This window comes from Microcoleus sp. A006_D1 (assembly GCF_036702805.1).
GTDB lineage: Bacteria > Cyanobacteriota > Cyanobacteriia > Cyanobacteriales > Microcoleaceae > Microcoleus.
In genome coordinates this window covers 265,259-306,664 of the sequence record NZ_JAUBVZ010000001.1, presented here as the reverse complement: position 1 = coordinate 306,664, position 41,406 = coordinate 265,259, and the positions used below count along the sequence as shown (strand labels likewise).

General features: G+C 47.2%; 37 protein-coding genes (1 of these 37 running past the window's edge). 20 read left to right on the top strand and 17 right to left on the bottom strand.

Annotation, left to right across the window (positions count from 1 at the left end; all coding sequences use genetic code 11):
* On the top strand, nucleotides 1-1,047 hold a 1,047-nt coding region (locus tag QUB68_RS01210), incomplete at its 5' end, for a tetratricopeptide repeat protein (RefSeq protein WP_332988610.1).
* A gap of 11 nt (nucleotides 1,048-1,058) precedes the next feature.
* Here the strand turns inward: QUB68_RS01210 and QUB68_RS01205 are convergent.
* Entirely contained in the window at nucleotides 1,059-1,646 is a 588-nt protein-coding gene (locus tag QUB68_RS01205; protein WP_332988608.1) for a hypothetical protein, read from the bottom strand.
* Nucleotides 1,647-1,801: 155 nt separating this feature from the next.
* Here QUB68_RS01205 and QUB68_RS01200 point away from each other — a divergent pair, with 155 nt between their 5' ends.
* On the top strand, nucleotides 1,802-3,364 hold the full coding sequence (locus QUB68_RS01200; RefSeq protein ID WP_332988605.1) for a phytoene desaturase family protein: 1,563 nt from the start codon (nucleotides 1,802-1,804) through the stop codon (nucleotides 3,362-3,364).
* A gap of 316 nt (nucleotides 3,365-3,680) precedes the next feature.
* Here QUB68_RS01200 and QUB68_RS01195 read toward each other — a convergent pair whose 3' ends face one another.
* From QUB68_RS01195 to gmd, 5 genes are all read right to left on the bottom strand, one after another.
* The gene (locus tag QUB68_RS01195) at nucleotides 3,681-4,505 is read right to left on the bottom strand and encodes a peptidoglycan-binding protein (RefSeq protein WP_332988603.1); all 825 of its coding nucleotides are present in this window, start codon (nucleotides 4,503-4,505) and stop codon (nucleotides 3,681-3,683) included.
* A 73-nt stretch (nucleotides 4,506-4,578) separates the two neighbouring features.
* Nucleotides 4,579-5,124: a hypothetical protein gene (locus QUB68_RS01190; RefSeq protein ID WP_332988601.1), complete on the bottom strand. Its 546-nt coding sequence runs from the start codon at nucleotides 5,122-5,124 to the stop codon at nucleotides 4,579-4,581.
* Nucleotides 5,121-5,615 (bottom strand): DUF4365 domain-containing protein, encoded by a 495-nt coding sequence (locus QUB68_RS01185; protein WP_332988599.1) that lies wholly within the window; start codon nucleotides 5,613-5,615, stop codon nucleotides 5,121-5,123. The genes QUB68_RS01190 and QUB68_RS01185 overlap by 4 nt, the downstream gene beginning before the upstream one ends.
* Before the next feature lie 209 nt (nucleotides 5,616-5,824).
* Nucleotides 5,825-6,769, bottom strand: coding sequence for a GDP-L-fucose synthase family protein (locus QUB68_RS01180; protein WP_332988597.1), 945 nt, complete (start codon nucleotides 6,767-6,769; stop codon nucleotides 5,825-5,827).
* Nucleotides 6,770-7,161: 392 nt separating this feature from the next.
* A complete protein-coding gene (gene gmd / locus QUB68_RS01175) occupies nucleotides 7,162-8,193 on the bottom strand; it encodes a GDP-mannose 4,6-dehydratase (RefSeq protein WP_332988595.1) in 1,032 nt (343 codons plus the stop codon).
* A 60-nt stretch (nucleotides 8,194-8,253) separates the two neighbouring features.
* Between gmd and QUB68_RS01170 the strand changes: the two genes are divergently transcribed.
* Entirely contained in the window at nucleotides 8,254-8,424 is a 171-nt protein-coding gene (locus QUB68_RS01170; RefSeq protein WP_332988594.1) for a hypothetical protein, read from the top strand.
* Here QUB68_RS01170 and QUB68_RS01165 read toward each other — a convergent pair.
* Nucleotides 8,421-9,152 (bottom strand): sugar transferase, encoded by a 732-nt coding sequence (locus QUB68_RS01165; protein ID WP_332988591.1) that lies wholly within the window; start codon nucleotides 9,150-9,152, stop codon nucleotides 8,421-8,423. The genes QUB68_RS01170 and QUB68_RS01165 overlap by 4 nt on opposite strands.
* 268 nt (nucleotides 9,153-9,420) lie before the next feature.
* On the bottom strand, nucleotides 9,421-10,584 hold the full coding sequence (locus QUB68_RS01160) for a glycosyltransferase (RefSeq protein ID WP_332988590.1): 1,164 nt from the start codon (nucleotides 10,582-10,584) through the stop codon (nucleotides 9,421-9,423).
* 298 nt (nucleotides 10,585-10,882) lie between these two features.
* Between QUB68_RS01160 and QUB68_RS01155 the strand changes: the two genes are divergently transcribed.
* Entirely contained in the window at nucleotides 10,883-12,937 is a 2,055-nt protein-coding gene (locus QUB68_RS01155) for an iron uptake porin (RefSeq protein ID WP_332989203.1), read from the top strand.
* A gap of 480 nt (nucleotides 12,938-13,417) precedes the next feature.
* Here QUB68_RS01155 and QUB68_RS01150 read toward each other — a convergent pair whose 3' ends face one another.
* The gene (locus QUB68_RS01150) at nucleotides 13,418-15,214 is read right to left on the bottom strand and encodes an Rqc2 family fibronectin-binding protein (RefSeq protein WP_332988589.1); all 1,797 of its coding nucleotides are present in this window, start codon (nucleotides 15,212-15,214) and stop codon (nucleotides 13,418-13,420) included.
* A gap of 364 nt (nucleotides 15,215-15,578) precedes the next feature.
* Nucleotides 15,579-18,062 carry a CPBP family glutamic-type intramembrane protease gene (locus QUB68_RS01145; RefSeq protein ID WP_332988587.1) on the bottom strand — a complete coding sequence of 828 codons (2,484 nt, stop codon included), beginning with the start codon at nucleotides 18,060-18,062 and terminating at the stop codon, nucleotides 15,579-15,581.
* 227 nt (nucleotides 18,063-18,289) lie between these two features.
* On the opposite strand from QUB68_RS01145, the gene QUB68_RS01140 reads away from it, so the two are divergent.
* Together QUB68_RS01140 and QUB68_RS01135 are read left to right on the top strand one after the other, a co-directional pair.
* Nucleotides 18,290-18,652, top strand: a complete 363-nt coding sequence (locus tag QUB68_RS01140; RefSeq protein WP_332988585.1) for a DUF6972 family protein — start codon at nucleotides 18,290-18,292, stop codon at nucleotides 18,650-18,652.
* Nucleotides 18,612-18,869: a hypothetical protein gene (locus QUB68_RS01135; protein WP_293213529.1), complete on the top strand. Its 258-nt coding sequence runs from the start codon at nucleotides 18,612-18,614 to the stop codon at nucleotides 18,867-18,869. The genes QUB68_RS01140 and QUB68_RS01135 overlap by 41 nt, the downstream gene beginning before the upstream one ends.
* Nucleotides 18,870-19,009: 140 nt before the next feature.
* Here QUB68_RS01135 and QUB68_RS01130 read toward each other — a convergent pair whose 3' ends face one another.
* Together QUB68_RS01130 and QUB68_RS01125 are read right to left on the bottom strand one after the other, a co-directional pair.
* Nucleotides 19,010-19,588, bottom strand: coding sequence for a GTPase (locus QUB68_RS01130; RefSeq protein WP_332988580.1), 579 nt, complete (start codon nucleotides 19,586-19,588; stop codon nucleotides 19,010-19,012).
* 6 nt (nucleotides 19,589-19,594) lie between these two features.
* Nucleotides 19,595-20,554: a GTPase gene (locus tag QUB68_RS01125; protein ID WP_332988579.1), complete on the bottom strand. Its 960-nt coding sequence runs from the start codon at nucleotides 20,552-20,554 to the stop codon at nucleotides 19,595-19,597.
* 250 nt (nucleotides 20,555-20,804) lie between these two features.
* Here QUB68_RS01125 and QUB68_RS01120 point away from each other — a divergent pair, with 250 nt between their 5' ends.
* The 4 genes from QUB68_RS01120 (at nucleotide 20,805) to QUB68_RS01105 (ending at nucleotide 23,995) form a co-directional block, all read left to right on the top strand.
* Nucleotides 20,805-21,446 (top strand): hypothetical protein, encoded by a 642-nt coding sequence (locus tag QUB68_RS01120; protein ID WP_332988578.1) that lies wholly within the window; start codon nucleotides 20,805-20,807, stop codon nucleotides 21,444-21,446.
* 63 nt (nucleotides 21,447-21,509) lie between these two features.
* On the top strand, nucleotides 21,510-22,199 hold the full coding sequence (locus tag QUB68_RS01115; RefSeq protein ID WP_332988576.1) for a hypothetical protein: 690 nt from the start codon (nucleotides 21,510-21,512) through the stop codon (nucleotides 22,197-22,199).
* Between the two features lie 327 nt (nucleotides 22,200-22,526).
* A complete protein-coding gene (locus QUB68_RS01110; protein ID WP_332988575.1) occupies nucleotides 22,527-23,126 on the top strand; it encodes a 5-formyltetrahydrofolate cyclo-ligase in 600 nt (199 codons plus the stop codon).
* A 92-nt stretch (nucleotides 23,127-23,218) separates the two neighbouring features.
* A complete protein-coding gene (locus QUB68_RS01105; RefSeq protein ID WP_332988573.1) occupies nucleotides 23,219-23,995 on the top strand; it encodes a fumarylacetoacetate hydrolase family protein in 777 nt (258 codons plus the stop codon).
* 182 nt (nucleotides 23,996-24,177) lie between these two features.
* Here the strand turns inward: QUB68_RS01105 and QUB68_RS01100 are convergent, their stop codons facing one another.
* Nucleotides 24,178-24,651: a Tic20 family protein gene (locus QUB68_RS01100; protein WP_332988571.1), complete on the bottom strand. Its 474-nt coding sequence runs from the start codon at nucleotides 24,649-24,651 to the stop codon at nucleotides 24,178-24,180.
* Between the two features lie 242 nt (nucleotides 24,652-24,893).
* Nucleotides 24,894-25,091 carry a hypothetical protein gene (locus QUB68_RS01095; protein ID WP_006631916.1) on the bottom strand — a complete coding sequence of 66 codons (198 nt, stop codon included), beginning with the start codon at nucleotides 25,089-25,091 and terminating at the stop codon, nucleotides 24,894-24,896.
* A gap of 169 nt (nucleotides 25,092-25,260) precedes the next feature.
* Here QUB68_RS01095 and glyA point away from each other — a divergent pair, with 169 nt between their 5' ends.
* From glyA to QUB68_RS01060, 7 genes are all read left to right on the top strand, one after another.
* Nucleotides 25,261-26,544 carry a serine hydroxymethyltransferase gene (gene glyA, locus QUB68_RS01090; RefSeq protein WP_332988569.1) on the top strand — a complete coding sequence of 428 codons (1,284 nt, stop codon included), beginning with the start codon at nucleotides 25,261-25,263 and terminating at the stop codon, nucleotides 26,542-26,544.
* Between the two features lie 457 nt (nucleotides 26,545-27,001).
* Nucleotides 27,002-28,057 (top strand): glycosyltransferase family 4 protein, encoded by a 1,056-nt coding sequence (locus QUB68_RS01085; RefSeq protein WP_332988568.1) that lies wholly within the window; start codon nucleotides 27,002-27,004, stop codon nucleotides 28,055-28,057.
* Between the two features lie 190 nt (nucleotides 28,058-28,247).
* The gene (locus tag QUB68_RS01080; protein ID WP_332988566.1) at nucleotides 28,248-29,504 is read left to right on the top strand and encodes a competence/damage-inducible protein A; all 1,257 of its coding nucleotides are present in this window, start codon (nucleotides 28,248-28,250) and stop codon (nucleotides 29,502-29,504) included.
* Nucleotides 29,505-29,814: 310 nt separating this feature from the next.
* Nucleotides 29,815-29,952 (top strand): hypothetical protein, encoded by a 138-nt coding sequence (locus tag QUB68_RS01075; protein WP_332988564.1) that lies wholly within the window; start codon nucleotides 29,815-29,817, stop codon nucleotides 29,950-29,952.
* A gap of 105 nt (nucleotides 29,953-30,057) precedes the next feature.
* Nucleotides 30,058-30,498: a type II 3-dehydroquinate dehydratase gene (aroQ, locus tag QUB68_RS01070; RefSeq protein WP_332988562.1), complete on the top strand. Its 441-nt coding sequence runs from the start codon at nucleotides 30,058-30,060 to the stop codon at nucleotides 30,496-30,498.
* Between the two features lie 282 nt (nucleotides 30,499-30,780).
* The gene (locus tag QUB68_RS01065; protein ID WP_332988561.1) at nucleotides 30,781-31,929 is read left to right on the top strand and encodes an ADP-ribosylglycohydrolase family protein; all 1,149 of its coding nucleotides are present in this window, start codon (nucleotides 30,781-30,783) and stop codon (nucleotides 31,927-31,929) included.
* Nucleotides 31,930-32,496: 567 nt separating this feature from the next.
* The gene (locus QUB68_RS01060; RefSeq protein WP_442923033.1) at nucleotides 32,497-35,028 is read left to right on the top strand and encodes an HD family phosphohydrolase; all 2,532 of its coding nucleotides are present in this window, start codon (nucleotides 32,497-32,499) and stop codon (nucleotides 35,026-35,028) included.
* Nucleotides 35,029-35,194: 166 nt separating this feature from the next.
* On the opposite strand, the gene QUB68_RS01055 is transcribed toward QUB68_RS01060, so the two are convergent.
* Together QUB68_RS01055 and QUB68_RS01050 are read right to left on the bottom strand one after the other, a co-directional pair.
* On the bottom strand, nucleotides 35,195-35,671 hold the full coding sequence (locus tag QUB68_RS01055) for a nuclear transport factor 2 family protein (protein WP_332988558.1): 477 nt from the start codon (nucleotides 35,669-35,671) through the stop codon (nucleotides 35,195-35,197).
* 294 nt (nucleotides 35,672-35,965) lie between these two features.
* Nucleotides 35,966-36,832 carry a carbohydrate ABC transporter permease gene (locus tag QUB68_RS01050; RefSeq protein WP_332988557.1) on the bottom strand — a complete coding sequence of 289 codons (867 nt, stop codon included), beginning with the start codon at nucleotides 36,830-36,832 and terminating at the stop codon, nucleotides 35,966-35,968.
* 66 nt (nucleotides 36,833-36,898) lie between these two features.
* Between QUB68_RS01050 and rpsF the strand changes: the two genes are divergently transcribed.
* A complete protein-coding gene (gene rpsF / locus QUB68_RS01045; RefSeq protein ID WP_265234432.1) occupies nucleotides 36,899-37,234 on the top strand; it encodes a 30S ribosomal protein S6 in 336 nt (111 codons plus the stop codon).
* A 287-nt stretch (nucleotides 37,235-37,521) separates the two neighbouring features.
* Here the strand turns inward: rpsF and QUB68_RS01040 are convergent, their stop codons facing one another.
* On the bottom strand, nucleotides 37,522-38,268 hold the full coding sequence (locus QUB68_RS01040) for a creatininase family protein (RefSeq protein WP_332988555.1): 747 nt from the start codon (nucleotides 38,266-38,268) through the stop codon (nucleotides 37,522-37,524).
* Between the two features lie 632 nt (nucleotides 38,269-38,900).
* On the opposite strand from QUB68_RS01040, the gene QUB68_RS01035 reads away from it, so the two are divergent.
* Together QUB68_RS01035 and QUB68_RS01030 are read left to right on the top strand one after the other, a co-directional pair.
* On the top strand, nucleotides 38,901-39,641 hold the full coding sequence (locus tag QUB68_RS01035) for a response regulator transcription factor (RefSeq protein ID WP_332988554.1): 741 nt from the start codon (nucleotides 38,901-38,903) through the stop codon (nucleotides 39,639-39,641).
* 615 nt (nucleotides 39,642-40,256) lie between these two features.
* Nucleotides 40,257-41,406 carry the 5' portion of a PhoX family protein gene (locus QUB68_RS01030; protein WP_332988552.1) on the top strand. 1,109 nt of this gene lie beyond the right edge of the window, so the window shows 1,150 of its 2,259 coding nt (coding positions 1-1,150); its start codon is at nucleotides 40,257-40,259; the stop codon falls past the right edge of the window.

Below are 41,406 nucleotides of genomic sequence, written 5' to 3'. Positions count from 1 at the left end.
GCTTTACCGATGATGCGGGAAGTCGGCAATCGCGCAGGCGTTGCTACTACTTTGAATAATATCGGTGAAGTCTACCGCAGCATTTCTCAGCCGCAAGAAGCATTGAAATACTACAACCAAGCTTTACCAATTCTGCGGGAAGTGGGCGATCGCGCAGGCGTTGCTACTACTTTGAATAATATCGGTGCAGTCTACGATAATATTTCTCAACCACAAGAGGCATTGAAATACTATAACCAAGCTTTACCGATGATGCGGGAAGTCGGCAATCGCGCAGGCGTTGCTACTACTTTGAATAATATCGGTGAAGTCTACCGGAAAATTTCTCAACCACAAGAGGCATTGAAATACTTTAACCAAGCTTTACCGATGATGTGGGAAGTGGGCAATCGATGGGGGGAAGGTACTATTTTGAATAATATGGGTTTAGTCTACAACAGTATTTCTCAACCGCAAGAAGCATTGAAATACTATAACCAAGCTTTGCCGATCGCGCGGGAAGTGGGCAATCGCTCTGGGGAAGGTCGTACTTTGTATAATATCGGTTTAGTCTACGATAACCTTTCTCAGCCGCAAGAGGCCTTGAAATACTATAATCAAGCTTTACCAATTAGGCGGGAAGTTGGCGATCGCTCTGGGGAAGCTATTACTTTGAATAATATCGGTGCAGTTTACTACAGCATTTCTCAACCACAAGAGGCTTTGAAATACTATAACCAAGCTTTACCGATAGCGTGGGAAGTCGGCGATCGTGCAGGCGTTGCTACTACTTTGAATAATATCGGTGCAGTTTACCACAGCATTTCTCGGCCGCAAGAAGCATTGAAATACTTGAACCAAGCTTTACTGATCGCGCGGGAAGTGGGCGATCGCTCTGGGGAAGCTGGTACTTTGAATAATATCGGTAGGGTTTACAACAACATTTCTCAGCCGCAAGAAGCTTTGAAATACTATAATGAAGCTTTGGCAATTGCACAACAAATAGGCGATCGCACGCTGGAATCTAAGATTTTGGATAATATCAAAGCAGCCAACAAAACCATTTGATGAGTCACAGCTTATACTCTGCCCCACAAAGCCAATCCGCCGCCCCTTCCCCGAGCCGCAATTATCCCATCTTCTACCAAAAAATATGCAAAAAAAGCCTGCTTCCCCACACTCAAACTCAAAAAATCCGCCTCCCGCGCTTCACCGCCACGAATAAATCCTTGATACACAGTTTTACCCAACAATTTCACAGTAATTCTGGTAAAATCAAATGCTAGAATATTCTGATTTACCAAAAATTTAGTCGGCCCGGAAAGAGTTAGCTCGATCGCACCAACCTGCACCGAATTCTCCACCCTGCCCGTTTCCCTAGGCTTTTCGCCTTCAGCAACAGGTTCTACCGAGTAAGCAATTTGAATTTTAGCCACCCACTCAGGGATATAACGTCCCGCGCCCAACACAATTCCCGCTTTTTGTCGAGTCTTTTTCGTGCCGGTGATAAAGCACAAGCGCCAATTGCCGGTTAACTGCTCGAAATCATAGCGAATTTTATTTTTCTTGGCGTTTTTCTCAGCTTCTAGGAGGGCTGCAACTACGGCGGCGGCAGATGGTTTAGTATTCGATTTTGCGGCTTGTTCTAGAATTGATATGTTTTCCATTTAACTAATAATAACAGGAATTTACTAGGCTCGATCCAAGATGTTTAGGAACAGGCAAGATGCCTGTTCCACAAGAAGAGAGATTGATTGTGGGGCTGGCCGGAAAGCCTGCCACCGAGTAATTGATAATATTAGCTGATGTAGCGGAGAAAAACATGGTTGCGATCGCCCCCACAGACACAGAAATCATCGTTATCGGCAGCGGAATCGGCGGGCTGACTTGCGGTGCAATGCTTGCCAGATATGGGTTTGACGTGATTGTTTGCGAAAGTCACGCGATCGCGGGCGGGGCAGCCCACGGGTTCAAACGCGACGGATTTACCTTCGACTCCGGGCCATCTTTGTACTCAGGATTATCCTACAGCCCCTCTGCTAACCCGCTGCGACAAGTTCTCGATGCGATCGGCGAAAAACTCCCCTGCATCACCTACGATACTTGGGGTTGCTGCTTGCCAGAAGGCGATTTCGACACCTCCGTAGGCGCGAGTCAATTTGGGGAAGTGCTCGCAAAACTGCGCGGTAGCGCAGCAGCAGCGGAATGGCAACAACTCCAGCGCGTCATGGAACCCTACGCCAAAGCTGCGACAGCCTTACCCTCACTGGCTTTGCGCTTCGATTTGGGCGCTGCGATCACCCTCGGCAAATTTGCCCCGGCTTTCCTGCGAAGTGCTGGCGATGCGATCGCACTTGCCGGCCCTTTTAGCAAAATTATGGACGCAAATGTCAAAGATCCGTTTGTGAAAAATTGGCTGAACCTGTTGTGCTTCCTGCTGTCTGGACTTCCCGCCGACGGTACGATCGCAGCCGAGGTAGCTTTCATGTTTGCCGACTGGTACAGGCCCGCCGCCGTTTTGGACTATCCGATCGGTGGCAGCGAAGCCCTGGTAAATGCTCTGGTACGCGGTTTAGAGCGCCACGGAGGGCAGTTGCTGCTAAATTCCCACGTTGAAGAGGTTTTGGTGGAAAACAACCGGGCGGCGGGCGTGCGCCTGCGATCGGGCAAAATTATTCGAGCGCGCAAAGCCGTCGTCTCCAACGCCTCGGTTTGGGATACGCTGAAACTATTGCCGGAAAGCTCTGTCCCCAAAAGGTTTCGGCAACAGCGGCAGGCAACTCCCGAATGCGACAGTTTCATGCACTTGCATCTGGGAATTGATGCTGCGGGAGTGCGATCGGACTTAGCGTGTCACTACATCTCCGTTAAGGACTGGGAAATGGGCGTTTCCGCGCCTCAGAACGTGGTTCTCGTCTCGATTCCTTCCCTCCTTGACCCGGGCCTCGCGCCGGAGGGAAAGCACGTCATTCACGCCTACACGCCCGGTAACGAGCCTTACGATTTGTGGCAAAAGCTTGATCGCACCAGCGCCGAATACCAACAGCAGAAGCAAGCGCGCGCCGAGGTGATGTGGTTGGCTTTAGAGAGAATTATCCCCGATATTCGATCGCGCTGCGAAGTCACTTTAGTCGGGACACCCCTAACTCACGAACGGTTTTTGCGGAGAAATCGGGGCTCCTACGGGCCGGGAATTCGCGCTGGTACCGGCTTGTTTCCCGGGCCGAGAACGCCTTTGGCGGGGCTGTTTTGCTGCGGAGATTCCACGTTTCCGGGGATTGGTTTGCCTGCTGTTGCTGCTAGCGGGGCGATCGCAGCTAATACGATCGCACCTGTGCACAAGCATTTGGAAATGCTGCGGGATATAGCAATTGAAAATTGCTAGGGATTTTTTATGAATGCCTTGCTGGTAAGCCGCTTTGGCGATCGGGCGATCGCTATTTCACCTATGAACTATAGCGGATCGAGCTCTCATATGAGGTATGGCAAATTCTCCTACAAGCACCAGGGATCAGACACATTGCGGGCGATTATTTTTACCTCCAGAAACCTCAAAAATACCTGTAACGCTAGTATTGAGTCGAAATGGTTTTGTTTCTACAAATCTACAAATGGTATTATTAAAAGACACCTAGCCGTATCAAAAGCGGCCTGACTTGAATTAAGGAGCGAGTGCTTTTATAATAACCACTAAAGGATCTTCAAGCACTTTCCTCGATTAAATCCGCTTCAGCATCCCGCCGTCTATTCATCCCTTTTTCAATGCTCGTTCCCAGCCAAATTCGTTTCATTTTGCGAATTTGTTCGGCAATTTTATTCACATTCTTTTTCGTGACCAAATCGCGAACTACACGCATTTCTAGGCGACGGTTTCCCTGCATACTCGTGCCGCGATTGAACACCAAACTTACCAATCCTCCTTGAACATCTGCGGGCAATTGTTCAAAACCGGGAAATGCTTCTTTTGTCAGATTGTAAAATTTCGGCACTGTGACAATATTAAAAACTTCCCAAGCTAATTCCCAGGGAACAATGATGTCTCTAACACTAGCTAAACGTTCTTTTGCTGCATCCTCTGTCAACCCGCAGCAGTTACTCAAACGCTGTTGCTCGACATCTGGTAATTTGTGCCAATCTTGGTTAAAAACTTCTACAGTATTGTAACCTAGATCGTAGCCGATGCCGATCGTAATTCCCGACGCTCCTTCCGGCCAGGTTGGACGCTGCAACAGGCTTTCGTAGTATTCCCGCCCGCCGCCGACCTCGAATTCTAAGATTAGCTCGATCGCCCTGTATGATAAAAGTGACGAGCCCAAAAGTTCCCCAGGGAACAAAGCAGCGAGGGTTTTGGGGCCCGCAATGCCGTCTGCCAAAAATTTTTGATTAGTTTGAAACTGTTTGAGAGATGTTTCAGTTTTCGGGCCAAACTTACCGTCAGCAGGGCCTGGATTCAACCCTAACTCCAGCAAGCGTTTTTGAAGTTTCACAACATCGGAACCCGATGCACCTAATTTTAGAGTTTGCACAACCTGTTTTCCTGTAATGCGATCGACACAATAATTTTTGCTTCAGATTATACCACAACCAGGATTTGCCAAACTATGAGATTAATTCTGCCTCAGTCAGCAGAGCAAAATCGTGCGGATTGTTTAACACAAAACCGTCATTTTCTTTAATTAAATCACCAAAACAGGTAACGGGCGATCGCGCTTCATAAGCCTTGAGAGCCAACTGATAATCTGATTCCGGCAATTCCAGATGAATTTTTCTCAGCTTCCCCACCACAAATCCCATTAATGTAATTTTGCAAGTTGCCGATTCTGCCCCATGTACTTTATTAATCCATCCCGAGATTGGAACATTAGGTAGTGCAGTGATTAAATCGCTGAGAATATCTAGCTGAGAACGATTTTCTATCACTTCTAATGCTTTTAAGTTCCGACACATCACCTCTGCAAAATCATCAAAATCTTGGTGAGGTGAAACCAATACTTCCCCCTCCTGACTAACAGAATTTTTCTTACTCCAAATGAATCCCTCATAGAATTGACGAGCTTTATGCCAGCCATTTATCTGCAAGTATTTCTCTAACACATTTGGCTCAATTGTTTTCAGAATGTGACTATCTCTTACAGTTACTTTCATGGCAAACTTCCCTCGCTAATGCGCTGTATCATTGACTTAAGAGCTTCTACTGTAAACTGATTGCTGCGGGGTAAAGAAACACTCACATTTGCTATATTTTGTGTTTCTGGCTGTCCCCGCAATGACATCCAGTAGGCACAATTCCTCATGCACAGTTCCGCTTCTGACTGCTGCAACCACTCTTCTAGATTTTCCGGTACTAAAACTATAACTAAGATTCGAGGTACTAGGGCATTCCTTCTCAAATCGTTGTAGTTTTTGAGTTTGAGCGGATATCGAATATAGTCGCCGTCCATCACGTCCCTTGAAGTACACTTTAATTGTAGCTTCAACTCTGGAAAATACACGCTTCCGTCACCGCTGCCAGCCGTGATTTGTAGGTCGATACTGTTGAAGTCTAACTCTAACGGATCGATCGAGAAACCTGCCACGGCTGCAACAGCACGTACATAAGCTTTGCTCAAAAGTTCTTTCTGCTGGTTCAGTTCCATTCCAAAATAAACCTATTGTGAAAATAATTTATTTTACAATAAACCTGTTTCAAAAGGAATTTTTGCCAGAGAACCCGCTTCTGATGCCAATCGATTGGTATAATTTCTTATTCTTAGTCTGCGGAGGCAGACATCGTTTGTATAGGATCGGTTTCAACCGCCGAGTATAAAAAAAACCGGCTTCTTGAAGAAGCCGGGTTTTTTCACACTCAAACTGCGTGTTTGCGATACCAATCAATCGTATTTCTCAACCCTTCTTTAAACTCCACTTCAGCCACAAAACCAAACCTTTCCTTAGCTCTTTGCGTATCCAAACAACGGCGCGGCTGCCCGTTCGGTTTGTCTGTTTCCCAAACTATTTCTCCCTCATATCCCATCAATTCGCAAATTGTTTCCACTAATTTGCGAATTTTAACTTCGCTATTTGTTCCCAAATTAACTGGATCAGATTCGTTGTAAGATTGAGCCGCCATCACAATTCCCCGCGCCGCATCTGTGGAATACAAAAACTCGCGGCTGGGGCTACCGTCTCCCCAAACTGGTAATGTTTTGTCTCCCCTTTCTTGCGCTTCGTGGACTTTGCGAATTAATGCGGGAATTACATGGGAACTTTTAGGGTCAAAGTTATCTTCTGGGCCGTACAGATTGACTGGTAGCAAGTAGATACCGTTGAATCCGTATTGCTGACGGTAGGATTGCAGTTGCACTAATAGGGCTTTCTTTGCTATGCCGTAAGGTGCATTGGTTACTTCTGGATAGCCGTTCCAGATGTCGTCTTCTTTGAAGGGAACTGGGGTTAAGTTGGGATAGGCGCAAATTGTACCGACGCAGACGAATTTTTCGACTCCTGCTTCGTAGGCGGCGTGGATTAGTTGCGCGCCCATCATCAAATTGTCGTAAAATAGTTCTGCCGGTTTGATTAGGTTTAAACCGATGCCGCCGACGTGGGCTGCGAGGTGTATGATGATATCTTGTTGGTCGGCGGCGCGCTTGCAGTTTTCCATAACGCGGAGGTCGCAGTCGATCGATCGACTCACTGAAATTTTATCAGCATCGGCTCCTGCTTTGACTAACTGGTCGATTACCTGACGGCCCAGGAAGCCCGCGCCGCCCGTGACTAGAATGCGTTTGCTGCTAAAATCCAGGCTTGTCATAATTTTATCCTCGGGATTTTGAATAAGGGTCGATCGACAATTTCAATTCTCAAATTGTTACTTAAGCCAAAAAAAGCTTTCAGCTACAAAATGCGCTGGCAACAAATTCGTTTTAGCTGCCGCAGATAGGGACAATGCGATCGGCGGACACCCGAAAGTTAGATTTATGGGGTGCGAGTTCTCAACTATCATTTTAATATTTTTGTTAGCCCGCCAATCCGAAAATTTTGCGAGCCATTAAACTGGTTCTTTGAAATGCCCAAGCTAATAGCTGTAACCATCCTCTGAATCAGTTGTGAAGTGCGTGTAGGGGCAATCCCCCGGGTGCGCGAATCGGGGCAGATACGGGGTACTACCCCTACAAATTGTTAGTGACGGCTTAGTTTTGCCGCTTAATCGAATCCGTTCCCGGAACCTCGCAATTGCTGTTCGAGAGCTTTCGTGTCAGCATCTACCATCAAATGTACTAATTCCTGAAAAGTTACAGAAGGTTCCCAATTCAACTGCTTGCGCGCCTTTGTCGAATCACCAATCAACAGTTCGACTTCCGCCGGACGCAAGTAGCGTTCGTCAAACTCCACATATTTTTGCCAATCTAAATTGACGTAAGTGAAGGCTAAATCGAGAAATTCCTTAATAGAATGGGTCTCGTTGGTAGCAATGACAAAATCGTCAGGCTTGTCTTGTTGCAGAATTAGCCACATCGCCCGCACGTAGTCTTTTGCATAACCCCAGTCCCGCTTGGAATCGAGATTGCCCAAATAAAGTTTTTTCTGCTTGCCGGCGACAATTCTGGCAACGGCGCGAGTAATTTTGCGGGTGACAAAAGTTTCGCCCCGGCGCGGAGATTCGTGGTTGAACAAGATGCCGTTGGAGGCAAAAAGTCCGTAGGATTCGCGATAATTTACTGTCTGCCAGTGGCCGTAAACTTTGGCGCAGGCGTAAGGACTTCTGGGATAAAAAGGAGTTGTTTCCTTCTGCGGAACTTCCTGCACCAAACCATACATTTCCGAAGAACCTGCTTGATAAAACCGCACTTCTATGCCTGTGCGGCTCTGGTAGTCCCGAACTGCTTCTAGTAAGCGCAATACTCCCATTCCTACACAGTCAACCGTATATTCCGGCGAGTCAAAACTAACTCGAACGTGAGATTGAGCGCCTAAGTTATAAACTTCTACAGGCTGAACTTGTTCCAATATCCGGCGCAGAGTAGTGCCGTCGGTTAAGTCGCCGTAGTGCAGAAATAACTGTGCGCCTTCGCTGTGAGGATCGACATAGATGTGGTCTATGCGATCGGTATTAAAACTAGAACTGCGACGGATAATGCCGTGAACTTCGTATCCTTTTTCTAACAGTAATTCGCTCAAGTAGGAGCCGTCTTGACCTGTGATACCCGTTATTAGCGCTCGCTTGCGTTGCGTCATCTGATTTTCCTTTGACAGGCTGTGTTAATTCGCGTTTGACTTTCCGGCCAGAGGCTGTTGTTGCCTGCCGATCGTATTCTCAAGCTCTACGTTAACTCACAATTCTGCGATCGGCATCAAGGAACTGTGAATGTTTTGGCAAAGAGTTTGCCGCTTGCTGTCAGTAGTCAGCATCAGTGGTCGGTAACAAACGAAACTAACTACCGATTGCTGACTGCGGACAAAAATTAATATGCGCCGTTATTTTTGGGGAAAATCACAACTCCAATTGTTTTGAAAACAATCCAAAAATCCATCCAAAGGTTTTTGTCATTGGCGTAATAGAGGTCGATTTGGACTCGGCGGGGATAGGGAATGTCGTTGCGACCGGACACTTGCCACAAACCTGTAATTCCAGGTCTGATGGTGAGAATTTTGTTGATGTGACAGCCGTATCTCGGCAGTTCTTCTTCAACTAAAGGTCTCGGCCCGACGACGCTCATATCTCCTTTTAAAACATTCCAAAACTGGGGGAACTCGTCTAAACTTGTCATTCGTAAAAATCTTCCAATCCAGGTAATTCGAGGGTCTTGTTTCAGCTTGAAATTGTCCTCAAACTCTTGACGCAAATGCGGAGATTTTTCCATGATTTCCAGCAATATGTCGTCCGCATTTTCCACCATCGTTCTGAATTTAAGGCAATAAAACATTTTACGGTTTTTGCCTACTCGTTCCTGTACGTAAAAAATAGGCCCGGACGAGCTTAAGGCGATTGAGAGAGCCAAAAGCAGGTAAACCGGAGCAAACAGGATCAGAACCGATAAGGAAAACAGGATGTCAAATAGCCGCTTGAAAAATTCTCCGTCGAGGCTCTGTAGAGAACGACTTATGCGTCTGTCTCCTTGCAGGACAGGCCCAAAACCGCGTCTTGCGATCGCTCGAATTACCTTGCCGGAGATTAGTTGGCTGTCGGCAGTCATCTTACTCCTTCACTTCACACCACACACAGTCATGATCATAAAGCCTCAAGACGCTTTGTTCTGTGAATTATGTTTCAAATACTCAATTTTCTGCATTCAGAAGAAGGAAGAAGCAAGAAGTCCGAGGGAAGTCGGAAGAAGCAGAAATGGACAAGGCACTTATGCAGAGAGGTTTTCAGCGCTTCTGAACCAATTGCAGAATATTTTTCATGTCTCCCAGTCTCCCAGTCTCCCAGTCTGCCAGTGTCCCACTCGGACTCTGCCGCTCTCAAGTCCCAGATTTGGAAAAATCGCCGGATTTAAATTCCTGATAGCACTGTTCTACAAAAGCTAGATAGCGCTGCTCAAAGACTTCGGGGGCAAAGTTTTCGGCGCGCAACCGTGCCATGGACGGCTGAAATTTGGCGTGAAACTGCTCAAATTCCTCGACGGCTTCGACTATTGCTGCTGCGGTTTGGGTGGGAAAAAACAAACCTGTCCCAGTTTCCGGGTGTTGGCGAATGTCGAGCACTGTCTCCAAAGCACCGCCTGCTGCATAGGCAATTACGGGTGTGCCGCAAGCTTGAGCTTCTACTAAAGCGATGCCAAAATCTTCGCAAGCTGCATAGACAAAGGCTTTTGCCTCTGCCATGTACTTTTCGACTGCGGAGGCGGGCTGCCAGCCGAGCAGTTGCACGTTGGGTTTGGCGATTTGCCGAATCATCTCTAATTCTGGGCCGGTGCCGATGACAATCAGAGTGCGCCCGAGCTGATTGAATGCTCGGACGATCGCACTTACGTTTTTGTAACTTACCAAGCGGCAAACTGTCACGTAAAAGTCTTGTTTTTCCAGCATCAAGGAAAATCGATCGATATTTACTGGCGGATAAATCACCTCGGCGCGCCGCCGGTAGCACCGCCAGATTCGGCGCGCGGTGTGTTGGGAGTTAGCGATGAAGTAATCGACGCGGTTGGCGGAAATTACATCCCACTGCCGCAGTTGGTGCAGTAAATATCGTGTCAGCAAGCCCGGGATGCCCCGTCCGGCTTTGCTGCTGCGTAAATAGTCAAAAGTTAAGTCCCAAGCGTAGCGCATGGGTGTATGGCAGTAACAGACGTGGAGTTGCTGGGGACTGCTGAGGATGCCTTTGGCGACGGCGTGGGAGGATGAGAGGATGATGTCGTATTGTCGCAGGTCTAGTTGCTCGATCGCGATCGGCAGAAATGGCAAATATTTTTGCACGCCGCTGCGGGCCTTGGGAAAATGCTGCAAAAATGTGGTGCCAATCTGTCTTTGGAAAAAATAGCTTTCGGGATTTGCCGATTCAAAGTCAATCAGGGCATAGATATCAGCGTCTATGTATTTGAGAATTTCCTGCACTACGAGTTCTGAACCGCCGGTAGCTAGGGGCGTCAACCATTCGTGAACTAGGGCATATTTGAGTTTTTTCACTTTTATGTAGTCGATCGAACGATTTGTGAGCGCCAGTTCTGTCAATATTAGTCTTACTGAGGGCTCACTTACGAAATATGAAACCATCAACCTGCTTTCTACGTAGGTATCTAGCTCCAACCAAGTATTTTGGGAATAAACGGGGTTTTTGTGAAATCAGGGACAGCTAAACCGCAGAGTGCGGCAAAGATTCCGCCGATTGTTGACAAAAAATGCTATTAGGCGGAATACTGTAGGTGATTTGCGATCGCCCAAATTTTCGGAACGGGCGATCGAATTAACGTGGTGTGAGGAAAAAATGTCAAAATTTTTGTGGAAAGGACTTTTAGTCAGTCCTGCTGTATTAGCAGCAAGTTTAGTCGTATCTTCGACAGCCCTAGCAGCAGAGCAACCTATAGAAATTGCCGCAGCTCAAGCCAATCAATTGCAATTAGCAGGTACTGCAACCGAGACCGCACAGCCTGAGACGACAGCAGTGACGGGCCAGCCAGCGTCCGCAGCCCCCAACTTAACTGTTGACACTATTGAGACTATTGAGAAAGAAAGTGCGGCAGCGAAGGTCGCCCCAGTTGCCGAACCAACAAAAGCACTGGAAAACAACTCAGTTGCAGCAGCAGACTTAAGCGAAACCCAACCCGCAGCCGCGCCCGCAAACTTAAGCGAAACCCAGCCCGCAGCCGCGCCCGCAAACTCCAGCGAAATCCAACCCGCAGCACCGACTAATCTCAGCACCGAAAAACCTGCCGCCCAACCCGAGCAGATATCCCAATCAACCGCTCCAACTGCCCAGCCTCCAGCGCCGTCAAATGTTTTAGAACAAATCAACCAATACAGCGCAGAAGGCAGCGAAGATACTGTCGGCCAAGTAACCTCAGTTTCGCAACTTTCCGACGTTCGACCCACCGATTGGGCATTCCAAGCTTTGCAATCCCTAGTAGAGCGCTACGGTTGCATCGCCGGCTATCCCGACGGCACTTTCCGCGGCAACCGGGCGATGACTCGCTACGAGTTTGCAGCCGGTTTAAATGCCTGTTTGGATAAAGTCAACGAGCTGATTAAAGGCGGTACGAGAAATTTAGCAACCAAAGAAGATTTGGCTTCTCTGCAAAGGTTGCAAGAAGAATTTGCCGCAGAATTGGCAACTTTGCGCGGCCGCGTCGATGCCTTGGAAGCGCGCACCTCTGAATTAGAAGCAAATCAGTTTTCGACTACGACAAAACTCAACGGCGAAGTGATATTTGCACTGACAGGTATCGCCCGCGGAGAGGATGCTAACGGCCGCGACGCCGATCGAACTACAGCTTTTGGCAGCAGGGTGCGTCTCAATTTTGACACGAGTTTTTCTGGCCAAGACTTGCTGAGAACTCGGCTGCAAGTTTTAAATTTGGGTGCGTTTTCTACAAATAATACCAAAACTGCTGAAGGAGAATTGCGGTTTAATGCCGGGCCTTTCGGTACTGCTAGCAATACTGTCGGTTTAGATGCGCTGTTTTACCAATTCCCCCTAGGCAAAAACACTACTGTAATTCTCGAAGCCAACGCCGGGGCTGCTGACGATTTCACCAACACTGTCAACCCTTTCTTTGACGGAGACGGCGGCACTGGTGCTCTTTCTAACTTCGGTACTCGCAACCCGATTTACTATTTGACTGCCGGTACTGGTATCGCTCTGCGGCATCAGTTTGGGGACAAACTAGAACTGAGTTTGGGATATTTGGCCGGCAACGCTCAGAGCCCGACACGGGGTAATGGTTTGTTTAACGGTTCTTACGGCGGTTTGGCTCAGTTGACTTTCAAACCGACAAGCACTATGGCTTTAGGTTTAACTTACGTTAATTCCTACAACTTCGTTACCGGTACGGGCAGCAATGCTTCTAATTTCCCGGCGCGTCTCGGTTCCTTCGGAATTGACAGCGACAATAATCTGCCTGTTTCTAGCAATTCCTACGGCGCGCAAGCTTCGTGGAGAGTGCGGCCTGGATTGGCAATTGGCGGTTGGGCGGGTTACACAAACCAGCGCATTTTATCGAACTTGGCTACTCCTACGGGTTCTGTGCAGCGGGGAGACCAAAAAATCTGGAACTGGGCCGTTACTTTGGCTTTTCCCGATTTGTTGAAAGAGGGAAATGTGGCGGGCTTTATTGTAGGTATGGAGCCGCGAGTGACGAGTTCGACTAATCGAAGTTTGCCGGAAGATAAGGATACTTCGTTGCACATTGAAGGGTTCTATCAGTTTAAGTTGAGCGATAATATTTCGATTACTCCTGGTGTGATTTGGCTGACTGCTCCCGACCACAATAAGAGTAATTCTGATTTGGTGATTGGAGTGGTGAGAACGACGTTTAGTTTCTAGGTTGATTTGGGGATTTTTAACCGCAAATAAATGCAGATGAACGCAGATAGATTATCTGCATTCATCTGTTTTTCATCAAGTCAGGACTTATAGATAAGACTTGGCGATTGAAATCGCTACTACACAAACCAAGACTCCGCCGATATCGCGCTTCGCGCTGGCTTCGCCCACGCGGACTAAAAAATAAGAAGACATTTTGTTTAAACAGAAACGACCAGCTTTAGCTAAAGCTGGTCTGCACAAATAGTTAAATCCGTTGTTTTTCCCACAGTGTTTTTCTCACAGTGAGGAAACCCAAGTTGCACGTTTCTTTGCAGCGGGTTCTAAGAGACTTATCATCCCTCTTGAGGGGTACTTTAACAACAAAATTTAACTATTTGTAATATAACGTTACATTGGACACAGATTTTGGAGTTTGTAGTGAGGACTTCAGTCCGCAACAAGAAGGACTGAAGTCCTCACTACAAGCCGGGTTCGATATCATGCGGGGGCTTGCTGCGGTCGGCCCCAGACAATGCGCTCTTGCTTGTACACAACCATACCAGGCTTAGCACCTTTCGGCTTGTATACATATTTCGGTTCTGTATAAACCACCGGAACTTGTTCGCTGTGGCGCGCGCGACTGTAGTATGCAGTCATGTCCGCCGCAAATTGCAAATCGGTTTCTTCAGCAACTGTACCGGGTGTGAGGCGCAGCAAGGCGTGGCTTCCGGGAATCTCTAGGGTGTGGAACCACAAATCGTAGTCGTTGGCGGTGCGAAAGGTGAGTTGGTCGTTTTGGCGGTTGTTGCGCCCGATTAATAATTCAAAGCCGCTGGGGGTTTGGTAGCGGTGAAATTCGATCGCAGCATTTTTGTCGGTACTGCGGTAATCTGATACAACTAGATATTTTTGCTGGATAAGTTCTTCGCGGATTTCGGCGAGGGTTTGCAAATCTTGGGTGTTGCGGTAGGTTTCCAACACCGAAAGCGCGACTTCGACTTGTTCTAAATAGTCGATTTCTTCCTGTACGGCGGCTAATAAAGGTTCTACGGCAATCCGAGCTCTTTTAAGTTTTTGGTGTTTTTTGTAGATTGCTTGAGCGTTTTGAACGGCGTTTTTTTCCGGGTTTAGGGTAATGACAACTGGTTTTTCGGTTTCAAAGTCGGGGAGGGAAATCGATTTCATTCCGGGTTGCCAATGTTGCAAGTTTGCCATCAGCAAGTCGGCTTGGGATTTGTGGGTGTCTGCGCCTGCGGATTGCTGCAATCGTTCTTTAAATGTGTTGGCTTTGAGGCGCAGTTTTGCTAGGATGTTGTTGAGTTTTTGGGTAAGCTGATGTCGCAGTTGGGCGAATACTTGTTGGTTGATTTCACCGGTGTAGTAGCTGTTGAGTAATTCTTGGACGGAACAGTTCGGCAGCGGATTTTGTAGCGGATTTAACGGATGTAACGGATTGGGGGAATTAGATTGGTTTTCGGGATTTGTTTCTTTTTCTTCGGGTGTTGGCCAGTCGATGACGCTGTAGCCTTCGGGGGTAAAACTTGGGTGGAATTTGGAGTTTTCTAGGCATTGCAGCCAGTACAGCCAGCGCTGGAATAGTTGCTGCCATTGGTGGGGATTCAGGCTGTCGGTGGATTGTTCGGGGTCGAGATTTGCCGATCGAATCATGGACACAACTAAGCCTTTACTCAACCCTCGGTAATTCTTCAACAGATTGGTTTTTAATTGCCCGGGAACCAGGCTAATTCGCTCTTTCCAGCGATCGAGAGATTCGCTCAAACTCGGCACTGCATCGGTCAAAGACGGGGGCATTTCGTAGGGTTGTCCGGTTTGGATGGGGCGGACGCTGGACTGTTTGGCGCTGACTTGGTGGGCGCAGGTGACTACCAGATTGTCTTGGGCGGTGAGGATGACGTTGCTGTATTTGCCCATGATTTCGGCGTAGAGATGCCAGAGGGCGGGTTCGCCGGGACGTTTGGCGAATTGCAAGTCGATGACTCTTTCCCAAGGGGAGACGGGGGCGATGGAAACTAGGGCTAAACCGCTGAGTTGGTGGCGGAGTTGTTCGCTGAAGGTGAAGGTGTCGGGAATGCGGGGGGGGGAGTCGCCGACGCAGATGCGGGCGGCTGCTGGATGGGAGGAAATGTCTATCCAGCCGCGTTGATTCATGGTGCGGAGGGCCAGGGACACGGTAAATCGATCGCGCTGGTAGACTTGTTCTAAGCGCGCTGGCAGCCATTTGGCTCGCAGTTCGCTGCAAGTGGCGGTTAAAGTTGTAAAGTCTACGGGTTGCACGGTGGCCTCTTTTGCGATCGAATTATCTATTTCTGTGGTGACAGATTTAGGTCATATTCAACCAATCATATCAGATAACCGTTCCGAAAAACCTATCTAGGGAATTTAAACTGCTGAATCTAACTGAATATTTGCTAGATCTGCGATCGGCATATTTGCTAGTATAAGCTGTTGTGCATTTAATTTTTACAATTCTGTTTCTTTAAAGTCTTGTGGGGTGGGCTTTGAGCATCGCCCCAAATACGCAATTTAAATGTGGAACAGCCTATGATCGGCAAGCGAGTTCGCTACAGCTTGCCCTCAGACCAAATATCTCGTGCTTGATGTTGCTGTCCTCGGATTTTAATCAGGACTAAAGTCCTCACTACAAACCCATCTTATATTTACTAAAAAGCTGTCGCTGACCGCCGAGTCCAAACAGCCAACTCGCCGCGACTATCCAGTGCACAAAAATCGCACACCAAGCAGAACCGGTCAACACATAAACAGCAGTGCACGCTACTCCCAAAAGTCCGGTCAAAAGTAGAAAAATCGGCTGCAAAAATGTCGGATTTCCTTCGGGAAACCAGGTGATTGCCCTTACAGGATGGTAAATTACGTACAAGCACAAACTCAATCCAATCCACAGCAGCCAAGCAGTTGCGGTTACTCCTTCTGTGGGATGGGGAAGCAGCACAACTCGAAACAGCCACTCCTCGAATAATACGGGAAGAATTAGCGCTTTGAGTGCCAAAAATAGCAGGTTTCCGAAATTGCCGTTAGGTGCGCTTACTTGCAAAAAACCCGCAGCAACACCGAGGGGAATGGCGGCGGCGCCGTAGATTAATAATGCCCAAAGTGCGATCGACAATCCCCTCGCATCCGGAAAGGTTGTAAACCCAGCAAAAGAGCGAAATATTAAACTAGACAGCGCCGGAAATTGACCGAACAAAACAGTCGGCGCCACAGGTAAAATATCCGGGTTAAATCCACCGACTTGATTAGTGCGAAGAAACCAAAGTTGAGCGCCGGATTTGAGGAAAACGCGGCTCAATTCATCCTGGGCACCGCGCGGTAACATCGTCCGCCAACTCATCAAAGCTGCGAATAGGTTATCGCCGATCGCAAATTGCGCTTCGCCACCTGTTCCCGATAATACTTTAGCATTTTGCTTCCAGTCCGATCGCACAATTCCGAGGGGGATTAACTGTTGTTTCAGGGCATCTCTCAAAGCTGCAAGTTGCTGAAACCGCAGAGTTTCCGGGTGATTGGGATGCGCTGCAATCCAGTTTTGCACTGCTGGATTGACATTGACTTTTTGGGTAATTGATTCTATCGTTAAATACAGAGCTTGATTGGAATCTTGCACGCAGGAAGTAGCCGGAGTAACTGCTGCACTTCCCGTCCCGTCTCCAGTCCGGTAGCGGGCTGCCATTATTTGCAAATTCCCCAGCAATTCGTCGAGGGGAGAAAGTGTAATTTCGCCCAAATTGTAGTCGCGAGAAATGGCATCTAATTTGACAATGACATCGGATACCGGACGAGTCCCCAGCCAACCTCTCTCCAAGTTTCCCATGTAATTTGCCCAAGTTGTTCTGCCCGCTACAATTGCTTCGGGATTGTTAGCATAAACTTGTTCGTATGCGATGTCAAATTGCAGTTCTTGTGTAAAAGGATCGCGGACAATTTCAGCGATTCCGTAGGCAAAATGTCCTGTGACAGTACCAGCTACAACTGATTCGGCTTGTTTGCCGCCGATGCCGCCGAACAGGTGAATTGCTAAAGCCCGATCGCCCTGTTTCCATTCTGACATCAAATTGGGCGATCGCTCGGATTTCCCATCCACAAGTAGGGTTTGGGCAGTACCTTTGCGGCTGTCAGTATTCTGCCAGTTTTCAACCTTAATATAACTGAGTCCGCGATCCTTTCCCACAATAACTTGTTGCGGCCCGAGTTGAAAGAGCGATCGCGGTTTAATCGCCCCAACAGTAAAAATTCCCGCAGCATCTTTCGCACCGTAAATGTACCACCCGGCTTTACCAACCGCAGAGTTTTCCAGTTGCTGGGGAGTCGATGGAAAAACACCGCTGCTTTTGGGTGGCTGTTGGGGAAATCGCACAGTTTCCTCCACGCCGTCAAATTGTTTTGAAACTGAGTTATAATGACGAACAATCCGGTATTCGTTTTCACAAGGTGCACTTCCCGGACAAACTTTTGGTACAGCTCGATTTTTCCCTGTTGCCGCACCCAGGAAAGCGACTAAACTGTAAAAGCGACCGACAATTTGCATCGGTTCGCTGTCGGTACGAATCACCGGAATTCGATCGCTAGCTGCCGAAAGTGTCACCGAATTTAAACTAACAGTAACATCATCGTTAGGTCGCGCACCGGCGAGAGATTGCAGCGGGCCGACTCGCAAACGGTTGTTGAGGCGATCGGGATGAACGTTACCTTGATTTTTGCTTTTTTCTGTGCTGTTTGTAAACTTGACATTTGCGGTTAAATTTCGCAAATTCGACTTTTGAGTCCACGCCAAACGCACTTTTTTACCGATTAAGTTTTCATTACCTGGCGGAGTGTGGTATACTTCCAGCCAGACCCAATCTTCTCCAGGCAGTTCCTGCATTTGTTCGGGAGTTGGTAAAATGAGCCTCCCCGTCCAATCGCCAGTTGGTAAATACAGCTTGGATGCAGCAGTTTGGGTTAAAGGATAGTAACTAGGTTGGTTGAAAGATGCCTGAGAACTTAGGGAATAGTTGGAAGGTCGATCGACTGGCTGAGGTTTCGGGTAAAATAGAATCAGGGCGATCGCACTTGCCAGCAACAGTCCGATCCAGCGGCGCAAATAAACTTTACGTTGATAATTCATAGAATTTTAGATCAAACTCGGCGGTTGCAACCGCTGCTACATACAAACTTTCGCCCTAGCTGAGAGGGACTGAAGAAGCAAAATAAAACTCGGCGGTTTTAACCACCGAGTCCGATCTATTTTAGACCAAAATCCCGCAGCAGTTGCAAAGGCTTGTCCGCAGGTGCGATCGCTTTTGATATAAGGTTATGGTAGGATGAATTCCAAGTATGCTATATAATTAGTTAATGAGTGGCATTAACCGGGAACTAACACCAGACCCAAGAACCAGTTTATTTGACAAACATCTTCCCGAAACGCCACAGGTACAAAGACTGCTGAAAAAAGAAGAAAAAGCTCATGTGTTTAATGACAGAGCCACAATGAATTTAGTGATACAAGCTATTATAAATAGAGGAGAGCTTACAGGGATTGAGGATGAAACCGATGACTACGATCGCTACGGGCTATACTTTGATTATCCTATAGGTTATCAAATCAGAGCCGACGGTAGTCGCATTCCGTTGTATTACGCAGAAATTAAAATCATCAAAGGAACCGATAATTATCATGTTATCCCCCGCACAAAACCTCGTCGAACAAGTCAATGATTGGGAATTTATCGAGTTGTGGGTTGATCCGATTGTTTTTCCGCCTCGGATTCTGATGTTAGTGGGTGGCAAAAATAGTAAGTGTGGTATTTACGAGCCATCGCCGAATTATAAACTGCTGTTTTTAGGTTCAAGTTACGATGAGGCTCACTCGTGGCTACTGGAAGATGAATATGAGCGAGTTGATGGGAGGCTTTTAGCCTCTGAAATAGTTTGAGTGAAGAATAATTAGGGCGATCGCACCTTATTTAAGGAAAGGCGATCGCTTTTGATGTAAGGTTATGGTAAACTAAATCGCAAGTTTGTTGTCTAATGACTTAATGAGTGTCATTAACCGCGAAAGGAAGCGATTAAAGATCAATCTGTTAACATTGAGAGAATAGGTAATCCATCAGATGTCCAATTTTCTACAATATTGTCCACCAACCATGATTGCTCAAATCCTTTAAATTTTTTGTGAATATCCTGTTCTCTTGTGACAATTTGGAGAAAGTCAAAAATTTGTTGACTCCTTTTTTCTGCAAATATCTCTTGTTGATGCTCAGGTACAGATGCAGCAAACGTTAAAACAAGGATAGAGCGATTCCAAATATCTGCACCAAGTCGATTAGTCAAAAGGCGTAGTGTTCGCTTTTCGTCTGGACTAAAACGAGTTTCGTTAAGCCTAGTCACATAGATGGTTGCATAAATCTGAGCTAAATTAACTTTAGCCCGTACTAAAGATAGGTAGGCTTCATCACAGGCTTCGTCATCCTCAGCTAATCCCGGTGTATCGATAAGAGACACATCGCCTAGAGGAGTTTTGTAAGCATAATGCTCAACAATTTTTGTACAAGCTTCATACTCTGAAGTCTCAGCAATGTAACTACCAAACGCCGCATTGATAAAACTTGATTTACCAACACCTGTTCGTCCCACGAGCAGAAATTTACGCATACTTTACTAACGGAAAAACCCAGCAAAAAATCCTATTACTCCACCCACTGCACCCCCGACAGCAGCACCGAATGGCCCACCTAGAGAGCCAATTGCAGCCCCAGCACTTGCTCCCGCACTTACAAGACCTAACACTTCATTAGTTTTATTTCGGACTACTGCTGCCTGCCTCTGATTAAGCTCAATAGGTGCATATGTTGGAACTGGCTCATAGATTTTTTCTCTGATAACTTCTCTTTCCTTTTCAGGTCGTTTGATTAGCTCTACAGTTGCCATGAGAAATGGTGCTGCACCTTTAGCAGAAATTCTTGCATATATCTGGGTATAAAGTTCACCTAACCATTGTTCTCCATCGGGGGTGATCTTACTTTTGTTATCAACTGCAACCGACGGAACGTTATTTGCTATTCCAATCCCAGTGTATTTAGCGATCTCTTTCCGAATGAGTTCCGTCCTTTTCTCCAATGCAATCGGATAGTCTGAGGCATTCTTTGCACCTGCAAAGGTAAATATAATAACAGCTTGTCCCCAAAATTTGGAACCGAAAGCCTCAGAAATCAGTTTGATTCCTCGTTTTTCGTCATTAGTAACCCTTGTTTCATCCAAACGACTGACAAACCACATAGAGTCAACCTGGCTGACATCGGAACGCATACGTTCTAAATATTTATAATCATTTCCAACTTCCTCAAGATCATCGCATAAGCCAGGAGTATCAATTATAGTGAAATTAATTCCATTGAGTTCATGCTCATACTTTTCAACATCCATTGTACAAGGTTCATAGTCACCGATTACAGCAAGTGTTTTACCCATTAAACTATTTACAGTGCTTGATTTCCCAACTCCTGTACGACCAACCAATAGAAAAGTGAATTTTTGACCCTGGGCTACTTGCAGTTTTTCCTTCAGACTTTCTAACCAGTTTCTTGCTTGCTCTTCATCATTTGTGTTGAATACAGACATAGCTTGATCCTCCTATTTGACAAGGCAAATAAACAACACGGCATTCAATTATTAATCTTAAATTACAGCCTGTAATTCCGTAGCTTGATCATATACATAGTTTCTCATTTTAGTCTATGATAAAAAATAATAAAATGTAATCAATTGTTAAAACTACTTTGTCACCCAAAAGTCAGATTGTGTCATCTTTGTAATAAAATGTCATAAAAAATATGATAAAATAGCCAAGACCTCCATACATACTTAACTAATGGACGTTCAAGAAGTCTTGAAATTGGCTGACAACATGGTTTTCGCAAAAACAGGAGAACACTTGGACGATCTGCAAAAAGCTATCCTGCTGGGTGTATGGGAAGGTCAAAAATACTCTCAAATCGCAGAAGCATCATATTGTAGCGAAGGTCACGTCAGAAATATCGCCTCAAAATTATGGAAGCGTTTATCAAATGTATTAGGTGAAGAAGTAACTCAATCAAATTTACGATCGGCACTTGAAAGACAACAATTATTCATCATTTCATCAAATTCGGGAAACGATTTTTTTATTGGTAACGTCAATGTTTGTAAGGACACTAAATCTCCCGAAGTTCCCAAAGATCGATCGCCCTCAACGCCCACCCCAGACACCTCCAAACCCCAAACCCGACTAGACTTAGCAGACGCACCTCATATATCATTGTTGTGCGATCGCACATCCGAACTCGCCACCCTCGAAAAATGGATCGTCCAAGAAAAGTGCAACCTCACAGCAATATCAGGACTCAGCGGCATCGGCAAAACCGCACTTTCCCTCCACCTCATCCCACAAATTCAACATCACTTTGACTGCGTAATTTGGCGAAGTCTCCGCCACTCCCCACCCTTAGAAACTATCCTAAAAAATCTCCTATAATTTCTCTTAAATAAACCAGAAACCGAATTACCAGTCAGCATTGCCGATCGACTTTCCCTGTTAATGGAATATCTGCGAAAAAACCGCTGTCTCATCATCTTCGACGACGTGCAAACTCTCCTCAGCAACGGACAACTAGCAGGAAATTACCGCCCAGACTGCGAAAATTACAGCATCCTCTTCAGACAAATCGCAGAAACAACCCACAACAGTTGTTTCATCCTCCACACTTGGGAAAACCCCAGAGAAATTACCGCATTAACAGGCGAAAACTCACCAGTTCGTACTTTACAACTCAAAGGCATAGGTACAGATGCAGCAGAACTTTTCCGAAATAAAAATTTACTCAATCCCGAAAAATGGGAAAACCTAATTAACGTCTATCAAGGTAATCCATTGTGGTTAAAAATAGTCGCCGCCACCATTCAAGAAATATTCCGAGGCAGGGTTGCAGATTTTTTGAAATATGATATGCTATTCCTAGGGGAAGAATTGGCAGCAGCATTGCACCCGCAGATAAATCGCTTGTCAGAATTAGAGAAAAAGCTCATCTGCCGCCTCAGCCGCGAAGCAAATTCAGTTTCCATAGAGCAATTGCTAGAAGATGCCGATTTATCGCCCTCGGAGTTATTCAATGGGCTGCAATCTTTGGGGAGGCGATCGTTGGTTGAAATTGAAGAAATGGATAATGAAACGCTATTTAGTGTTTGTCCTGTGGTGAGACAATATGTGATTTCAAATTCGGTTAATTAGCTGTGATATCTGTAGGGAATGAGGCAGTGTCTAAGACGTGTCAAATTCAAGTCGGAAACCCCCTGAAAAATCTCGCTTATAGCCTCGGAGCGATCCCCCCTAACCCCCCTTAAGAAGGGGGGGACAAGAAGCACTCAAAGTCCCCGCAACGATTCGGGGGGAAGCGTCCATTTCTCAAAGTCCCCCTTCTTAAGGGGGATTTAGGGGGATCTAGACTCGGCAACAAACGAGAGATACAAAGGACTTTAGCGTTAAGTTGACACGTCTTAGACAAAGCCTAAGTCCCTAGGATTCTTTGCGTTCATTTAAACTGATTTAATATGAAATATGAACAGTCCTGAACCTTCATTAACTAAAACCGAATTAAGAAAATCGCTCCTCAACACCCGCAAATCCCTATCAGCACAAGAATGGAGAGAAAAGAGCGAGATCATTTGCAATCACCTGCACAACTCGCCCCTATTTACCCAAGCAAAAACCATCTTCGCCTACTTTAGCTTTCGCCAAGAACCAGATTTAAGTCCCCTATTTGTAACTCCCCGCAGGTGGGGATTTCCCCGCTGTGTCGGCAAAGACTTATCCTGGCACATCTGGCAGCCCGGAGATGCTTTACATAGTGGAGCTTACGGCATCCTAGAACCGCTGCCTGATGCTCCGAAAATCGACCACTCAGAAGTAGATTTAATCCTCATACCCGCCGTTGGTTGCGATGTTCGCGGCTATCGCTTGGGCTACGGCGGTGGCTATTACGATCGAATGCTGAGTTTACCTGAGTGGGAATCCAAAATTGCGATCGGCACAATCTTTGAATTTGCCTTGCTAGCCCAGCTACCCGTTGACTCCTGGGACAAACCGCTGCACGGAATTTGCACGGAAAGCGGGTTAGAAATGATACAGCAAAAATCTAGAAGGTCGATCGAGCAATAAATTGTCAGTAATTATCCCTAGATCCGTGTTTATATGTATCCTACTGAAAGTCCTATTTAATCTAAAATCCAAAATCTAAAATCTAAAATATTATGGCCCAGCGATACGTTCGAGTTAAAACAACACAAGGGCACATCCATTACGGTTTGCTGCAACTGAGCCGCAGCGTTCAAGTATTTGATGCACCACCTTGGTTAAAAGGACAACCAACTGACTTGGAACTTGCACCAGACAGTTACCAAATTCTCGCCCCGTGCGCTCCCTCAAAAATCATAGCCGTCGGCAAAAATTATGTCGATCACGCCGCCGAGATGGGAACTCCCGTACCAGAAGAACCGCTGCTGTTTTTCAAGCCCCCCAGCGCTGTCATCGCCGCAGGTGGAGCAATTCGCTATCCGCAGCAGTCGGAAAGGGTAGACTACGAAGGAGAATTGGCCCTGGTAATTGGCGAACACTGTACCCACTGCACTCCCGAACAAGCACACGGCAAAATTTGGGGCTATACCATCGCCAACGACGTAACAGCCAGAGATTTGCAAAAGCGAGACAACCAGTGGGCGAGGGCTAAAGGGTTTGATACATTTTGTCCCTTGGGGCCTTGGATTGTCCGCGAACTGAGTCCTGCTGCACAGTTGCAGACTTTTGTCAATGGGAGCGATCGACCGGTACAGTCATCTCAGATCGATCGCATGGTATTTTCCCCAGACTTTATCGTCTCCTACATCAGTCAAGTAATGACCCTGATTCCCGGCGATGTGATACTGACTGGAACGCCGCAAGGGGTAGGGCCGCTGCAAATAGGCGATCGAGTCCGCATTGAAATAGAAGGCATTGGCAGTCTTGAAAATACCGTAGTTATTGGTTATTAGTTATTGGTTATTAGTTATTGGTTATTGGTTATTGGTTATTGGTTTTGGTTATTGGTTATTAGTTATTGGTTATTAGTTATTGGTTATTAGCTTCGATACGAATAACAAATAACAAATAACAACCAACAAATAACCAATAACAACCAACAAATAACAACCAACAAATAACCAATAACTACTGACTAACGTACCTGCATATAAACAGCATCCGAAAGCGGAGGAATCTCTGCATAGCGTCCCAAAGCCGATTGAACGACTGCATATAGAAATGCAGCCAAAGCGCCCAAAAAGACCATGTTATAAAGAGTTTCTGCAATAAAGGCGACTTGGAAGCCTTTAGAAAAAATAGGCAAAACCAAACCGCAGAGCATCAAAACAATGTCTAAAAGAATCGCCTGCATCGCATTAAAACGAATAAAATGACTGATATTTTCGTTTCTAACCACTCCTAAATACAGGGCAAAGAAAATAACCAAGCTAGCAAAGGGCAAACTATAAATTTGCATCAATGGAGATAGCGGTATCAACAACAATTGCAGGACAGGAAACTGTGTAAACAGAAACCTGCCAAAGGCAAGCCCGTCAATCAGCGGGAGCAAATAAGGCAAACAAGCAAAAATCCGGTCTGGAACAGTCGTAGAGCCGCGCCAAGTCATAATGAACTCTCCTGAGTCGATCGAGAAACTATCAATTCGCATTAAACTCAGGATAACGCAGCAGGCTCAGTTCCGACTCGCCCGGAAATTACCCACACTCAGAGCAGAGTAGATTCAGGGGTACTTAGATCGAGTCGGGTTCAATAGTCACTGTTTGGCCGATGCCCGATGCCCGATGCCCGATGCCCGATGCCCGATGCCCGATGCCCCATGCCCGATGCCCCATGCCCCATGCCCCATGATTATTTAATATTGGCAATGACGAAGCCCATTTGACACTCGTATCGATCGGGCAAATTCTCGGTAGGTTTAGCAACTGGATGCCCGCAGCGCAGCTCTCCACCGCTCCAGCGCGGTTGGCCTGTGCGATCGGCCAGCAAACAACTTTGGCAAACACACTGAGGGGCAAGCATCTGATTTTCCATTAGAATAACTAACATTTGATACCTCCGGCAGGTTTCACACCAGTAATTTCATTGTATGTCAGGAGGTTGGGACAAACGGCTTAACCTGAACACAACGTAATATCTCTGTCAATGGTGCGAAATCCGTAGTAGGCTAAAAGATCCCCAATTCCCAATCCCCAAATTTGTCAAAAGGTTGATTATTGTGACGGACACTAACTTTGAATTCCTTTCCAAAACCGATCCGCTGATTGCCGATTTAATCGCGCAAGAGCTCCAGCGGCAGCGAGATCACCTAGAACTGATCGCCAGCGAAAACTTTACCTCGGCTGCTGTCATGGCAGCTCAAGGCTCAGTGCTGACCAATAAATACGCCGAAGGATTGCCAACAAAACGCTACTACGGTGGCTGCGAATTTGTTGACGGTATCGAGCAAATTGCGATCGATCGCGCCAAACAGCTTTTTGGAGCCGCCCACGCCAACGTCCAGCCCCACTCCGGCGCTCAAGCCAACTTTGCAGTATTTTTGAGCTTGCTAGAGCCAGGAGACGGAATTATGGGCATGGATTTGTCCCACGGCGGACACTTGACCCACGGTTCGCCGGTCAACGTATCCGGTAAATGGTTCAAAGCTTTTCACTACGGCGTCAGCCAAGAAACAGAACAGCTCGACTACGACGAAATTTTGGCATTGGCGAAACAAAACCGACCAAAATTGCTAATTTGCGGCTATTCAGCATATTCGCGAATTATCAACTTTGAGAAGTTTAGAGCGATCGCGGACGAAATTGGAGCCTACCTGCTCGCAGACATCGCCCACATTGCCGGGTTAGTCGCCACAGGCCACCACCCCAGCCCCCTCGACCACTGCCACGCAGTCACCACCACCACTCACAAAACCCTGCGCGGCCCCCGCGGCGGCTTGATTTTGACCAATGACCCCGAACTGGGCAAAAAGTTCGACAAAGCAGTGTTTCCCGGCTCTCAGGGCGGCCCATTAGAACACGTAATTGCGGGCAAAGCAGTAGCTTTCGGCGAAGCATTAAAGCCTGAATTTAAAACTTATTCTGGTCAAGTAATTGAAAATGCGCGCGCTTTAGCTGCACAGTTGCAGCAGCGAGGTTTAAAACTCGTTTCTGGCGGCACGGACAATCACTTAATGCTAGTTGATTTGCGATCGGCAAACATGACAGGCAAGCGAGCCGACCAATTAGTTAGCGGTGTGAATATTACTGCTAATAAAAATACCGTGCCTTTCGATCCGGCATCGCCGTTTGTCACCAGCGGTTTGAGACTCGGTTCGCCAGCGATGACGACTAGAGGAATGGGGACAGCAGAATTTACCGAGATTGGCAATATTATTGCCGATAGACTGCTAAATCCAGATGATGAAAGCGTCGCCGCCGAATGCCTGCGCCGAGTCGCCGCCCTGTGCGATCGCTTCCCGTTATATCCCCACTTGTTCTTGAAAGTGCCGGCATTAGCTTAATTTTCCTGATCGGCAATGGGGAATTGGTAGTTGGAAGTGTACGGGTAAAAGGGTAAAAGAGCCGGAAAAGATTGAGAGTGGCCAGTAGCGATATTGACAAGCGGTTTTACCAAAAATATCGCTCGCCCGGACGGTTTTTACTAAAGATATTTGTCGGGTTTGGCTGGTTTGACTAACGGTATTTGTCGGTTGCGAAAGATACCGCTCAACTCGGCCAGCTCGTCAAATATCGATCGACTCTTTCGATCGTGAAAGATCGCTCTAAAATCCCTTAATTCGAGAGTTAGGAGTTAAAAACCTCACAAGTCTCGCAGCAGGCAACTTCCACTCCTGCAAATCTCCGGCTCCCAAACCCCCAGTCGCTCTCTCCAGATGTTTCCTTGTGATAAGCCATCTGAAATGTAGTAGACTCTGCCTGACAGACTAATTGCCCCGCACTATTTAAAATTGATTTCAGATGCCCCACCAGTATCTGTACCACGTACTAGCTTTTCTGGTTTCTGCGATCGTCGTCCTCTGGAGTACGCCAATAGTTAAAAAAATTGGTCTCAAAAGCGGGCGAGTCGATCGACCAGGCGAGCGAAAAGTCCACCAGCGCCCGATGGTGCGCTTGGGAGGAGTTTCCATCTTTCTCGGCACTCTGAGTGCGCTGTTATTTGTCTGGCTCTCAGGAGGCTTCATCGATGCTAGCGGAGAAGTTCTCAATCGCAAACAGGAATACGAAATTTGGGGAGTCACCCTCGGCGGCATCGGATTCTTCCTCATCGGTTTAGCAGACGATTTATTTTCGCTCTCTGCGATCAAACGCTTGCTCATGCAAATTGGCGTATCCAGCATCGTTTGGATGGCAGGAGTACAAATTGAGTTTCTCACAGTTCCCTCCCTGGGACTGACGGATCTGGGCTGGCTGAGCTTGCCGATTACCGTGATTTGGCTCGTCGGTATGGCCAACGCCATCAACTGGATTGATGGTTTGGACGGTTTAGCTGCCGGAGTTTCAGGGATTGCAGCAGTTGTGATGCTGATTGTCAGTCTGTCGATGCACCAACCGGCAGCAGCCCTAATTGCAGCGGCTTTAGCTGGCGGGGCCTTGGGATTTCTGCGCTACAATTTCAATCCGGCTCAAATCTTTATGGGAGATGGCGGCGCTTATTTTATCGGGTTTACTCTCGCTGGAGTGGGAGTAATTGGGTTAGTTAAAACTACGGCTGTTACTTCTGTGTTGCTGCCATATTTAATTTTAGCTGTACCGATTTTAGATATGTCAGCAGTGATTCTCGATCGACTCCGTAACGGCAAATCACCATTTATTGCTGACAAGCGCCACCTCCACCACCGATTGCTGGATGCAGGATTATCCCATCGATTTGCGGTTTTGTTTATTTACGCCCTGACACTGTGGGTAGGAAGTTTAGCCCTCGCTTTTTCAGTCCCCAGCGGCATCATTTACGCGATGGGTGCGACAAGTTTGCTGGGATACGCTAGCTGGAAAGTTTGGAGACACGCTCGATAGACATTAGTTATTTGTTATTTGTTATTTGTTATTTGTTATTTAGTAGCAATTAGCAATTAGCAATTAGCAATGCCCTGTTTGGCCAATGCCCCATGCCCCATGCCCCATGCCCCATGCCCCATGCCCCATGCCCCATGCCCCATGCCCCATGCCCCATGCCCCATTACCAATTACCAATTACCAATAACTAATGGTTGCTGAAATTATTTGTGTTGGTACTGAATTGCTGTTAGGCGATATTCTTAATAGCAATGCCCAGTTTTTAGCGAAAGAATTAGCTAGTTTGGGGATTCCTCACTACTATCAAACAGTGGTGGGGGACAATCCAGAACGCATCAAACAAGTGTTAGAAATCGCTGTGAGTCGATCGCAACTTCTACTCTTCACAGGAGGTCTAGGCCCGACACCAGACGACCTCACAGTCGAAACAATCGCCGATTTCTTTGGCATTCCCTTAATCGAAAAACCGGAAATTATCGCCGATATCGAACACAAATTTGCTCAGCGGGGACGCACCATGAGTCCCAGCAACCGCAAACAAGCTTTAATTCCAGAAACGGCGGATATTCTGCCGAACCGCAGCGGTTCTGCACCGGGCATTATTTGGCAGCCGATTCCCAACGTGACAGTGATGACATTTCCCGGCGTACCGGCCGAAATGCACTTGATGTGGCGAGAAACCGCCGTTCCTTACCTGAAAAACGGCGGTTGGTGCAGCGCAACTATTTACAGCCGCACATTGAAATTTTGGGGCATTGCTGAGTCGGCACTGGCGGAAAAAGTAGACTCTTTTCTGAATTTAACTAATCCTACTGTGGCTCCCTACGCCAATCACGGCGAAGTCAAATTGCGGATTTCGGCCCGCGCTGAGTCGGAAGTTGCGGCGAAAAAGTTAATTGAGCCGATCGAGCAACAATTGCGACAAATTGCCGGCTTAGACTGTTACGGTGCCGATACCGATACCCTCGCTTCGACTGTCGGCAAATTGCTGCTGTTGGCCGGCGAAACTCTCAGTGTGGCTGAATCCTGCACCGGAGGCGGATTGGGGGCGATGCTGACTGGTGTTCCCGGTAGTTCGAGCTACTTTTTGGGCGGGATTATTTCTTACGACAATCGGGTTAAGGAATCATTATTAGGTGTCAATCCCCAAGATTTAGCGGAATTTGGGGCAGTCAGCACCAGCGTGGCAAAACAGATGGCTGCGGGAGTGCGCGCGAGGCTCAATACCGATTGGGGATTGAGCATTACAGGTGTCGCCGGGCCCGGAGGCGGTACGGATGCTAAACCTGTCGGACTGGTTTATATCGGTTTAGCAGGCCCCGATGGCGATGCAGAAAGTTTTGAATACCGCTTTGGCGATGGCCGAGGCCGCGATTGGATTCGGCATCTGAGTAGCTGTACGGCGCTCGATCGGCTCCGGCGTAAATTATTGTTGGCAAAAGCGTAGAAAATCTCTACCGTGTTGTCAATTGTCAATAGCCCGCCGTAAGCTTAAGCTTTATTTAATAATCAGCGATCCCAGATTGTTCAGCAATTTTTCAATTGCCTATTGATTATCTGTAAAGATTCGTTATGATAATAAGAGAGGACTGATTGGCAAATATACTGATTCTCTCCATTGCTCAAAATTGTTGCTCAACAATCAGCAAGCGAGAAAGCAAGTTTGACCTGTTGTTTTAAAGTCGTGCTTGCTTGGTTTCAGAGATATAGTCGTCGGTTTAGCAACTAGATTATAAAAAAAAGGAGCTATCCGTTCAATGGAAAACATTGAAAAGGTGCTGGAACAAATTGAAGAATGGGTTCGCAAGCTGATAGAAGGTCTGCTGAATCCTGAAGCTCAACCGGAACTAGAACCGATTCCTATTCCAGTGAACCAACCAAGGTATCGCCGGTAGTTGGGACTGGATTTGAGGTTTGAGGTTTGAGGTTTGAGGTTTGAGACAGGTTCTAAATCCTAAGTCTAAACTCTCAAAATTTTTGTCGCGCTGGAATTTTTAAAATTGTTAAATATCCTGGTACTTCACGGGCCTAATCTGAATCTATTGGGTCAACGAGAACCTGGAGTATACGGTTCTGCGACTTTAAATGATATCAACGAGTTGCTAGAACGAGAAGCGCAAGCTCTCCAGGTGCAAGTCTCAATTCAGCAGTCGAATCACGAAGGGGTTTTGGTGGATGCTATTCACTCGATGTTAGGGCAGCACCAAGGCTTAGTGATTAATGCTGGAGCTTATACTCATACGAGTGTGGCAATTAGAGACGCGATCGCCGCTGTGAATATCCCTGCGGTAGAGGTTCATCTGAGCAATATTTATCGGCGGGAAGCTTGGAGGCACCACTCATATATCGCAGCGGTGGCGATCGGGCAAATCAGCGGTTTTGGCTCAGAAAGTTATAGGCTGGGACTGCAAGCTCTAGTTAGTTACCTGATTAAAAAATAAAAATTCACCGATTATCGCGATCGGATAAGGGCCAGTTTTAAAGGGAAAACTAGCCCTTATATATTTGGGTTGAATTCAAATTAATCACAAGAATTAGGCAAAGAAAGAAACAGAAAAAATTATCAATTACAATTACCAATTACTAACAAGTTGAGTTAAATTAAGTAGAAGGAAGAAGAGAAATGGCAGTCGGAAGAAGAGAAATGGAAGTCGAAAGAAGACATACACAGCAAGCTTGAGCGCGAGCTGTATTAGACGTTTAATTAGGTGGATTTACTTAAAATGCGGCATTCCCTGTTGAGCAAGTTTCAAGGAACCATTCTGGGGGCAGTTTTAGGAGACTCTATAGGCCTGCAATACCAGAGGCAACTCGCGGGGATTCCCCCTCAAACAGAAGACTTGCCGCCGATTTTACAACTGACGAAACACCAACAATTAACCCTGAGTGGGGCAACATTGGGGTTGAATTCTCCCAACAGCAAAATCCTAACTGGCAAACACTCATCCGCATGGGGGAGACTTGCGGTAGCGTGCGCTCAAAGTTTAATTCGGTGTAGCGGTTTAGATTTAAAAGATTGGCGCGATACTTGGGAGGGATTTGCCCAGTCGGAAATATACAACCCGCGAAGCACGGAGTTTCAAAAGGTGCTTAATCCTTGTGAAGCTGCGGTTGCTGCGTTGCCATGCGCGATGTTTTTTCACGAAAACAAGGCCAAGCTGCGAGAAAAAATCACGCTGGCGACAGAGGTGTTGCCCAACGAACATCAGGCAGAATTGCAGACAGCAGTCTTAGCGATCGCATATCCGATCGCGCGATCGCTGAAACAAAAACTTGACCCCGCAACCGCGATCGAGCAAACAATTGCCTACCTGAAAACAGATAATGCCCTAACAGAGCTGCTGCTGCAAGTGCAAATACTACTAGAAGAGGGAGCAGATTTAGAAACAGCCACCACTCACCTGTGCAAAAGCGCCACAGCAAGGCTCGCAAGACAGGGCGAGGGCGAAAAAAAATCACAAACCCAGTCCACTGTCAACCCGGAAAATTTCATTCCCATTGCCTTAGCTTTCTACTGCTTCTTGAACACCCCAGAAGACTTGCGCTTGTCAGTGGTGCGGGCCGCCCGCTGCGGCAGGGCCGGACAACTCACCTGCGCTTTGACGGGAGCTTTGTCGGGAGCGTATAACGGCGCTACTGCGATTCCTGTAGAATGGCGACAATTATCTTCGGCGGCGGTTGAATCGCGGCAGTTGACCCAGGGCCCAGAACCCTCGGTCTGGGGAACGGGCAGCGATGCAAAAATTGTAGAGTTAGCAAACAACTTGTTTGCTGTGTGGGCGGGAGTTTACAGCCCAGCAGCAGGTATTGACTCCGCAGCGCTGGCGCGATCGGTGGCTGCACCTTATGTCATTAGATCTCGTAAAATATAAAGTTTTGAGCTGTTAAAAGGGAGGGGGAACCAGAAATTAGTAATTAGCGATCGGAAATTAGCAATTAGTAATTAAAAATTAACAAGTCATACCATTTTCGATTGGGGAGGAGGAATGACTTACTGGAGATGGTGGGAAGCAGTAGGATTATTTTGGGAATATAGTATCAAAGGCGACACAGGAAGGAGAGCGAGAATTAAAAATTAAAAAGTAACAAATTAAAGTGGAGGTGCTTGCCCCCAAAAACCCGTTTTCTACCAGAAGATTGGGTTGGGAAACTAGGCATCTAGCGAGAAACCGGGTTTTTAGTCGCAGCGCGGGAGGGCTGTTCGAGATAGACAAGGGAAGCAAAGAAGCAGCATTGGCTTGAAGACACTGCTGGCGTTGCGGGCGTCAGTTAGGAAACCCAACTGCTGTCGGCACTCAGGTAAAGTAGCCTGCTTGTTTTGAATATTCAGGTACGGTAGTTCGGATAAACTCAATCCAGATGCACAGTCAGAATTTCTGACAAAGCTGCTGAGTAACAGTGATATATTTTCGACACAAATGAATACGCTCTCCTCATTGATGCGACAGATTGAGCAGCTAGGGGCTGCGCGCTCACTGCGCCAACAGATTGCTAAAGTGCAAAATGGCGGCAGCAAAGCAGATCCCGATCGCCCTGGCGGGATTCTCCTGAGCCGTTTTTTACCTCAGAAATGGGTTCTGCCCGAGACTTTTACCAGATTTAGAAGTAAAACTTCCAAATCTAGCCTCAAAAATCAAGCTCGTTCCCCGATGTTGGCGGTGGTAGCGGTAGTTTCTCTCAGCAGCACTTTGGGCCACCGCTTCTACAACCAGCCGAAACTGGATGTGGGGACGAAAGCTCCTCAGACGATTAAGGCTCCTGCTAGTGCTAAAATCCCCGATTACAAAACTACTGAAGAACAGCGTTCATCAGCGCGGATCGGGGCTGTAGCGATATTAATGCTCGATCGCACGGTCGATCGACAAATAGATCGAGAATTGCAGGAATTTTGGGAACACGGGAGCGAACTGCGGCAGGTTGTAGGGCCGTTTCCGTTTGCGAGAACCTCGGCGCTCTCAAATGCGGCTCAGGTTTACTTGAGGGGGTGTCCTGAGTGGGAGTGGCGATCGATTTTGGCGCAAGCGGGGGACAACAGTGCTACTTCCGAGCGGTTGAGTTTGGATTCCCAGCCAAGTGCTGCGCCGACAGAGAACCAGTCTCAGCAGGATGCGATTGCTCAACTGCAAGCTTACAGCCGATCGGTGCCGGCAGCAGATTTTCAAAGCCTGACAAACAGCATTTCCTCTACTCGCCGGCGCTATGTCAATGCTTTGGAGGCACTGGAAAAACCGTCGGTTTCCGGGCTGCGACAGATTTACGATACTTCGCTGTTTGATTTGTCGGATGCAGCTTGGGAGAAAACCCAAACGGGTATGAATCGCGCAGCAAAAAGGATGCTGGCTCAAGGTATCCCCCAAGGGCTGCCAAAAGAGCTTTTGAAAGAAGCTGTGAAGCTGCAAGTCGCAGATGAAGTGCCGTCAGAGTCCCAAGCTTTGGCGGTTGAGAGTTTAAGTGCAATTTTGCAGCCAAATCTGGTGAGAGATCCCGAGGAAACCAAACAGCTAGCTGAATTGGCGGCGAGAAAGGTGAAACCGGTGACGATCGCCGTAGAACAAGGCGAGATAATTGTTGCAGAAGGAAAAGTTATCTCGCAGCAAGATTTCGTGTTGCTGGACTATTTTGGTTTGAGCCGGCGGGGGGTGAATTGGCTGGGGCTGGCGGGTTTTGTGTGCTTAGTCGCGGGGGCTATGGCGATCGTACTGCTCGTAGAAAGGCACTACCGCTTGCGCCGGAGAGATCATTTGCTGTTGCTGCTGCTGACTTTGAGCGCGCCGGTACTGGTGAGTTTGGGGCTGCCTTGGACGACTTTGCCCGCAATCGGGATTTTGGCGGGCGGCTTCTACGGTTCGGCGGTGGGAGTGACTGTGGTGGGGCTGCTGTCGGCGCTGCTACCCATTGGCTTGGATATAGAGTTGATTCATTTGGTGGCTAGCGCGGCGGGGGGATTGCTGGGCGCTTTTATGGCGGGGCGGCTGCGATCGCGCGAGGAATTGGCTCTTTTGGGCGTCGCTGTCGGCTTGAGTCAGGGCACTGTGTATCTGGTAGGGACTTTGATTGCTAGCGCGGCGGCAGGTGCGATTTGGTACGTGGTGCTGGGTACGGTGGGTTGCCAAAGTTTGGCCGGTTTGGCTTGGAGCGTGGTGGCGATCGGCATCAGCCCTTATTTGGAACACGTTTTTGACCTAATTACCCCGATCCGGCTAGCGGAACTTGCCAATCCCAACCGCCCGCTGTTGAAGAGGTTGGCAGCCGTTGCTCCGGGGACTTTTCAGCACACGCTGTTTGTGGCTAGTTTGGCGGAGGCTGCGGCCCGGGAACTCGGCTGCAATGTTGAGTTAGTCAGAGCTGGTACGCTATACCACGATATTGGAAAAATGCACGACCCGCTCGGATTTTGCGAAAATCAAATGGGCGGGGGCAACAAACACGATGAAATTAATGACCCTTGGGCGAGCGCCGAGATTATTAAAAAGCACGTTACCGAGGGGTTGGTGATGGCGCGGAAGCATCGATTGCCGAAGGCGATTCAGGCGTTTATTCCCGAGCACCAAGGTACAATGTTAATTGCTTATTTTTACCACCAAGCGCAGCAAATTGCTGCGAAAGAACCAGAAGATTTAAACATTACTTTGGCAGATACGGATAATTCAAAGTTAGCAATCGAAACTCGGGAAGTGAGGGAGGAGGATTTTCGCTACGACGGGCCGATTCCGCAGTCGCGGGAAACGGCGATTTTGATGTTGGCGGATTCTTGTGAGGCTGCTTTGCGATCGCTCAAGGATGCTACTCATGAGGAAGCTTTGAATATGGTTAATCGGATTTTGAGGGCTCGCTGGCAGGATAATCAGTTGCTAGATTCGGGCTTAACTCGGGAGGATATGTCTTTAATCGCGGAGATTTTTGTGCGGGTTTGGGAACAGTTCAATCACAAGCGGATTGCTTATCCTAGTGCCGTTTTCACTCCGAGGTAGAGACTTGCGAGTTAGATTTTAGGACTGATATATTATGCTAGAATCACGGTTGTTAGGTTCGTAGTGAGGAATGCAAGTCCTCGGACTTTATGCGGACTGAAGTCCTCACTACGAACCTATTTAATGTTAAATTATACCCAATCTCAAATCTCAAATCTCAAATTGTTTAAGGCTTATCGCGCAGGGCACCGTGAACTTGAGGATTGCCGCTGACAATCACCACAGTTTGTTTAATTCCTGTGATGATCCAATTTCCGCCTGTTGTTTGAATCAAGGAGTGAACATAGTTTCCTGCTGTATCCAGCCGATTCTGTCCCGGTTCGCGACTGGGGTCAAGTCGATAAATTTGGTACGCAGACTGGCATTTGGCAGTATTGTTGTTAATCGTTACTTCATGATTGGTGCTGACGTGCAGCGTTCGCAAACCTGCAAGTCCCTCTACCCGCTGTTTTATATATTCTTCTGCGGTTATTCGTCTGGGAGTTTCACTCCTGAATTCCGAATAGTCGATATCTATTTCGTCCGCTAGGTGCGATCGCAATTTTTGCCAGTCTTTGCCGTCGATCGCATTTGCAAATGCTACGATCGCATCTATGACAGCAGCGCGCTCAACAATCCAGCGGATTTCTGGCAGTTCGTACATAGCAAATAACCTTGGCTGCTTGATGGAAGTTTTGAGTTTTTAGTTTAACAGTTTTAAAACCGCAGATATACGCGGCTAAACGCAGATTAATTTTGGGTTTAGCCGGATTAGAGATGATAGCAACTACCACGAGGGTTAGCAATTTTAAAATCACAAAAACCTGTGGATTGTATATTGATTATATCCGTTAAATCCGTTACAAAATCCGCTGCCGAACTTCTATCCGTTAAATCCGTTACAGAATCCGCTGCCGAACTTCTATCCGTTAAATCCGTTACAAAATCCGTTGCCGAACTATCCCTTGACTCCGGCGGCCGCTTCTGTCGGCACAATGTATTTTTGCAACAGCAAAAACAGTCCTAAAACAGGAACGATAGAAATAATCGAACCCGCCGCCACCAAACGCCAATCCAAAGAAAATGTCCCGGCCAAATTGGCAACGCCTAAAGGTAACGTGTAATATTCCGGTCTGTCTAAAACGAGCAGCGGCCACAAAAAGTCGCTCCAAGAACCGATAAATACGAAAATTCCTAAAGTGACTAAAGCCGGCTTAATTGCCGGAACCATCACGTGCCACCAAATGCCTAATTCTGTACAGCCGTCGATGCGGGCGGCTTCTTCTAATTCTTTGGGAACTGCTAGGAATGCTTGCCGCAATAAAAATATGCCGAAGGCTGAGGCGAGTCCGGGAAAGATGACGCCTAAATAGCTATTTTTTAATCCGAGTTGTACTGTCAATATGTACAGCGGAATCATCACGATTTGGAAGGGAATCATGATTGTGGAAACGATCGCAATTAAGATGGCTTCACGGCCGCGAAATTTGAGTCGGGCTAAGGGGTAGGCGGCGAGGGCGCAAAACAAAACGTTGATGCTAACTGTCAGGCCTGCAATCAGGGTGCTGTTGAACAGGTAGCGGCCGAAGGGGTTGGTTTCCCAGACTTTAATGAAGTTTTCGAGGGTGGGCTGTCGCGGCCACAGTTGCGGGGGATATTGAAAGATGTTTTCGCTGGGGGATTTGAGGGAGGTACTGAGCAGCCACAGCAGGGGGAAGAGCATTAAAAGTGCGATCGCCCCCATGATAGTGTACGTCCACAGCGTGCTCCACCGCGACGGACTGCGGTTTGGGGAATTTGATTTTTTAGTTTTGAGATTGTTCATTGTTGGGATATGATGATAAGTCCTTGCTTCGCGAGAAGCCTTGTTGTCCATAAGGGGATTATTGCCATGAAACCGTTTATTTACGAAACAATGTACATTCTGCGCCCAGATTTGGGTGAAGAAATGACAGACCAGGCGATCGCGAAATATCAAACAATTTTGCGCGATCAAGGTGCTGAAAATATCGAAACTCAGCACCGCGGCAAACGTCGCTTGGCTTACGAAATCGGCAAGCACCGCGACGGAGTATACGTTCAAATGAACTATACAGCTCCGGGCGCTGCAATTTTTCCTATGGAACGCGCCATGCGTCTGAGCGAAGAAGTGATTCGCTATTTGACTATCAAGCAAGATGTCCCAGATGCACCTGAAGCTGAAGCTGAAGCTGAAGTCGCTGCTTAAAACGAGTTTTTTTCTCGTTAAGCTCGCTCAGCATTTAAATTGCACAAGAAATAATCAAACTCTTGTGGGGTGGGCTTCTAGCCCGCCCGAAATATGCAATTTAAATGTGCAATAGCTTATTAACACGAGACAGCAAGAGAAGACAATGAGGCGGAGCCTCTGGATCTTCATTACCAGGCAGAGCCTGGTAACGAGAACATCTTCTCAAAGTCCCCCTTGCTTTCGGGGGATTTAGGGGGATCTGGCCTCGGATCAAAACGCGATTTATCAAGATTTTCAGGCAATTGTTAATCTGAGTTCAAAAACTCCAAATAATTATTAGTCAATTCTTTGACTGCTAACTCGTGAAATTGCTGGCCGTGTTCGGGAGTTGCTAAGGCTGGATTTGAACCCATTCTCCCGTCGGGAAATCGGCGACGGAAGTCAGCAGCACCGTAGATTTTGTACCCGGATGCAACTTCTTCCGAAAGCGGTGCTTGCTTGATTGCTTCTGGATAAAGGTACTGGGTTAGGGCGATTTCGCTGGGGGTGGCGTGGGAACCTTCTTGATTTCCGTACAATTCTTTGGCGAGTTTGTAGACTGAACCGCACATGAACCAGTTGCCGATTTGACACTGGATGCGATCGGCATTTGGTAGATTTAAGTCGGACAAATGCGCGTAAGTCTCGGAAAATGCTGCTTTCATCGTGGCAATATTGCCGCCGTGACCGTTGATGAAGAAGTATTTCTCAAATCCGGCTTTTGCTAAAGATGTGATATAATCCCTGATTACGAGAATCAGGGTCTGCGGTCGGAGGCTGATGCTACCGGGAAAGCTCGTGTGGTGCAGGGCCATCCCGACATTAATTGTCGGGCCGATTAAGGCGTTGGCTGCTTCGCCGACACTCTGGGCGATCGCACCAGCAGCAATCGCGTCAGTTCCGATTAAGCCGGTGGGCCCGTGTTGTTCGGTGGAGCCGATCGGGATAATAATGCCTCGGGAGCTCTCAAGATAAGCTTCAACCTCGGGCCAGGTACTCAAATGCAGCAACATTATAGGCAGTCTACAGAATTTTTACTTGTAAGTTCGATCCTAGCGGGTCTTTTGTCAGTTGTAGGGCGATCGTCCCCCAAGAGCGTCCAACCCACGACGCACAATTCCTGAAAAACCCGGTTAATGCCTAGATTTATGGTTATTTTTACCCAATATTTTTCGAGTTACTGGGTTTGGGATCGTAAATCCTATGCTGGCAAAAACATTTAGGGTTTGGTTAAAATTTAAGAGCAACATTACTCAGCCTTAATAAATTAACTATTTATTTACTAAAATTTTACCTTTTTATAACCTTTTGCCTGTACGATGAACCCAGATACCTGTAAATTGGGTGTTACCTGGTCAATCACAAGCGGGCAATGTTTTACAAAGTAATACCGACCCCTAGCAATGACCGGGCTTCTAACGCCTGGACGCAGGCAGACAGCGCAGCTATCGCAACTGCTCAACGGCTATATTTCTTGCACGAGCAAGTAGAAATAGTCGAGCGTATGTCTGTCGGATGGACTGGCGAAAGATTATAAGTGATTGAATAGTCGATCGTACACAGCGATCGCAGCGCGAGAGTGTCTCAGCTACTGAAGAAAGCACCTCGCGCTAGCCACATACAAACATAACTCCCACTGATATTTATGTCTTCTGCTGAATTAAGCGAAAGTCCTTCAAGGTTGGCTGTTGGACAAGCCGGCCGCATCTTGTTATTGGAAGGTGAAGACCTGTTGCGGGAAATGCTAGCTTTAGCCCTGAAAGAACAGGGCTATGAGGTGGTGGTTACTAGCGACGGGCGCAACGCTCTGCCTTCTGTGCAAGCTTCCTCGTCATACCACGGCGAATTAGGCTTCAACCTGTTAATTATGGATTCAATCAACGGTTTGGATCTGTGTCGAATGTTACGCCATCAAGGAAATCCCGTCCCTATTTTGATTATCGGTGCTAGAGGAAGTGCCAACAATTGCGCTTTTTATCTCGAAGCCGGATCGGATGATTATCTAACCAAGCCTTTTGGAATGCGGGAATTTATCGCTCGCTGTCGGGCGCTGATGCGGCGCCAGCGCCTCGGTCAGTTACCGCAACCGGTGATGCTGCAATATAAGAGCATAACTCTATATCCTGAAGAATGCCGCGTCTTGGTTCGCGGCATTGAAGTGAAATTTTCTCCTAAACAGTTTCGCTTACTAGAACTATTTATGAGTAATCCCCGCCGAGTTTGGTCTCGCGATCAGTTGCTGGAAAAAATTTGGGGTCAAGATTTTATCGGAGACAGCAAAACAGTTGACGTTCACATCCGCTGGCTGCGCGAAAAATTGGAAATCGATCCCGGTCAACCGGATTATATCATTACGGTACGCGGGTTCGGCTATCGATTTGGTTGAATTTTTAGATTATTTGTAGAGTTGCAAGTTGCAGTCAAATATGACGTAGGGATACAACAATGTTGTGTCCTTATTTGTATGTGTAGGGCAATGATCGTAGGGTGTGCATATTTTGCGGGCGATCGACAAACAGCGAGCCGAATATATACCAATACGCTTGGGTTAACAATGTTTATTGCGCGGAGATCCCCCTAAATCCCCCTTAAAAAGGGGAGTAGGGGTTGACTTTGATAACATTCTTGTCCCCCCCTTTTTTAAGGGGGGTGCCAGGGAGATCTGTCTTAACCCAAGCGTATTGGAATATATACTTAAGTCCGGCAGCTTGTGTTACAAAAGGTGAGAGATTCGGTTTGAGTGCGATCGCCCGGTTTGCCTCGAAGCGAAAGAAAACAGAGATTTCTCGCCTCAATATCCCAAAAAACTGACAATCAATTTAGTTTTGAGTTGGCTGATGCTCAGTCCTTAACCATTTGTTTTCCATAAATAATTGGTTTAAAGCCTCTACCTTTTAAGGAGTAATTAAAATCCGACTATTCATTACTCCAATCCTCGGACTTCTAGCTCAAGTGCTGTCAACTATCAACTGTCAACTGTCAACTGTCAACTGAATGAACTATGACTATCAAACGTCGAGAATTTTTACTTTTCTTGGGTGCAACAGCTGGCAGTGTGGCACTCAATTCTTGCGAACAAAAAAATGCCATGCCCTTCCCACAGCCTGTTAACTCTGCCAAGGAGGGTGGGAATATTGTAGCAGGCATAAACTTCCAACCTGTGAAAGGGCCGATGCCTTTGCTAACCAGCAGCACCCTCACAGAAACCGGACAATTCATCCCAATTAGCAGCGCATCCGCAGAGAAGCAAGCGCAAACTTACAGCGTTTACGAAGTCGCAGACGACCTCGTACTTCCCGAAGGCTTTACCTACGATATCGTAGCTGCTTGGGGAGACAAAGTGGGCGATTCTCACTTCGGCTACAACAATGACTATCTGTCTTTTGTAGAAACAGGCAAAAATCAGGGATTTTTGACGGTTAATTTTGAGTACATCAGTGCCAAGCCTTGGATTCAAACTTATCAAAAAGTTATTGGCAAATCTCTGCCTTTTGCTAAGTTAGAAGCGGCAGCTACACCCGCCGGGAAAGCGGGAATTAATGCCTTTGCTGCTCCTGATAAAGACCCGACAAAAAAAATGGTGGTGGAAGTATCGAAAGCCGCTTTGATTGACGTGGGAATTGGGGTAATTTCTGTTAAAAAAAATGATGACGGCAAATGGGTAAGAACGAATTCTCCAGCCGATCGCCGAATCACTGGCATTTCCGGCCTCGAAGACGGGCGCTACCTGAAATCCACCGGGCCTGCGGTAGCCGTGTTCAACAAAAAAGGTAAAGGCTACTCGGACAAATTGGGCGACAAAATCATCGGCACTTTTAATAACTGTGCGGGCGGAACTACGCCTTGGGGAACTGTTTTTAGTGCTGAAGAAAACATCCAGAATTTTGTGCCAGAACCTGTATTTGCAGACGGTACATCTTTCGATCCAAGCAAGAAAAATTTCTACATTGATGCTGAAGAAATTGGCGGTTTGGGCAATCCCTTCGGCTTGGCGGGGAATAAATACGGCTGGATGGTAGAAGTAGACCCCGCTAACCCCACTGACTACGGCACCAAACATACTTGGCTGGGACGCTGCCGCCACGAAGCGGTAGGCATTCGCGCGGTTGCGGGGAAACCTTTAGCATTTTACTCGGGGTGCGATCGGCGCA

Bases quoted from the DNA above. Each gene is read 5' to 3' on its own strand.
- QUB68_RS01205 (WP_332988608.1), bottom strand. From the start codon at position 1,646: ATGGAAAACATATCAATTCTAGAACAAGCCGCAAAATCGAATACTAAA.
- QUB68_RS01200 (WP_332988605.1), top strand. From the start codon at position 1,802: ATGGTTGCGATCGCCCCCACAGACACAGAAATCATCGTTATCGGCAGC.
- QUB68_RS01190 (WP_332988601.1), bottom strand. From the start codon at position 5,124: ATGAAAGTAACTGTAAGAGATAGTCACATTCTGAAAACAATTGAGCCA.
- QUB68_RS01185 (WP_332988599.1), bottom strand. From the start codon at position 5,615: ATGGAACTGAACCAGCAGAAAGAACTTTTGAGCAAAGCTTATGTACGT.
- QUB68_RS01180 (WP_332988597.1), bottom strand. From the start codon at position 6,769: ATGACAAGCCTGGATTTTAGCAGCAAACGCATTCTAGTCACGGGCGGC.
- gmd (WP_332988595.1), bottom strand. From the start codon at position 8,193: ATGACGCAACGCAAGCGAGCGCTAATAACGGGTATCACAGGTCAAGAC.
- QUB68_RS01165 (WP_332988591.1), bottom strand. From the start codon at position 9,152: ATGACTGCCGACAGCCAACTAATCTCCGGCAAGGTAATTCGAGCGATC.
- QUB68_RS01155 (WP_332989203.1), top strand. From the start codon at position 10,883: ATGTCAAAATTTTTGTGGAAAGGACTTTTAGTCAGTCCTGCTGTATTA.
- QUB68_RS01145 (WP_332988587.1), bottom strand. From the start codon at position 18,062: ATGAATTATCAACGTAAAGTTTATTTGCGCCGCTGGATCGGACTGTTG.
- QUB68_RS01140 (WP_332988585.1), top strand. From the start codon at position 18,290: ATGAGTGGCATTAACCGGGAACTAACACCAGACCCAAGAACCAGTTTA.
- QUB68_RS01135 (WP_293213529.1), top strand. From the start codon at position 18,612: ATGTTATCCCCCGCACAAAACCTCGTCGAACAAGTCAATGATTGGGAA.
- QUB68_RS01130 (WP_332988580.1), bottom strand. From the start codon at position 19,588: ATGCGTAAATTTCTGCTCGTGGGACGAACAGGTGTTGGTAAATCAAGT.
- QUB68_RS01125 (WP_332988579.1), bottom strand. From the start codon at position 20,554: ATGTCTGTATTCAACACAAATGATGAAGAGCAAGCAAGAAACTGGTTA.
- QUB68_RS01120 (WP_332988578.1), top strand. From the start codon at position 20,805: ATGGACGTTCAAGAAGTCTTGAAATTGGCTGACAACATGGTTTTCGCA.
- QUB68_RS01115 (WP_332988576.1), top strand. From the start codon at position 21,510: ATGGAATATCTGCGAAAAAACCGCTGTCTCATCATCTTCGACGACGTG.
- QUB68_RS01110 (WP_332988575.1), top strand. From the start codon at position 22,527: ATGAACAGTCCTGAACCTTCATTAACTAAAACCGAATTAAGAAAATCG.
- QUB68_RS01105 (WP_332988573.1), top strand. From the start codon at position 23,219: ATGGCCCAGCGATACGTTCGAGTTAAAACAACACAAGGGCACATCCAT.
- QUB68_RS01100 (WP_332988571.1), bottom strand. From the start codon at position 24,651: ATGACTTGGCGCGGCTCTACGACTGTTCCAGACCGGATTTTTGCTTGT.
- QUB68_RS01095 (WP_006631916.1), bottom strand. From the start codon at position 25,091: ATGTTAGTTATTCTAATGGAAAATCAGATGCTTGCCCCTCAGTGTGTT.
- QUB68_RS01085 (WP_332988568.1), top strand. From the start codon at position 27,002: ATGCCCCACCAGTATCTGTACCACGTACTAGCTTTTCTGGTTTCTGCG.
- QUB68_RS01080 (WP_332988566.1), top strand. From the start codon at position 28,248: ATGGTTGCTGAAATTATTTGTGTTGGTACTGAATTGCTGTTAGGCGAT.
- QUB68_RS01075 (WP_332988564.1), top strand. From the start codon at position 29,815: ATGGAAAACATTGAAAAGGTGCTGGAACAAATTGAAGAATGGGTTCGC.
- QUB68_RS01065 (WP_332988561.1), top strand. From the start codon at position 30,781: ATGCGGCATTCCCTGTTGAGCAAGTTTCAAGGAACCATTCTGGGGGCA.
- QUB68_RS01060 (WP_442923033.1), top strand. From the start codon at position 32,497: ATGCGACAGATTGAGCAGCTAGGGGCTGCGCGCTCACTGCGCCAACAG.
- QUB68_RS01055 (WP_332988558.1), bottom strand. From the start codon at position 35,671: ATGTACGAACTGCCAGAAATCCGCTGGATTGTTGAGCGCGCTGCTGTC.
- QUB68_RS01050 (WP_332988557.1), bottom strand. From the start codon at position 36,832: ATGAACAATCTCAAAACTAAAAAATCAAATTCCCCAAACCGCAGTCCG.
- rpsF (WP_265234432.1), top strand. From the start codon at position 36,899: ATGAAACCGTTTATTTACGAAACAATGTACATTCTGCGCCCAGATTTG.
- QUB68_RS01040 (WP_332988555.1), bottom strand. From the start codon at position 38,268: ATGTTGCTGCATTTGAGTACCTGGCCCGAGGTTGAAGCTTATCTTGAG.
- QUB68_RS01035 (WP_332988554.1), top strand. From the start codon at position 38,901: ATGTCTTCTGCTGAATTAAGCGAAAGTCCTTCAAGGTTGGCTGTTGGA.